The organism is Sunxiuqinia dokdonensis (assembly GCF_001270965.1).
Taxonomy (GTDB): domain Bacteria; phylum Bacteroidota; class Bacteroidia; order Bacteroidales; family Prolixibacteraceae; genus Sunxiuqinia; species Sunxiuqinia dokdonensis.
On record NZ_LGIA01000152.1, the window covers coordinates 1 to 54,654 of the forward strand.

General features: G+C 42.7%; 52 protein-coding genes, 1 tRNA gene and 1 pseudogene. 14 read left to right on the plus strand and 40 right to left on the minus strand.

Annotation, left to right across the window (positions count from 1 at the left end; genetic code table 11):
• Positions 1-17: 17 nt before the first annotated feature.
• The gene (locus tag NC99_RS10725; protein ID WP_082326434.1) at positions 18-4,466 is read right to left on the minus strand and encodes a hybrid sensor histidine kinase/response regulator transcription factor; all 4,449 of its coding nucleotides are present in this window, start codon (positions 4,464-4,466) and stop codon (positions 18-20) included.
• Between the two features lie 178 nt (positions 4,467-4,644).
• Here NC99_RS10725 and NC99_RS10730 point away from each other — a divergent pair.
• Positions 4,645-4,715: transfer RNA gene (locus tag NC99_RS10730), tRNA-Cys, on the plus strand.
• A gap of 298 nt (positions 4,716-5,013) precedes the next feature.
• Positions 5,014-6,279: a site-specific integrase gene (locus NC99_RS10735; RefSeq protein WP_053183589.1), complete on the plus strand. Its 1,266-nt coding sequence runs from the start codon at positions 5,014-5,016 to the stop codon at positions 6,277-6,279.
• Between the two features lie 803 nt (positions 6,280-7,082).
• Here NC99_RS10735 and NC99_RS10740 read toward each other — a convergent pair.
• The 39 genes from NC99_RS10740 to NC99_RS10930 form a co-directional block, all read right to left on the minus strand.
• Positions 7,083-9,413, minus strand: coding sequence for a sulfurtransferase TusA family protein (locus NC99_RS10740; RefSeq protein ID WP_082326435.1), 2,331 nt, complete (start codon positions 9,411-9,413; stop codon positions 7,083-7,085).
• A gap of 17 nt (positions 9,414-9,430) precedes the next feature.
• Entirely contained in the window at positions 9,431-9,826 is a 396-nt protein-coding gene (locus NC99_RS10745) for a M67 family metallopeptidase (RefSeq protein ID WP_053183505.1), read from the minus strand.
• Positions 9,827-9,851: 25 nt separating this feature from the next.
• A complete protein-coding gene (locus NC99_RS10750; RefSeq protein WP_053183591.1) occupies positions 9,852-10,652 on the minus strand; it encodes a HesA/MoeB/ThiF family protein in 801 nt (266 codons plus the stop codon).
• Between the two features lie 29 nt (positions 10,653-10,681).
• Positions 10,682-11,920, minus strand: coding sequence for a PLP-dependent transferase (locus tag NC99_RS10755; protein ID WP_053183507.1), 1,239 nt, complete (start codon positions 11,918-11,920; stop codon positions 10,682-10,684).
• Positions 11,921-11,939: 19 nt separating this feature from the next.
• Positions 11,940-12,152, minus strand: a complete 213-nt coding sequence (gene thiS, locus NC99_RS10760; protein WP_053183509.1) for a sulfur carrier protein ThiS — start codon at positions 12,150-12,152, stop codon at positions 11,940-11,942.
• Between the two features lie 26 nt (positions 12,153-12,178).
• A complete protein-coding gene (locus NC99_RS10765) occupies positions 12,179-12,631 on the minus strand; it encodes an OsmC family protein (RefSeq protein WP_053183512.1) in 453 nt (150 codons plus the stop codon).
• 288 nt (positions 12,632-12,919) lie between these two features.
• The gene (locus NC99_RS10770; RefSeq protein ID WP_053183514.1) at positions 12,920-13,375 is read right to left on the minus strand and encodes an ATP synthase subunit K; all 456 of its coding nucleotides are present in this window, start codon (positions 13,373-13,375) and stop codon (positions 12,920-12,922) included.
• Positions 13,376-13,407: 32 nt separating this feature from the next.
• Positions 13,408-15,195 (minus strand): V-type ATP synthase subunit I, encoded by a 1,788-nt coding sequence (locus NC99_RS10775; RefSeq protein WP_053183516.1) that lies wholly within the window; start codon positions 15,193-15,195, stop codon positions 13,408-13,410.
• Complete coding sequence (locus tag NC99_RS10780; protein ID WP_053183518.1) at positions 15,192-15,791, minus strand: V-type ATP synthase subunit D; 600 nt, start codon at positions 15,789-15,791, stop codon at positions 15,192-15,194. Before NC99_RS10780 ends, NC99_RS10775 begins: the two co-directional genes overlap by 4 nt.
• A gap of 11 nt (positions 15,792-15,802) precedes the next feature.
• Complete coding sequence (locus NC99_RS10785) at positions 15,803-17,134, minus strand: V-type ATP synthase subunit B (RefSeq protein ID WP_053183520.1); 1,332 nt, start codon at positions 17,132-17,134, stop codon at positions 15,803-15,805.
• Positions 17,131-18,906, minus strand: coding sequence for a V-type ATP synthase subunit A (locus NC99_RS10790; RefSeq protein ID WP_204374968.1), 1,776 nt, complete (start codon positions 18,904-18,906; stop codon positions 17,131-17,133). Before NC99_RS10790 ends, NC99_RS10785 begins: the two co-directional genes overlap by 4 nt.
• A 53-nt stretch (positions 18,907-18,959) precedes the next feature.
• Positions 18,960-19,763: a DUF2764 family protein gene (locus NC99_RS10795; protein ID WP_053183522.1), complete on the minus strand. Its 804-nt coding sequence runs from the start codon at positions 19,761-19,763 to the stop codon at positions 18,960-18,962.
• 4 nt (positions 19,764-19,767) lie between these two features.
• Complete coding sequence (locus NC99_RS10800) at positions 19,768-20,451, minus strand: hypothetical protein (RefSeq protein WP_157624781.1); 684 nt, start codon at positions 20,449-20,451, stop codon at positions 19,768-19,770.
• Complete coding sequence (locus NC99_RS10805; RefSeq protein ID WP_053183524.1) at positions 20,426-21,244, minus strand: prohibitin family protein; 819 nt, start codon at positions 21,242-21,244, stop codon at positions 20,426-20,428. Before NC99_RS10805 ends, NC99_RS10800 begins: the two co-directional genes overlap by 26 nt.
• Positions 21,245-21,857: 613 nt before the next feature.
• Positions 21,858-22,241 carry a heavy-metal-associated domain-containing protein gene (locus NC99_RS10815; protein WP_053183527.1) on the minus strand — a complete coding sequence of 128 codons (384 nt, stop codon included), beginning with the start codon at positions 22,239-22,241 and terminating at the stop codon, positions 21,858-21,860.
• 19 nt (positions 22,242-22,260) lie between these two features.
• A complete protein-coding gene (locus NC99_RS10820) occupies positions 22,261-22,635 on the minus strand; it encodes a heavy-metal-associated domain-containing protein (protein ID WP_053183529.1) in 375 nt (124 codons plus the stop codon).
• Positions 22,636-22,670: 35 nt separating this feature from the next.
• Complete coding sequence (locus NC99_RS10825; protein ID WP_053183531.1) at positions 22,671-23,126, minus strand: heavy-metal-associated domain-containing protein; 456 nt, start codon at positions 23,124-23,126, stop codon at positions 22,671-22,673.
• A gap of 3 nt (positions 23,127-23,129) precedes the next feature.
• Positions 23,130-23,288 carry a hypothetical protein gene (locus NC99_RS21890; RefSeq protein ID WP_157624783.1) on the minus strand — a complete coding sequence of 53 codons (159 nt, stop codon included), beginning with the start codon at positions 23,286-23,288 and terminating at the stop codon, positions 23,130-23,132.
• Positions 23,289-23,674: 386 nt separating this feature from the next.
• Positions 23,675-24,010, minus strand: coding sequence for an LDCC motif putative metal-binding protein (locus NC99_RS10835; protein WP_053183535.1), 336 nt, complete (start codon positions 24,008-24,010; stop codon positions 23,675-23,677).
• Positions 23,995-24,396 (minus strand): zinc-ribbon domain-containing protein, encoded by a 402-nt coding sequence (locus tag NC99_RS10840; protein ID WP_053183537.1) that lies wholly within the window; start codon positions 24,394-24,396, stop codon positions 23,995-23,997. The genes NC99_RS10835 and NC99_RS10840 overlap by 16 nt, the downstream gene beginning before the upstream one ends.
• A 7-nt stretch (positions 24,397-24,403) precedes the next feature.
• Complete coding sequence (locus NC99_RS10845; RefSeq protein WP_053183539.1) at positions 24,404-24,940, minus strand: hypothetical protein; 537 nt, start codon at positions 24,938-24,940, stop codon at positions 24,404-24,406.
• Positions 24,941-24,950: 10 nt separating this feature from the next.
• Positions 24,951-25,739, minus strand: a complete 789-nt coding sequence (locus tag NC99_RS10850; protein ID WP_053183540.1) for an AlbA family DNA-binding domain-containing protein — start codon at positions 25,737-25,739, stop codon at positions 24,951-24,953.
• A 196-nt stretch (positions 25,740-25,935) separates the two neighbouring features.
• On the minus strand, positions 25,936-27,237 hold the full coding sequence (locus tag NC99_RS10855) for a hypothetical protein (protein WP_053183542.1): 1,302 nt from the start codon (positions 27,235-27,237) through the stop codon (positions 25,936-25,938).
• Between the two features lie 11 nt (positions 27,238-27,248).
• Entirely contained in the window at positions 27,249-27,857 is a 609-nt protein-coding gene (locus NC99_RS10860; protein WP_053183544.1) for a YceI family protein, read from the minus strand.
• Between the two features lie 215 nt (positions 27,858-28,072).
• Positions 28,073-28,441 (minus strand): HYC_CC_PP family protein, encoded by a 369-nt coding sequence (locus tag NC99_RS10865; RefSeq protein WP_053183547.1) that lies wholly within the window; start codon positions 28,439-28,441, stop codon positions 28,073-28,075.
• Between the two features lie 191 nt (positions 28,442-28,632).
• The gene (locus tag NC99_RS10870) at positions 28,633-30,474 is read right to left on the minus strand and encodes an efflux RND transporter periplasmic adaptor subunit (protein ID WP_053183549.1); all 1,842 of its coding nucleotides are present in this window, start codon (positions 30,472-30,474) and stop codon (positions 28,633-28,635) included.
• 13 nt (positions 30,475-30,487) lie between these two features.
• A complete protein-coding gene (locus tag NC99_RS10875; RefSeq protein WP_082326436.1) occupies positions 30,488-31,720 on the minus strand; it encodes a TolC family protein in 1,233 nt (410 codons plus the stop codon).
• A 4-nt stretch (positions 31,721-31,724) separates the two neighbouring features.
• Entirely contained in the window at positions 31,725-35,531 is a 3,807-nt protein-coding gene (locus NC99_RS10880; RefSeq protein WP_053183553.1) for an efflux RND transporter permease subunit, read from the minus strand.
• Between the two features lie 107 nt (positions 35,532-35,638).
• Positions 35,639-36,004 carry an HYC_CC_PP family protein gene (locus NC99_RS22765; protein ID WP_053183555.1) on the minus strand — a complete coding sequence of 122 codons (366 nt, stop codon included), beginning with the start codon at positions 36,002-36,004 and terminating at the stop codon, positions 35,639-35,641.
• A 94-nt stretch (positions 36,005-36,098) separates the two neighbouring features.
• Positions 36,099-36,668 (minus strand): AraC family transcriptional regulator, encoded by a 570-nt coding sequence (locus NC99_RS10890; protein WP_053183557.1) that lies wholly within the window; start codon positions 36,666-36,668, stop codon positions 36,099-36,101.
• A 28-nt stretch (positions 36,669-36,696) separates the two neighbouring features.
• Positions 36,697-37,308, minus strand: coding sequence for a DUF2231 domain-containing protein (locus NC99_RS10895; protein WP_082326437.1), 612 nt, complete (start codon positions 37,306-37,308; stop codon positions 36,697-36,699).
• Between the two features lie 22 nt (positions 37,309-37,330).
• Complete coding sequence (locus NC99_RS10900; RefSeq protein ID WP_053183561.1) at positions 37,331-39,763, minus strand: copper-transporting P-type ATPase; 2,433 nt, start codon at positions 39,761-39,763, stop codon at positions 37,331-37,333.
• A 247-nt stretch (positions 39,764-40,010) separates the two neighbouring features.
• Positions 40,011-40,397, minus strand: a complete 387-nt coding sequence (locus NC99_RS10905; protein ID WP_053183563.1) for a DUF302 domain-containing protein — start codon at positions 40,395-40,397, stop codon at positions 40,011-40,013.
• Between the two features lie 12 nt (positions 40,398-40,409).
• Positions 40,410-40,919 carry a hypothetical protein gene (locus NC99_RS10910; RefSeq protein WP_157624785.1) on the minus strand — a complete coding sequence of 170 codons (510 nt, stop codon included), beginning with the start codon at positions 40,917-40,919 and terminating at the stop codon, positions 40,410-40,412.
• A gap of 31 nt (positions 40,920-40,950) precedes the next feature.
• Entirely contained in the window at positions 40,951-41,208 is a 258-nt protein-coding gene (locus NC99_RS21895; protein ID WP_157624787.1) for a heavy metal-binding domain-containing protein, read from the minus strand.
• A 94-nt stretch (positions 41,209-41,302) separates the two neighbouring features.
• On the minus strand, positions 41,303-41,566 hold the full coding sequence (locus NC99_RS22465) for a helix-turn-helix domain-containing protein (RefSeq protein WP_239684439.1): 264 nt from the start codon (positions 41,564-41,566) through the stop codon (positions 41,303-41,305).
• Between the two features lie 299 nt (positions 41,567-41,865).
• Entirely contained in the window at positions 41,866-42,276 is a 411-nt protein-coding gene (locus NC99_RS10920) for a DUF3347 domain-containing protein (protein ID WP_053183567.1), read from the minus strand.
• Between the two features lie 8 nt (positions 42,277-42,284).
• Complete coding sequence (locus NC99_RS10925; protein ID WP_053183568.1) at positions 42,285-42,980, minus strand: class I SAM-dependent methyltransferase; 696 nt, start codon at positions 42,978-42,980, stop codon at positions 42,285-42,287.
• Positions 42,981-43,092: 112 nt separating this feature from the next.
• Complete coding sequence (locus tag NC99_RS10930; protein ID WP_053183570.1) at positions 43,093-43,434, minus strand: P-II family nitrogen regulator; 342 nt, start codon at positions 43,432-43,434, stop codon at positions 43,093-43,095.
• A 301-nt stretch (positions 43,435-43,735) separates the two neighbouring features.
• On the opposite strand from NC99_RS10930, the gene NC99_RS10935 reads away from it, so the two are divergent.
• From NC99_RS10935 to NC99_RS22470, 12 genes and pseudogenes are all read left to right on the plus strand, one after another.
• A complete protein-coding gene (locus tag NC99_RS10935) occupies positions 43,736-44,152 on the plus strand; it encodes an NADH-quinone oxidoreductase subunit A (protein ID WP_053183572.1) in 417 nt (138 codons plus the stop codon).
• Positions 44,130-44,690 carry a NuoB/complex I 20 kDa subunit family protein gene (locus NC99_RS10940; RefSeq protein ID WP_239684440.1) on the plus strand — a complete coding sequence of 187 codons (561 nt, stop codon included), beginning with the start codon at positions 44,130-44,132 and terminating at the stop codon, positions 44,688-44,690. The genes NC99_RS10935 and NC99_RS10940 overlap by 23 nt, the downstream gene beginning before the upstream one ends.
• 12 nt (positions 44,691-44,702) lie before the next feature.
• Positions 44,703-45,179, plus strand: coding sequence for an NADH-quinone oxidoreductase subunit C (locus NC99_RS10945; protein WP_053183575.1), 477 nt, complete (start codon positions 44,703-44,705; stop codon positions 45,177-45,179).
• Between the two features lie 9 nt (positions 45,180-45,188).
• Positions 45,189-46,340 (plus strand): NADH-quinone oxidoreductase subunit D, encoded by a 1,152-nt coding sequence (locus NC99_RS10950; RefSeq protein WP_053183577.1) that lies wholly within the window; start codon positions 45,189-45,191, stop codon positions 46,338-46,340.
• Between the two features lie 25 nt (positions 46,341-46,365).
• The gene (gene nuoH, locus NC99_RS10955; RefSeq protein WP_053183579.1) at positions 46,366-47,418 is read left to right on the plus strand and encodes an NADH-quinone oxidoreductase subunit NuoH; all 1,053 of its coding nucleotides are present in this window, start codon (positions 46,366-46,368) and stop codon (positions 47,416-47,418) included.
• Positions 47,419-47,430: 12 nt separating this feature from the next.
• Complete coding sequence (locus tag NC99_RS10960; protein ID WP_053183581.1) at positions 47,431-47,997, plus strand: NuoI/complex I 23 kDa subunit family protein; 567 nt, start codon at positions 47,431-47,433, stop codon at positions 47,995-47,997.
• Positions 47,998-48,036: 39 nt separating this feature from the next.
• Positions 48,037-48,540, plus strand: a complete 504-nt coding sequence (locus NC99_RS10965) for an NADH-quinone oxidoreductase subunit J family protein (RefSeq protein ID WP_053183582.1) — start codon at positions 48,037-48,039, stop codon at positions 48,538-48,540.
• A 13-nt stretch (positions 48,541-48,553) separates the two neighbouring features.
• A complete protein-coding gene (nuoK, locus tag NC99_RS10970; protein WP_053183584.1) occupies positions 48,554-48,862 on the plus strand; it encodes an NADH-quinone oxidoreductase subunit NuoK in 309 nt (102 codons plus the stop codon).
• Between the two features lie 20 nt (positions 48,863-48,882).
• On the plus strand, positions 48,883-51,027 hold the full coding sequence (gene nuoL, locus NC99_RS10975) for an NADH-quinone oxidoreductase subunit L (protein ID WP_053183586.1): 2,145 nt from the start codon (positions 48,883-48,885) through the stop codon (positions 51,025-51,027).
• An 18-nt stretch (positions 51,028-51,045) separates the two neighbouring features.
• The gene (locus tag NC99_RS10980) at positions 51,046-52,674 is read left to right on the plus strand and encodes a complex I subunit 4 family protein (protein ID WP_204374969.1); all 1,629 of its coding nucleotides are present in this window, start codon (positions 51,046-51,048) and stop codon (positions 52,672-52,674) included.
• Positions 52,675-52,712: 38 nt separating this feature from the next.
• Positions 52,713-54,221 (plus strand): NADH-quinone oxidoreductase subunit N, encoded by a 1,509-nt coding sequence (locus NC99_RS10985; protein WP_053183588.1) that lies wholly within the window; start codon positions 52,713-52,715, stop codon positions 54,219-54,221.
• 25 nt (positions 54,222-54,246) lie between these two features.
• Positions 54,247-54,542 (plus strand): annotated as a pseudogene (locus NC99_RS22470) (IS1595 family transposase); the annotation flags it as partial.
• Positions 54,543-54,654 lie beyond the last annotated feature (112 nt).

Genomic DNA, 54,654 nt, shown 5'->3' on the forward strand with positions numbered 1-54,654 from the left:
TCATAAGGATTAACTAATTAATCACCTTCACCATCTGGATTATTACCCTGGCAAACTCTTTTCTGGTATTCCGATGGATTCTCTCCGAAGTGCTTTTTGAATTGTTTGCTGAAGTAGTTTGGATCATTAAAGCCAATAGCAAAAGCCACTTCCGAAACCGTTTGGTTGGTGTCGCACAACAAGCTGCCCGCTTTTTTCATGCGGACAATGCGTAGAAAATCTTTTGGTGAATAACCAGATATCCCCTTCATCTTTTTGTAAAAAACGGTTCTGCCGTAACTAAAATGTTGAAGCAAGGTTTCGATTGAAAAATCCGGATCGGACAGGTTTTCCTCTACCAATTGAACCACCTTGTCCAAAAACTCCTGATCGGCTGCGGAATGTGCCAAAGCCTTGGGTGCTGTCTGCAAATCGCGGCTAAAACGTTCTCGCAGTTGTTTGCGCTGCTTCAGCATATTTTTGATCCGCTTCTCCAAATATATCATATTGAAGGGCTTGGTGATGTAGTCATCGGCTCCGGTCTCAATACCCTCAATCTTGTGCTCTTCCAGCGATTTAGCCGTCAGCAGGATGATGGGAATGTGGCTGGTGTGAAACTCCGTTTTCAACATGCGGGTCAATTCAATACCGTCCATTTCAGGCATCATGATATCGCAAACGATGAGGTCCGGATCTTTATTTTTTGCCAGTTCCAAGCCAATTTTTCCATTTGCCGCTTGCAACACGTGATAATTCGACGATAAATTATTTCGAAGATAAAGCTGTAAATCGAGGTTGTCTTCCACCACCAAAATCGTCTCCTTTTCTTTTTCCGATTTCCTTCCAAGTGGTTCCGCATCCGGCTCATCTTCATCGACCACATCCACAAACTTTTTTGTGTAATTGAGTTCCGGAAGCACAGCCGAACGGTCCATTTCATCTTCGGAAGCGAACACCAACGGCAATTTTACGGTAAAGCAGCTTCCTTTACCCAAGGTGCTTTCAACCGAAACCACGCCACCCTGCATTTCCACAAGCTCGCGCACCAGCGACAAGCCAATTCCGGTGCTTGATTCTTCTTTCCAGCGCGAACGGTTGCCCAGGTTAAACCGCTCAAAAATATGCGGTAAGTCCTTTTTGCGAATGCCTTCACCTTTGTCAGAAACCGAGATCAGAAGCTGGTTCTGTGCTTCGGCCAACTCCAAATTCAGCACAATTCGCTGACCAGAGGCCGTGTGTTTAAAGGCATTGGACAAAAGGTTAAAAACGATTTTCTCAAGCGATCTAAAATCCAGCATCACCGGGCGATCAGGCGCTTCGGACCTAAATGAAAAGTCAATCTGCTTACGTTCAGCCAGTGGCTTGAACGTTTGAAAAATCTCATCCAAAAACGGAACAAGCGCTCCCCGAACAGGTGTTGGCTTGAAAAAACCCTTCTGAATTTTCCTGAAATCCATTAGCTGATCAATCAACTCCAACAAGCGGTGGGTGTTGCGCCTCACCATGCGCAATGGTTTTTCCACCGCTGGTGAAAGATTTCTACCACCAAGCAAGTCTTCAACCGGCCCCAGAATCAAGGCCAATGGCGTTTTAAACTCATGCGAAATGCTGGTGTAAAATTTGAGCTTATCGTCGGCCAGCTGTTTTTCAAACTGCACCTCATGCTTGAGTCGGATGCGTTCCAGGATGATGCGGCGGGCCAGCCAAAACAAGCCAAAGGCCAGCAGAAAGTAAGCGGTGTACGCCCACCAGGTTTTCCATGGCGGCGGGGCAATACTCAAGTTCAGCGTCATTTCCGGGTTAGTCCATACTCCATCGCTGTTCGATGCCCGCATGCGGAACCGGTAATCGCCCGGCTGCAATTCCCGATAAATAGCTGAACTGAGGTTTCCCGACCGGTTCCAGTTTTGCTCGTATTCTTCGAGTTGAAAGGCGTATTGAATTTTTGAAGGGGCTTTAAAGTCGAGCGCTGCAAATTCAAAAGTAATCACATTTTCGTTGTATTTGAGCCGGATTGATTCTGAGGGATCGTTTAAAACATGCCTCGCCTCCGATAGTTTTTCTTTGTCGGTTTTGCCATTAACCAATAAGTTGGTCAGCACCAGCGGAACTTGCCGCTGTGACTTTTGCACAGAATCTGTTTCGAACCAAACCATACCCGAAATATGACCAAAAACAAGCTTGTTTGAGCTGGTTAAAATTCCAGGGCCTTCAGAAAAAGAATTCTCTCCCAACCCGTTTGCGGCATAAAAATTTTCGAATGTTTGTGCTTTCGGATCGTACTTGCTTAAGCCAAAATCGGTGCCCACCCACAAAAAGCCGTGGTGGTCTTCAACAATACTAAGCACCAGGTTGCTCGTCAACCCATCGCTTTCCCTGATATAATCGAACTGAAATGGCTGATCAGCCGGCACCGACTTCAATCGATTGATTCCGCCACCATAGGTTCCAACCCAGATCGTTCCGTCCGAATCCTGCGAAACACCAATCACATCGTTATAAGATAAACCCAGCGGATCATTCGTCCGTTCAATCTGCCGGAACTTCAGGTTGTCGGCCGTCACGTATTGCCCGGCCACGAAATTCAAGCCATTGGAGGTGCCAACCCACATGTTACCCTGGCGATCTTCCAAAAAACAACGCACCCGATCATCGGAAAGGGCGAACTTGTCGTTTTCGTTATGCCGATAATGCAACACTTCCTGCCCATTGCGCAGCGGATTTCGAATAATATTGACACCGCCATGATAAAGCGCGACCCACATTTGTCCATGCCGGTCTTCGTGCAAATCAAACGCATCGTTGTGGCTCAAGCGGCTGCGCTCCGGCGAGCTGGTCGAAAACCGTTGGATTTCTACCTGATTGAATGCGGAAACCGAATGGTTCGAGGGGATATTTTTTAGTACAAATATGCCGTCGCCCTTGGTGCCAATCCAGATGTTGCCGTTTCCATCTTCTTCAAAAGCATAAACGCCCGAATGTATTCTCAAGGCCGGCAGCAGATCCTTCAAATTGAAAAGCGGCTGAAATTCCTGGTCATACACTATCACTTCCCCTCTTTTATTGCCGGTCCATATCCACTTACGACTATCTTCATAAACGGCGCGCACTTCATTGGAAAAATCACGTTCGGCACCTGTTTTGTTTTTCAACGAATGAAAGTTCGACTGTTCCAAGTTGACTTTATTCACCCCGCGCTTGTAGGTTCCGGCCCAAATATTGCCGGACCGGTCGTGTGCAATGGACAAAATCAGGTTCGAAGACAGGCTACCGGGGTTATTCTCCTCGTTCAAAAACTGTTCAAAAACCTCCTGCTCCCGGTCAAAGCGCGATATTCCGCCACCGTAAATCCCCACCCACAAATCACCGTTTTGGTCTTCCTGAAACACCTGCTTCTCCCCTTCCAAAATGGATTGCCGGACTTCGGGCTGAAGCGGATAGTGGGTAAACTTCTGAAGATCGGGCTGAAAACGTACCACGCCACGTAAATCGGTCACAAACCAGCAATCGCTGTGCTGATCGAGGTAGAACGAAGCCAGCAAGTTGGTGGGGAGGCTGCTATTATCGCGATTGAAATACTGTTGGCCCCCCGTTTCACTATCCACGACAAGCAGGCCACTTTCTGTCGCCACAATCACACGCCCATCTTTTGACGCTTGCAGGTCGCGAACACGCTGTGTTCCGTTACTCAGTGCGGGTGTTTTCCAAACCAGTTCGGCTTGGCCCTGGCTTATTTTGAAAAGTTCGCCGGTTTGTGTTCCGGCCCACACCGCCGTTTCGGTTTCGCAAAAAGCCACAACACTCCTACCCGGATCAGCAAGAAACTGCCGCGCCTTTCCCGAGGAATCAACCGACATGCGGTCGTCCGGCAGATAGCTGATGCCCTCGTAGGTTCCAACCCAAAGCCCATTGTTTCGATCGGCCCAAATTTCATTCAGATAATCCGAGGTCAGCCCATTATTTGAGGAAAAAAACCAGCTTGAATAGTCAGGCGATTCGGCTGTAGAAATAATCCGCACACAGCCTTTGCCTCCCAGATACATCCAGACAACACCGGGTGACGACTCATAAACCGAGCTGACGGTACAATCAATATACTCTTCTCCCAGGTTTGAGGGAAAATTAATAAATGTCTCTGTCTGCGGATCAAACCGGTGCGCATGATCATCGTAGGTCGTTGCCCAAATGTAGCCGGCACCATCCTGAAAAAGTCCGCGTATTTTATTGTTCCCGATTGAAGTCGAATCACCCGGATCGTAGTCAAATGTCTTGAACTGTTTTCCGTCGTATCGGCTAAGCCCGTTCAAGGTTCCAAACCAGAGGTAACCCTCCTGATCCTGAAGCATGGTACGCACGGAGTTATTTGCCAAGCCATGCTCAATGGTTAGCTGCTCAAACGACAACTTACTTTGGGCATTGGCCAGCAAAAAAATCAGCTGGAAAAGAAAAGTGATTAGACAATACCTTATCCGTTTAGCAAGATTCATGCGTGCTAAAATAGGAATAAATGAATGACCTGCACCCCTGACCTAAGTAAAATTTGCCAAGCAATACAAACTGTCAAAGTGCAAATAAGTCCTAACTTCAGGAGTTTTATTCAGACGCGGACTAAAATTCTTGCTCAAAAGAAGAAAATTTTATTACATTTGCAGTCCATTAAAAATCGGTCTCTTGGCCGAGTGGCTAGGCAGCGGTCTGCAAAACCGCGTACGGCGGTTCGAATCCGCCAGAGACCTCTTTTTAGGATTCCAAACGACATCAAAAGCCAGTAAATCGTTGATTTATTGGCTTTTTCTATTTTTTAACATATCAAAATAATCCAATCAAAACCATATTGCTGGTGTACGATCCGGTGAGCTTTTTTTTATACTAAATTTGCTCACCAGCATCCTTGCATTGATTTGTATATCTGAAGGATACGGAAACAGAACTCATTAATTTATTGGCAAAAATGATCTTGTTTGAAGCATTTTCCGGTGAGCAAAAATGGGATCATCAAATAAAACAGTTCAGAACACACTAAAACAAATGAATATGGAAACGATGCAATCATTTGGAATTCAGTTTATCACAAGACAAAGCAGAGAAAAAAATGATCTAAAAAGCCAACGAATTTTTGCCCGAATTACCATCAATGGTTCAAGGGCAGAAATCTCATTAAAACAACGAGTGGAACCTAAGGACTGGAATTCAGTCAAAGGAATGGCAAAAGGCAAATCAGGAGAGCAAAAAAAACTCAACCAATTTCTGGATCAGGTAAGAACAAAATTATCTAACATCTACAGGGAACTTATGGTAGAAGGAGAGCTGCCCACTCCCAAGGCTGTAAAAAACCACTTTCTTGGAATTAAAGAACAGGGCAAAACTCTGCTCGTCGCTTTTGACTATCATCAAAAGATATCCACGAGTGACCTTTCAGAATCAACCCTCCAACATTATGAAACTACCGGGAAATATGTGAGAGAATTTCTACACAAACGCCTCCAAACATCCGATATATATCTTTCGAAAATAAACTACAAATTTATTACTGACTTTGAGTATTTTCTGAGAACACGACAACCAACGGATCATATAAAACCATTATCCAACAATGGAATAATGAAGCACTTGGAACGTGTACGTAAAGTCATCAAATTAGCGAAGAAACTTGAATGGACAAACAAGAATCCATTTGAGAGCTATCAAATTAAGTTCAAGAAATTTGATCGTGAATATCTGGAACCAGACGAACTGCAAATTCTGGAAAATGCAGAATTCAAGGTAGATCGCCTAAAATACACCAAAAATCTCTTTATATTCAGCTGCTATACAGGACTCGCCTATAGCGATGCCATTCGGTTAAAATTGGAAAATATTCACCTCGGAATTGACGGAAACTATTGGATTATTACAACACGAAAAAAGACCAATACCGCATTAAGACTTCCAATATTGCCTAAAGCCCAGGAAATAATTGAGCAGTACAAGGATCACCCCCGTTCAGTGCATCGCGGAACAGTATTCCCTGTGATTTCTAATCAAAAATTAAATAATTACCTCAAGGAAATAGCAGATATCTGTGGGATTAAAAAGAACCTCACTTTTCATTTGGCCCGGCACACTTTTGCCACCACGGTAACCCTTAGTAACGGAGTCCCGATCGAAACGGTCTCAAAAATGCTTGGACACACCTCGTTGCAAACGACACAGATTTATGCTAGAATTGTTGATACCCGCATGTCTGATGACATTTCAATTCTGAAATCAAAACTTGAAACAAAGGAAATTCCGATAAAAAAAGTTAACCATTTGAAGTAATAAAGAGTCGATTAAATTCATTCAATATGTTTACTGGGAACGGATCATATATGTCAATTGCAGGGAATAAACTGCAGACTCCATTTCTTTTGCACTTTACTTTTCGTTCAAAGTCCTCCACCTGCCGATGGATCTTTTGACCCACTTTTCATCGCGGTTGTAACGAAAGATATCCTCCAGGGTTGCTTAGTTTTCTTGATCTATTTTGATGTCCCCATACTTAAGGTCATTATTACTCATCTGGCTGATTCTGCGGGCCTGATAATTATTGCCGGCCTGGGTAAGCACATCCCATAATCGACCCGCCCGATCCTAATGACCTTCCATGCCTGGATACTTCTTTATATTTGTCCCAGACTAAACGGGGCAGTTATACTGGATGACGGATCCCAGCTTCCGTGCAAATCCTTTGATCAACTTGAATCAAAAAACCATCATCGCCGGCTTGTCTTATAGAGTAACTTGAAACGGGTTTTAAGTTTCTGAAATCATTCATTATAGATCGCTGCCACCTTGCACACTTTTTCATGGCTTCTGGCACGCCGCTAAATTTAAATTTTTGATTTACTGGCGTGAGCTATCCCGGATGAGGTCAACGGGGTGCATGTCAGGTTTTCCATGCGAAGAGAATGTGAGATATCGAAAGGGAAAAACTGAACACATTCGAAGGACGGTTACCAAGAATAGCAACCGCCCCTTTATCGTTCCGGGAAGCGAAATAACTTTGTCAAAAAATTGAGTGGCAAAGAAATAGCACACGCAGATCACCAGCAATTATTTAGAAATCCATTTTTTCCAAATTTTTATTTTTTACGGATTAGTACTGACCAATAATTTTCCACATTTTTGACCTCTGACACGTCATGCCCTTCACCGCGCACCGAACCGGGAACATTGTTGATCGGTGCTCCGTCATCCAGCAAAATTTCTAGGAATTCACCGGAATGCATCTGAGCCAGTTCGATCTTGGTCTTCACAAAATTCATTGGACAAGCCACTCCCCGAAAATCCTTGAAACGTTTTTCTTGTGCTTCATTTTCGGGGCTTTCAGATTTTGGCTTTACCTGTTTCACTTTAAATTGAAGAGAATCATCCATGCTATTGTATAGCTCAATAACGGATGAAGCCAATTCAAAAATGAGTCCCTGGTATTCCTGAAAGTTGCCTTCCGGATTTTTTAGGGCCAGTTGAACCACCGGACCAAATTTCATATCCACATGACCCTCACGGATAAAGTCATCTTTGAAAGCGGTAAAAACCTCCTCCCGGTTTTTGGGTTCAATTCCACGGGTAACCAGCAACATACGCGAAGCATGAAAAACAACTTCATACAGTAATTGACTCGTTGCTGTTTCATGGAAACTTTCTTTGATCTTCTTCTGAAGTTCCAGGATGAAATCCCTGTCAAAATCGATCATGTCAAACATTCCGGCAGAACATTCAGCCTGCCCTTTTCCCGTCAACGAGAACAATTCCTGCGCTCCCCAATCGAAATAATAATTTTTGTCTTCTTCAAACGACGGGACCTCGTCGTACTTTTTCAGCAACTGACCGATTTCTTTTTCCCCTCCAGCTTGCAAATAGGAATCGAAACCGTCATATGCTTCTTTTCGAGATGCGTACAATTCTATCACTTCTGCTGCAAAAACCGGAAGATCACGGGCGCTAATCTGGCCGATCATCTCACCCAAACGAGCTATGCCCCAGCCAGTCTGTCCCCCAAGCGTGACGTAATAAGCCGGGTAAAGCCTTTCATTCCGCGAAGCCCGTCCGTAAAATCCCAGATTAGCTACCTGGTGTTGTCCGCAGGAGTTCGGACATCCGGACAAATTGATCCGGAAATTAGAAACCTTATCCAATGTCAGTTTATCGAGAGTCGAAAGCCTGGATTTAATGGCTTTTGACGCTCCTTTGGAAAGGCAAATTCCCAGTCGGCAAGTATCGGCGCCGGTACAGGCCACCAGGCTGTTTAAAATCCTCGGAGAACTGATTTCAATCCCAATGGTATTTAAAAGATGAAAGAGGCTTTGCAGTTGATCTCCGGGAATATTCCGAAGTAAAATATTCTGCCTCATGGTTAAACGGAGGCAGCCGGGCCCAAAAGGTATCAAAATTTGCGATAAACGTTCAAGCGTCTTTGCACCGGCCATGCCATGTTCAAACGGGATTTCCACCGAATATAACCCTTGCTGCCGTTGTTCATTCACATACCTTTGGGCCCAAAGAGTAAAAGCCCTGCTCCCGTCATGAGCCAACCTGTTTGGCTGGCTGGTTGATGCAGGCATTTCAGGAAGGTTCAACGGGTATTTTCGTTCTTGTTTCAGTTGATTAAAGTAACCGTGAAATAGCTCAAAAACCTTTTCTACTCCCAGTTTATAAAAGATGTATCGAATCCTCGCTTTGTGCCGGTTACGGCGGTTACCATGTTCTGAAAAAAGCTGTTTAACCGCTTCGGCAACATATAAAATATCCGACGCCGGAAGAAAGTCAAACAATAAATTCCCTGCCGATGGTTTTGAGCCCAGTCCGCCGCCAAGAAACACCTTAAAGCCTTTCTCCCCGTTTAAAGTTGTGGCTAAAAAGCCCAGATCGTTGAATAGCGCATTGGCATTGTCTGACTCGTTTCCGGCAAAAGCGATTTTGTACTTCCGCGGCAGCGACCATGAATCGGGCTCGGCGATCAGGGTATTGGTCAGCGCCACCGCATACGGCGTCACATCAAACTCTTCACCCGTAGCAATACCGGCATCTTCTGAAGCCATGATGTTACGCACAGTGTTCCCTCCGCCTCCCCGCGACGAAAGGCCCAGATCATACAGTTCAGCAAGAATAGCGGGCGTTTGCTCCAGGCTGACATTGTGAAACTGTAATTCCTGGCGGGTTGTGAAATGGATCGGTTCGCAGCCATGTTTTGCGGCAATTCGTGCAACACCAAGCAACTGCGCAGGAGAAATTACTCCGGCAGCACAGCGTGCCCGTACCATATAGGTTCCGTTGTTCCGCTGCTCATAAATTCCCATCGGGACACGGATCGCTTTAAATTTGACAGGTTCAATTGTCCCACTCTGAAAATCTGTTATTTCGCGGGAAAAAGCTTCTATTTCACGTTTTAGTGTATTGGGTATCGTGTACATGATTTTTTTTGAATTTCTTAAATGAGTGTATAATCAACCGACGTGACTTTTCCGTTTTCGATCTTGAAAAATTTCAGGATTTCAGCGGGTTCAGCCAATGAAATGATACCATATAAAATTTGAGGATCGAATGCCAACCTGATATCTTCTTTCGAAGGCCTGGCCGGCGTTTCCGGGTGACTATGAAAGTTGGCAATAATTTCCAGCCCTTTATTACGGGCATTGATCATTGTTTCAAATTGCTCTTTCGGATCAAAGGAGAAATGCTCCGGGCTGTGATCGATATTGGTCAACCTGTAACAATGGGTAATTTTATTATCCTTTCCCGCCAAATAGCCACAGGCCTCATTGGGCAACTCCTCCCTGGCAATCTGTTGGATTTGTTCCAGGACGTTTCGCTTTATTTTAATCATTTGTCTGTTGTTTTTAACGATTCGATTAATGTAAATCGCAAGCTGGCATTTCCTCCATCTCCAGAGTCTTGATTTCAGGATGTTCTCCACAGAGTTTACAGTTTTTGTTTGGTGTGAAATTGACTTCCCTGAATTTCATTTTCAGTGCATCGAAAATCAACATGCGGTTGGTGAGCAAATCTCCGGTCCCAACCAAATATTTGAGTGCTTCCGTCGCCTGAATTGTTCCCAACATTCCCGCTATAGAGCCTAAAACTCCCGCCTGAGAGCAGCTGGGCACTGCATCTTTTGGTGGCGGCCCACCAAATACACAACGGTAGCAGGCACTTCCAGGAACATAAGTCATTGTTTGCCCCTCGAAGCGAAGAATGCCCCCGTGCGAAAATGGCTTTTGCGCCATCACGCAGGCATCGTTCACCATAAATTTGGTGGGAAAATTATCGGTGCCGTCAATTATAAAATCATAATCGTTGATGATCTCGAACGCATTGTCCGGCATCAACAGCGTCTTGTAAGTGTTGACTTTGACTTCTGGGTTGATCAGCTTGATTTTATTGGCAGCAGATTCCACCTTGGGAACATTCAGGTCAGCGGTAAAATGGATCACCTGCCGTTGCAGGTTCGTTCGGTCCACCACGTCGCCATCAATGAGACCAATAGTTCCTACTCCAGCCGCAGCCAGGTAAAGAGCCACGGGCGACCCAAGACCACCCGCACCAACCACCAGCACCTTTCCTTCCATAATTCTTTGCTGGCCTTCGACCCCTACATTCTGCAGAATCAGGTGGCGGCTGTACCGTTCAATTTGTTCTTCCGTAAAATTCATTCCTAACGATTTTTGGTTTTTGTTTGCTTTCAAATTTGTTGAAATGCACTTGCCAGATCATTGATCAGATCTTGCCTTTCTTCAATGCCCACGGCCAACCGGATAGTGGTTTCGCGAACATCAAGCGACTTCAGCGTGGCAGCATCGTACTCGCAAAAGATCGTCGATGCCGGATGCAGGATCAGTGACTTGTTATCATTGATATTCGTGGCTTTCCGGATTAGCTGAAGTCCATTAATCATCTCGAAACATTGCTCCTTCGACTCCAGGTCAAACGTAAGCACTGCTCCTGGTCTCTTTCCAAACTGCTGCTGGCTGACTTCATAAAAGTGAGAACTTTTTAAGCCAGGATAGTTCACCGAACGTACCTTGGGCTGGGCTTCCAGCCATTGAGCAATAGCCTGTGTATTGCGACAAGCCTGGTCTACCCGGAGCGTGAAAGTTTCCAGTCCCAGTGACTGCAACCAGGCATTGTGTGCAGATAAAGTTGCCCCCAAGTTCCGGGCCACTTCTTTTCGCAGTTTGGCCATTAGTGCGAACGGTCCGAATTTTCTTGCGAACGGAGCGACTTTCCGGTTTTTAGCCCAATCATATGTTCCATTGTCCAGAATAACTCCTCCTAACGCAGTGGCACCTCCAGAAATGAACTTGGTGCTGGAAATCATCTCCACATCAACGCCAAACTCTTTCGACCGAAAGAGGTAAGGTGGAGTGAGGGTAGTGTCGGCCAACAAAAGCAGATGATGCTTACGCGCTATGGTTGCCAGCTTCCTGGTATCCGCCACTTCCATTTGCGGATTGGTGATGGTTTCGAAAAAGATGGCCCGTGTATTTACATCAATCAAAGGTTCGATCGTCTCAGTCCGGCTGAAATCAGCAAAACGAAATTCGATTCCCAAATCCGTCAGCGTTTCGGCGAACAGCGAATAGGTATTGCCAAAAATCTTTCGGGTGGTTATGATATTCTCTCCTTGTCCGGCAATAGCAACCAGCAGGTTACTGAGAGCAGCCATTCCAGTCGAAAAAGCCATGCTTCCCAAAGCCCCGGATACTGTGCGCATTTGATTTTCAAAATGCTCCAATGTCGGGTTAGTGATCCTGGAATAGACATGCCCGGCTTTACTGCCTCTGAAAGCCGCTTCAATCTCTTCCGCTGAATCAAAACTAAATGCAACACTGTCATACACCGGCATCCGCAGCGCTTGATGGCTATCTTCACGCAAATAAGGCGTGTGCAAAACTTTAGTAGAGAAGTCAAGTGGTTCCATACATTTAGATTGATACCTTTTAAATTGAACCACCGCCCATGAAATAAAGGAAATCAACCTGATCATTTTCTTTTAGGAGGGTTGATTCTAACTGTTCTTTAGCAATGAAAGCTCCGTTTAACTGAACTGTTACCATTTCAACAGTCTGAACGCCGTTCGCTTTCAAAACTTCTGCAACCGAAACCTGTGTGCTTTCAATTGCGCTTTCTTTTCCGTTAATTTTAATGTTCATTGTTCTTGATTTTTATTTTTAACTATTCAGATTGCTGCTGCCTCCAAGACTAGATTAAAAGAAAGTGGAGTTGGATTAGCAAGATTATCATTGATTGGACACCGGGCTTTGATCGTTTTGATCCAGTTTTCAATTTGTCCAGGCGATGCGTCTGTCTCAGGTGAAAAGTGCACATCAATTTGCTTGAACCCGGCCCTCTCGTCATCTGATTTTCCCAGCAGCCGGGCAGGATTAATGCTTCCCTGAACTGCTATCTCAAGTCTTTTAAGATTTACACCTAATTCACGTGCAGTAAGATGTGCAACTACATTTATGCAACCTGCATAACTTGCCAATAAATACTCAACAGGATTGGCCCCAAAATCATCGCCGCCCAAAATAGGAGGCTCATCAATAATAAGATTAAACTGCCGGACATCTGCAGAAAAGCGGGCTGCCGACTGAGCCTTTCCCTGGACTCTAAATTTAAGATCTGTCATTCTATTTTAGTTTTTTGATAAAAAAAAGCCTCTCACAATGTTGTGAAAGGCTCAGAATTTATTCGCTCTTTAAATATGTCTCTGTATTTTATAAAAGCATGACTCCACCTTCCACATGTTTGAACAACATACAGCAACACATACACATCATGCTATTGGAAAGTGATAAGTTCATCAATTTTGTCTTTTGATAGTAATCCTACCGTTATTATAGGATGTAAACTTAGTAATTATTCAGAAATTTGTCCCCATCACCCCTTTATTTGTAATGGTTATAAATAGGCCGTATTATAGAGAATTACTGATCAGAAAAGTCACAGCAAATGCAACTATGGCATACAGTTCCGGAAAGACAGCCAGAATCATTGTTTTTCCAAAAACATCATATCCTGAACCGATCCCGGCGATGCCGTTTGCAGTAATGTTTCCCTGCTGGATGGCCGAAAAAAGGGCGACCAGACCAAGTGCAAGGCCAGCGCCCAGAAAAGCCGCCCCGTGCAACATCGTGACCGCTCCCAGGGAGGCGAGCTTCAGGTTCATCACGAAAAATCCGGCAAATCCATACAATCCTTGTGTCCCTGGCAAAGCGCTTAACAGCATGTAGCTCCCAAAGGCTTCATCTTTCTTTTTCAGTGCACCGATGGTTGCATTACCACCTTTTGAAACTCCAATAGCGCTGCCAATGCCTGATAACAAGACCATCAACGCTAATCCCACATAAACGAATACATAAGCTAAATCCATGATAATAAATTTTTAATTGATTAATAGTTTTTTTATTTTGAAAATGGCATATAGGGCTTACCACCTCCTTTAAACCCGGCATTTTTATAAAACTCTACAAATGTCAAACGCATTGGATGAACAAATGCCCCAAGTGATGAGATAGCCAGGTTTGCCGTATGCCCGACCACAATGATCAGGAAGAAGATGACCGGTCCAACATAGGGTGCCTGGCCAAATGAAACAGCCATTTGGTTGATGACCAAACCCAAAATAGAACTGGCAATCCCCAATGCAAACAAGCGGATATACGACAACAAATCGCCAAAAATACCCGTGACCGTATTGTACATTTCCCAAAGCCCGCCGATCATCCGCATGTGAATCGACCCGGTTCCGGAGAAAAAGAGAATCAATAAACCAGACAACATGAAAAGACCGGTTTCCATGACCTTCTGCAGGGTAGAAGTTCCGGTATCTTTCAAAAGAAACTCGAACACGGCTGCAGTGAAAAACAAAAGCAGCCAGCCCACCGAACTTAAAGCCTGGAGCGGGTAAGGTTGTTTCAACTGGTTTTTCACCCGCAGGACGATACCGAAGATGATTTGTATGGCACCTATGATTAATGCCAATGTAAAGACTTGTTCGCTTTTCAGGAACATTTCCCTGACATTCTCCAAAGCGGGCACCTTTGCAAGCTCAATTCCGAAGAAAGTTCCGAAAATCACACCCATGGCGAAAGTGGAAACACCAAAAAGCTGCCCCAATGTCAGAAAGTTTCTCGTTTCAGAAGAAACAAACCTTTTGGCAATGGTTGAACCCAGCAACAAAACCAATCCATAGCCTGCATCGCCCAGGCAAAAGCCAAAAAACAGCATGAAGAACGGGGCGAAATAAATTGTCAGGTCCAGCTCTTGATAGGCTGGCAATGCAAACAATTTGGCAATTGGTTCAAACAGCCTTCCGAATTTATTATTTAGTAGCTGAACCGGCGGCTCTTCGTCTGCTGTGCCTGGCGATTTTTCATACATGATATGATTTTCCTTCAGGTATCTTTTCAATTTTGCTTCCGCGGTCACAGGCACCCAGCCTTCCAACACCTGAATGGCCCCTTCTCCTATTTCGGCCGCCGGATGGTGACAAACCCGGAGCCAATCCAGCCTTGCCTGTATCCATTTCAACCTGTTTCGAAGTACTTCCCAACCCGTATTGGCAGTTGTTCGTAATTGCTCTTCGATACTGTCGATTTCCTTTTTTGCCGCTTCCGCTTCTTCCGTCAACTGAACAAACTGTTTCCGGCAAGGAAATTCCTTTTGGCATCCTGCAAATTCTTCTTTGGACTGACCAATAACAACAAATTTGATCACTTTTGAATCCTGGTGCACAATTTCCAACGGGAAACCGTTCAACCAATCTGCATTAAATTTTTTGGGCGAAGCGGAATAGAAATTGAGTGTTAATCCAACTTTAGTCAATTCGTTCACCAGTTCATCCGAATAATCACCCCAGATTTCGCGAATTGCTTTTGCTTTCCGCAGAAGGACCAATTCTTGACGATTTGCTTCCAGTTTTTTATATAACCCGGCGGTTTGATCCACAAGTTCAGCAGCCTTCCGGTCTGCTCCTGTAGTCTTGTCCTCCGGATTTTTGTATGGTTTTAGTATTTCAAGCGTTTTCCTAATCCTGTCTGTTTCTGGGCCAAGAACATCAACTTCACAGGGAAGTGAACCGTTTTTGCCGGTATCGACATGTACCACCCCCAGTTCTTGCAAATCATCAAGAAAATCCGGGTATAACCTGTAATACAGGACAAATGAATATTTCTTCATTGGAATAATCATGGTAGTTCCTCTTTTTGAATTTTTGATTTCAATAATTTCTGTGCAGCTTTTGACAAATTGTCTTCATCTTCCAGATATCTTTTAATCTGGCGGATTGCTGACTCCAAAGAAGGTATTTGTACCTTTTCGAATAAGTTTACTTTTTGGGTCGCCTTTTTCCGGGCGCCTTCAAGCAGCGCGAGACGCTCTTTCATCACCTGGTGTTTGGCCAGAGCATGAAACAGTTTCTCGAGTTTGGGCAAACCATCGCTAAACCAATCGGGAGAGGCTGTCATGGCAAATTCCTGTCTTTGTGACTTCACTCCTTCAAAGCGGGGAATGAGAATACCGGCAACTTTACTATTGCTGATCCTAACCTCTTTCACCTTCAGGAGGGAAAAGTCAAACTCGTTCCACAAAATTTTCCAGGGCTCTATCTCTTTTTCGACAGCATCGCGTTCAAGCTTCGCTTTTTCAAGCTCTCGCCGGGTCTCCAAAACCATAGCACGCAAGGCGGCTTCCTTGTTTTTCAGAGTAGGAAGCGCTTTTTTTCGCACCGTGAGCTGTTTCTGAAATTCACGCAGCGTGGTCTTGTTATATTTGATCTGTAGCTTCATCTTCGATCTGTTCAGACGATTTGTTTTACATTCCAGTACAGATCGACAAATTCCTGCTTCATTCCGGCTTCGTCTTCGGTCATGTATTTCCCGAACAATTTCCAGGTCTCGTCCAGCATCTCATTTGTTTCCAGCTTGACATCGATGGCCAGGATGTTACGCGAATAGTCTTCGGCGAACAGGAGCACGCGGCGGTCGTAATCCGATAATTCGAACCCGTTTTCCAGCTTGGTTTTCGAGTTGGCGGCATCGGCGTAAAGGCGGATGGCGGCATTCATGACCTGCGGATGGTCTTTCCGGGTCACCTTGCCGATCACCAGTTGCTTGAGCCGTGAAAGGCTGCGGAAGGGATCAATGATCACCTTATTTACTTCGGGCGAACGCCGCAAAAAAAGCTGTCCTTCCGTAATGTATCCGGTGTTGTCCGGGACGGCATGGGTGATATCGCCCCCCGAAAGCGTGGTTACGGCCAAAATGGTAATATTTCCGCCATCAGGGAACTGTACTGCTTTTTCATAAATTTTGGAAAGGTCGCTGTACAATGAGCCCGGCATGCTGTCTTTCGAAGGGATTTGGTCCATGCGGTTCGCCACGATGCTCAGGGCATTGGCATACTGGGTCATGTCGGTGAGCAGCACCAGCACCTTTTCATTTTTCTCAACGGCAAAATGTTCGGCGGCTGCCAGTGCCATGTCGGGAATCAGCAGACGTTCCACCGGCGATTTGTCGGTAGTATTGATAAAACCAATGATTTTTGATTCGCCGTAACCTTGTTCGAACGTGTTTTTGAAGAACAGGTAATCATCACGCGTCAGGCCCATGCCTCCGAGAATGATCTTATCCACCTTTGCACGAAGAGCGATTAGCGCCAGTACCTGGTTGTACGGTTGATCCGGATCGGTGAAAAAAGGGATCTTTTGTCCCGAAACCAGGGTATTGTTCAGATCAATACCGGCGATACCGGTGGCGATTAGTTCGCTGGGTTGCTTACGACGTACGGGGTTCACCGAAGGCCCTCCAATAGGATAGGCACGCCCTTCAACGGCAATCAGCCCATCAATTGGTTGTCCAAAGGCATCAAAAAAACGGCCATTCATATGCTCGCTTAAAGGTAACATGGGCGTTTTTCCGGTGAAAATAATTTCTGCATCATTGCGTAAACCTTCAGTCCCTTCAAAAATCTGTAAAGTGACTTTATTCCCTGCAATTTTCACAACCTGTGCCGCACGGCCCTGCACGTAAGCCATTTCTTCGTAACCCACGCCTTCCGCTTCAAGGGTGCAGGTTGCTTTGGTGATATTGGTCAAACGGCAATATATTTTTTGAAATGCACCAGGTTTCATACTTCTACAGTTTTGAGGTTAATAATTTGATCTAATTCATTTTCATAGGCGCTAAACTTCTCCGAATTGAATTCACTGTAATTCATTTGTTTGAATAAATTGATGACTCTTTTGAAGAAGTTGCGCACCCGGTTGAAATCGTCAAATCCAAAGTCTGTCTGAACGATTTTAATCACTTTATCCATCATGTATCGTTGCCGGTCCGGCGGCGTATTGCAATCGATATCGTCAAATGCATCTTGCTGGAGAATAGCAAAATCAATCAGCTCTGCTTTCCAGAAGGTTTCATGGTATTCAACGGGTACGCCATCATCACCCAGGATATTGATCTGCTCATTGATCTCCTGTCCACTGATCATGAAGTTTTTCACAAAGTCAATTTTTTCAATCCAGTTTTCATCAATTTCCTGTTTCGCAAATGAGATGTATTCATCATATTCCAGGTATTTCGAATAACTTTCAATGGGATCGATCGCCGGGTAGCGTTTGCTGTCAGCCCGGTTTTGTGAAAGGGCGAAAAAACAGCGGGCCACTTTTTTGGTGGCTTCGGTTACTGGTTCCAGCAGGTTTCCCCCGGCCGGTGATACCGTCCCGATAAAAGTGATCGATCCGCTTTTCCCGTTGTTTTGTACGGTGAAGCCTGCACGCGAATAATAATTGGCGATGATGGCCGACAAGTCCATCGGGAAAGCGTCGGGCCCGGGAAGTTCTTCCATCCGGTTCGACATTTCCCGCAGCGCCTGCGCCCAGCGGGATGTGGAATCGGCCAGAAGCAAGGTTTTCAATCCCATGGCACGATAATATTCGGCAATGGTCATGGCTGTGTAAACCGAAGCTTCTCTGGCTGCAACTGGCATGTTCGAGGTGTTGGCGATGATCACGGTCCGTTCCACCAGCTTTCTACCTGTTCGCGGATCATCCAGATGCGGGAATTCGGTGAAGATTTCCACCACCTCGTTGGCGCGTTCGCCGCAAGCGGCGATGATCACCACATCGGCAGCGGCCTGTTTGGCCAAAGCATGTTGAAGAACCGTTTTCCCGCTTCCAAAAGGTCCGGGGATAAAACCTGTTCCACCTTCCAAAATTGGGTTCATCGTATCAATCACGCGGATTCCCGTTTCGAAGAGTGTTCCCGGCCTCCTCTTTTCGCGGTAAACTGTAATTGGCAATTTCACCGGCCAGGTCTGGATCATGTTTACTTCAATCTCTTCACCCTCATCATTGGTCAAACGGGCAACGATATCGGTAATTTTATGTTCGCCTTTTTCGGCTATCCAGCTTAGTTTGTATTCGCCTTCGAGTTTAAAGGGCGCCATAATTTTATGTTGGACGTGGTATTCGGGCACCTCGCCAAGCCAATCGCCGGCTATGACCTTCTGACCGGTTTCTGCCAGCGGAGTGAATGGCCAAACAGATTCTTTGTCGAGCGGGAAAGTCCGGGCGCCGGGTTCGAGGAACATTCCCTCCATTTTGTCAAGATCGTTCTGCAAACCATCATAATTCCGGGTTAACATACCGGGCCCCAGGCTGACTTCCAGCATGTGACCTGAAAAAAACACTTCTATGCCTGTCCGGAAGCCACGGGTAGTTTCAAAAACCTGTGCATAGGCTTTGTTCCCCTGTGTTTTGATCACTTCGCCCATGATTTCCTTTCCATTATGGAGAAAGAAGCAAATCCCGTTTTGAATGAGCGGCCCGTCTGCAACGGCTTCCACCAGGTTGCCCACGATGGCTATTACTTTTCCTTTGCTGATAATTAAATTATTTTCCATAATTATCTATTTTTTTTACCGGTTGGGAAAGCTTATCCGTCACCGGCTTTTTCTTAGTTATGCACTTCTTTTATCATTTTATTGGCCAGTTCCACCGGATTGACCGGTTTTTTTCGTTGGAGAAGCGTTGCCCAACGTTCCAGCAATAGTAATTTTTGAAAATATCCCAGTAGCACATCCACCGTGAAATATTCAAAACGGTTGATCTCATCGATCATATCCCAACGTACCTGATCCATGGCCAATTCCCGTTCCTGGTAGTTTATCTTTTCGATGATGATTTCCAATTGAGGGGCAACCGAAAATTCTGTCCGGATAATTTTCTCCCTGACAGAAAAATCATGCAACAATTCACTGTAGCCATTTCCTTTGATCAATTGCTCTTCTTTATCGAGTGAATTTATCTCACACCTGCCGGCTGCCAGGAAGTTGAGCCGGTTAAGCTCCAGTTCTCCCCAGCATTTCAGAAACCGGTTTTTGGAACAGCGCATCTGCCCATAATGAAATTCCTGCAGTTTCTGCGATATGAGCGTTTCGTTCGGATACTCTTTTTGTCGCTCTTTCCATCTTACCATCTTTTTCAGATAAGCAGGAGCCTGATGAAATCCTTCGTTATCAGTGTAAAATGCTGTAGCATTCAATCCCGGAAGTGGTTCATTGTTTGGAAGACGGCCACTAAAGAAAGCTGCCAGTTTCCGGTTAAATTTCTGAAACCACAACAAACGGATAAAATCCATCTCTACCGGAAATACTTTTCCTTCCAGGCTGCCAAGAAAATGTTCCGGAAGCTCAAATGTGGCTTCTGGATCAAATTTCAAATCAGGCAGCTCAGCTATTAAACTATAATTAACGTCCATGATTTTAAGGTTTGAACAGGTATTCCCTGATTTTGGGTTTCATCAGTGACGCAAAGAACGTTTCGAAATCTTCGTCGGTGAACGAAATTTTAAAGCCAGCTTCATCATTAACAATTTGGAAACCCTTTTTTAAGTCTGCAACTGGTTTTACAACGAGGTTTGTTCCCATGATATCCGATGCATCAGATTGGATCATAGCTTCCAGATTGTCAACCATTTTTTCGGGTACCAGAGCTTCGACCGGCTGTGCATTTCCGTTGTTCCAGTTCCAGCTTTTTAAAATTTCCAGGATCATGTCCTTCATAAAATCCACATTATCCGAAAGCCTGGCGGCCATTACCCCGGCCGTTCTTGCTGTGATCAGATTACCGACTTCCTGTCTTGTTATTTCGAGGACCTGAATTTTAGTCGCTTGTAAATCTGCTTTGAGGGAAGCGTTTATTTTTTCAGATTCACTTTTCGCTTGCGACAACATCGATTCAGCCCTGGCTTTGGCTTGAGCAGTAGTTTCCTCCGCCTTTTGAGAAGCTTCTTTCAATATCCGGTCCGCCTCTTCACGGGCTTTGGCTATCCCATCGTTATAGATATTTTCGGTTAATTCTTTAATCTTTGTATTCATTGTAATCGATTCTACTGGTTTATAAAAATTAAATTCCGCCGGATTATTTGCGCTGATTTGTATCAACAATAATCGGGATCCCGTCCTTTCCGGTGGGGACAAAATAAAATGTAGAGTTGGGGCTTTGCGTCAGTTTTTCCTGCACTTCCAATGATTTATACTGGAGATATTTAGTGGTCAGTCCCTGATCAATAATTTTTTGAGCGTCACTTTGTCCCTTGGCTTTTATGCGCTGGATTTCCGCATCTTTTTTGGCAACTTCAATCTCAAAATCCTTTTGCTCGACCTTTTGTTTGGTCGCTAGTTTCTCATCCGTAGCCCGGGTTACCATTGGAGAGAACACAATGTGATCGAGTGTAACACCTTCTAATTCTACATGTTTCCCCTCGATTTTTTTAGCCAGTTCGCCGAAAATTATAGATTCGATTTCCCGACTTTTAGCAGGGAGTTTTTCATATTTATAAGATGCGATGACTGCCCGGCTTACTGAAATAAATTCCGGTTTGATTATGCGCTGATAATAATCTTTTCCAATTTCAAGTTCGAGAAAGGGCAACTCCTCTGCCCTTGGCTTTAGTATTACAGAAAATGTTAATTCAGTGTGTAGTTGATCGACTGTGAGTACTCGGATTTTTTCCTGAAAACTATTCAATTGGATATCATATTTGATCATTTCATTCCATGGCCATTTCCAGGTAAACCCATCCTGATATACTTTGTCGGTTTTAATTCCATCTCCTAAATTACGATTCAATACGCCCATTTGCCCGGGTCGTATCACAGCACAATTTGTAACTAAGAACAATAAAGTGAAAACAGAAAATAAGTGTGCAAATTGTTTTTTATAAATTGACCTTTTCATATCTCTTAAATTTATTAAACATTTGAATTCCAGTATTATTTCTTCATATAGCGGCCATGATTTTACTTGAAAAACAAGGGTATTCTGCTCTTTTCAGTTTGTTGTATTCAAACGAAGATCAGACCCACTATTAACAACATGAAATTCTATTTATAAGAGATAGGATTGGATTTTAGCCAGTATTACCTGAATTTTAAGAGGTGGTGGTTCAATATTCTTTGCCGATGGAAAAAATTGGTTTTGAAGGTCTATGTATTTAGTCCCCTTTTCAGGTATTGGCGAGGTAAATTGGGGTGATACAAGTTTAATATTTAAGTTTTCATTTATATAAGGAAACGTATTTTGGTAAATAGCGACTTCCTCGTGGCAACAATTAGCCAGATTGCACGCATTGTTTTTCTGAACCTGCAATGTAGTTTTTTGTGCATCACCGGAACAGTAGTATTTGTGTATTTGAATACCAATGGTGGACAATACAACAACCACTGTCAAAATAATATGGATAGCGATTCGGAGCACTATAGTTTTTTAAAACTTTATCTTAAATGCATTAAAAGTAAATCAGAAAAGGGATCAAGATCAAATAATATCTTGATCCCTTTTAAAACTAAGATTAATGTTGATGTACCGGATGCATTTTCATTTGCATCTTCTCTTCTTTTTTAGTGATGCGTTGATACTGGCAACAACCCGGCAAAGCATCATAGGCCTCATCGGTAGCCCTATGCATTTCTGTGTCGTAACCAGCCTTGGCAATGGCCATGTGTACTTTATGCACCTCTGTTTTACTATCATCCAAAACAATTTTCATCATTTTGGTTTCAAGATTCCAGTCAGCAGAATTAACTCCTTCAACCTGATTCGCTGCTTTTTCAATACGCTTTTTACACATATCGCAGTTTCCGCCCACTTTAAAATTCTCGATTTTATTGCCTGCGGAAACAACTATTGTTCCCAGCAGGAATAAGGTTAACAGACTTAAAATTTTCGTTTTCATTTTTTTGTATTAGAAATTATTATTTGTGTTCATGTTTCATCGGCTTTTTTGCAGCCTTAAGTACAGACCGATCATATTTACAGCAGGCTGGCAGTCCATTGTATGCATCATCACTTGCTTTGTGCATTGGTGTATCATGACCCACCTTGGCAATAGCCATGTGTACCTTATGGATGTCTGTTTTCGAATCATCCAGGGTGACACTGATCTCTTTGGTTTCCTTATTCCAGTCGGCTTTCGAAACTCCCTCCACTGCCAAGGCAGCCATTTCAATGCGCTTTTCGCACATCTCACATTTCCCGTTTACCAGGAATTTTTCCGTTTTGTCTTTTGCAAAAACGGATACTGTCCCCATTAAGAAGACAACAACTAAACTTAAAACTTTTGTTTTCATACGAATTAATTTTAATAATTAAACTATTTCCCAATTTATTTTTGTTCACAACAAGAACCCGAATTTGGTCCTTTATCGTGAACACATTCTTCTTTATTTGCTTTTGATTTTAGTGATCGCTGAATTTCCATCAAGGCATGACTATTTACTTTTCTGTTGTCATCCCTCTCATAACGGCAGCATCCCGGAAGTTCGGCGTATCGTTTATCGTTGGCGCTAAAGAGCCCGGTGTCATGGCCGGTCATTGCAATCGCCGTTTGGATTTGCTGCGCACTTATTTTTTGATCGTCGTAACTTATCGATAAATCTTTCGTTTCCGGGTCCCATTGAGCAGTTTCAATGCCATCCAGCGAAGTGGCGGCTTTTTCAATGCGTTTTTTGCACATATCACACGATCCATTCACTTTGATCTTTTCAGTTTTATTCACTGCCATGACATTGAGTCCCACCAGCAGGAAAAATAATGCAAGCTGAATTGATTGTAATTTCATTTTTTAGTTATTTTTATTGATAAACAATTTGTAATTTTCTTCCGATTTGAAGTAGGTCACCTTATCGCTCAATCCGTTAAACAAAACAGCATAAGCGTCTACTTTCTTTATTCGTTCCTGTGTCAAGGGGTCTTTAGCAAATTGCGAATTTCCTAAATTCAATTTTAACTTTTTTGCACACTTGGAACAGCAGACATACCATTCATCGCTTCCAATGAAAAAAGACGATGCGTTTTTTATTTGGAGCTTGTTCGAATACATACATAACTTTCCCGCAGGCAACTCTTTTTGTTGGTATTTCATAATCTGCCTACTCCTGATGATACTGCTTCTCAAATTATGCTGGTATAAAAACCAGGTAGCGAAAATGAAAAATAGTATTCCCCCGAAAAGAAAGGCACGATTTATCCATTTTTCTTTTTCCATTTTTCTTTTTTGGGATTTTGTCATTTTCTTCATGGTGTGGTTGAAATAGCTACTTTTACATTTTAAGGATCATAAGAATCAAATTCATCGCCTTCATCCAATGTTAGTGAATAAAATCGGCTCTAACTCTTTTTATTTTCAGCGTTCACATTGCAGCAATCAATGCCTTGATTTCCAAAGTTTTCGCTGTTTTCTTTCGCCATCTTTAAAAGCCATCTTTTAATAATGCCCATTTTCTTTGGCACATCAGAAAATTCAATGTTTAGCCGCTTGATTACTTCGGTAATCTCTTCTTTGCTGATCAGGTATGGATTATATTCAAACGAAGCAGATCGATCTGCAAATTTCACATTGGAGATACCTTTCTCTGACATAACTAAAGACGTGCAGGATTCAATCTCCTCCCGGGTCAGTGTCTGCTCAGCCCAGAATGTTATGTTTTTTAAATAGTTGTCCATGTCTTAATTTTTCTTACTGTTTTTAAATTATTCCGATAGCATTCGGGGCACCAGCTTTTTCTGTTTTTAATACTGAAAGCCGTCGCGTACCATTGATGCCCATTTTGGCACTGCCAGCGCATCTTTGCTTTTGAATTGGTATATTCTTTGGTTAAACATTTGCCACCTTTTTGCTCAGCAAGCTTTTTCAACTCACCCAGGGAAAGTTTAAGGTTTCCTGCACACACCGGGCACCAACTTCCTGCATACAAGATGCTGTCAGCCGTTGCATACCATTGATGCCCGTCTTTGCATTGCCATAATAACTTTTGCTTTTGTTTCGAATAATGGCGGGACAAACAATATCCTCCTTTTATTTGTGCTATTTGACGAAGTCTTTCTATCATATCTTCACTATTTTCCCGAGGGTAAAGAATAGACCAGAGTTTCTCTGTTCTCATCAAAATGTTTTCCGATGAGCTTAAATACCAACAAATTCTTTTGTCCGTTTGAATGAACAATTTTCATGTCGTGGCTACCCAACACTTCAAGCAGAGAATCCCCAGTTTCATTTATGATGTTCAATGTGAATTCCATTGGACTCCGTTCATCTTCCCGGACGTCATCACTATCCGGAATCTTATACTTTACGCAGGAGTAGGCCATTTCCATAAGATCATCCTTATTAAATGTATGAACTGAAATATGTTTTATTTCATCCAGTTGATGCCCCTCAGGTAAAGGCAGATTTACTTCACGCCAGAGCGTTTTATCTAAATTGAAAACAAAAACTTTTTGTTCCTTCTTGTTGTATTTGACATATTTGATTGTCCCGTCATCCAGTTGGAACGTTTTGTACATAGAAGACACTGCCCCCTCGTATTTTAACTGGGCACAGACGTTAACCGAGATGAAGAGGAAAATTCCTGCAAGTAAAATCTGTGCTTTCATGTCTTGAGTTTTAGTTTCTTTCCCTTGTTTGAAGGTATTTTACCGTTTCGCTCGTCGTAAGCGGGTTTGTCACATTTCCTGTTCTCAGGTAGAATATGGTCCTGTTCCCTTCGTTCAGGTAAACCGGACGTTCGGGAGAAGGCTCGATGTAGAGCGTGCAGATTTCCCTGTCTTGAACCGTGTGGAAAGCAATGTGGATTTTTGAGCAGATATCTTTGCCAAATGCATTGGACACCAGTAAGATTATTCGCTGTTGGAACCCGTCCTTATCTTTCTTTTTCAAAGACCAGTAATCATCGCTAAGCCCGAGTATTTTGCCGTAATCATCCACCCCGATGATCAAAGTACCCCCTTTCGCGTTCAGAAACCCGGCAATTTCCTTTAATACAACCAGTTCAAGGTTTTTATCGGTTTTTACTTGTCTGTAATCGTGCCGTAAGGAGGATTTAAATTCGACAAATTCATTTTCTCCATTTGCAATCAGGCTGGGAATGCTTTGTTGAAGTAATTGCCTCTTCCCATATAACATATGTTCTCTCTTTTTAATGGATTTATAATATAAGCCCGAGCTTAGCCCTACAAATGCGCCCAGCGTAGCAAAGGCCACTGACATCGGCATCATATGCAGGCTAAAAGAATGTCTGAAATTTTCTATAAAAATCCGGATTAAATCAGTAAGCCCGTTTTCTCCCGGGTTCAATTCAAAGCTATGGATAACCATACTGATCGGGTGTATAAGAAAATATCCGATGAATAATCCGATGACTGTATGCAGAATGAGTTCCCTATTGTTTTTCATGATGAAATTTCATATTACTAGTGATACTACTCCGTGAATCCGATGTTAAATAAACCGGAAGGGGCCGTCACCCCTTCACGGTTGGCTTTTCACTTTACCTTATCGTTCTTCTGGCCTTTTTCTTTTTGCAACTTAATTTGAGTTTCACACTCCTGGGATTTCTGTTTCTTGAATCCCATCGCAACGCAATGTGTTGTTAAAAGCTGATGACCGCTTCCAATACAACGCCACTGAATTCAGCTCCGGCAAACCTGCCGGTCCATGCGTCGCCATTATAGCTTTGGTCAACGTATTCCAGTTTTGTTAAAACGTTATTGGAAAGAAACCATCCTCCACCTACATTTAACCGACTGACATCCAGCTCCTCAGTTGAACTTTCCCGCTGTTTGCCTTTGACGGTATTGTACCTTCCCCCAATGTAAAATTTTTCATCTGACCCCAATCGGTATATTAATTCTCCGGCCAGCTGCGTGAATGCGCCTTCTTCATCGGTTTGTGGTTGAGTAAACTCATTATTTCCGTTGGCCCGCTCTACAATGCCGAAAAATTCAAGGCCTTTAAATTTTATAAAAGGGTTAAACTGCAACGCTGTAATTTTGGTAAAGCGTGCGTTGTATTGGCCGTCTCGCGGACCACCCTGGGTGTTGCCCTCTTGATCCGGAACAGTGTACAGTACATTGAAATACCTTGCTCCTCCGCGATCGCCGCCATAAAGGTAGCCGCCATTGGAAGTTCCATTGTTGATATACCATGATCCGGTAAGACGCACTCTCAGGTCGTCGTTGAGTTGCTTATCATATCCCAGCTTGCCGTAGAAAGACGGTTTGTTGTCGGTGTTGTCGTTGACTGTTACATTTTGATTTAGCTTCCCATTTGTTAATCCAATCACGGCAAGCAGGCCGTTGTTCTGCAAGGTAACTTCTCCAAATGCTTCCGTTGAGAATGCATCCATGAGGTAATTTCCAACGAAAGGATTAAATATTCCCCTGGCATTATCAGATCGCCTGAAGTGGGCATCTCCATAATTAAACTCGTCCAGGCCGATGGTGATGCTGGTGTATTTCATCAAGCCTTCCAAAAAGCCGGGCCGGACAAAATCCAATTTATCAACCTGCATGTGCCCACCTTTTACCCAGGATTCATTATGCGCTCTTGAAGACAAGTAGGTTTTCAGGTGCATTCTCACTCCATCCATTAATTGCACGTCCAAATTCAGGTTTGCTGAAGGCAGGTTGAAATCGGATCCTAATTCAACAAGGTTGCCCGCGGTATTACTCTGGGTCAAGCCTTGAAATTGCATGGAAAAATCGCCACCAAGGCGTACTTTAAATCCATCAAAAACAACATTGTCGGCTTTTGGAGTTTCAAATACGTTCAGTCCTTCCTTATCGTTCGGCCTGAAAAATTGCAACTTGGGTTGCTGCGCATAGACTGCGCCAGACACCATTAACAATAGGGAGATAAATACAGTGCTGAATTTATTATTGATCTTTTTCATTTTTTTGAATTTTAGTTTGTTGTTTTTAAAGCTGTTTCATTCGTTGATTTAAAAATTGTTTCAAATGAGAGTTCGAGATCATCCCCGGTTTTTATGGTGCCAAACATGGCTTTGGGAGGTGCTACCTTAAAATCGGAGAATTTGATCTTATGAGAACCCGAGAACGAGACACCGCCTTCCGACAGGTTATAGTTGACATCCCAGTCGGCCACACGGGTAGTACCGGCAATAGATAGCTTGATTTTCGCTTTGACCAACTGTTCAGAGATGACCTCTGCTTCGGTCAGTTCAAGCTGTATCTTCGGATTTTTATTTGCCTGCAAAGCATCATAAGCATTTTTGTCCATTGCTCCCTTTCCGCTTTTTAGTGACGTAACTGGCAAATCGACGATTAAATAATTAATACTCGCGATTTTGCCATTTTGAAGTGTAATCGTTGCAACACCGTGTGCTTTTGTTGATATCATTTCCCAATCGTGCAGAGTAGACGTCCCCTCGACTTTAAATTGTTGATCGGGAGAAAGCACAAAGGAGCCCTGGGCATATACCTGAACGGAAAATATGACAAGCGCAACAATGGCGATATATCGAAATGTTTGAACTATTCGTATCATTGTCATTTTGTTTAAAATGATTAATTACAAGAGAACGGCAATGAGCTTGTTCTCTGAAAAATGAATTTTGAAAAACGTAGGAAAGTTCAGTCGGAAAATAGTTCGGTGTGTGCCAAACAGCGAGTCGGGCGAGGCAATCCGAGGATAATTAACAGATTATTTCACACCCCCGAATGCTTCTGGGTGATGACACATTTCATCCTGAACTTTTTAGCCAGGGTTCATAAAAGATAAGCCTGTATACGGGAAAGGACAGTTTGTATTTTAGGCGGTGGCGGTGCATCCAGAAAAGATACAGATGATGGTTTTTCTGTAGCTCCCACAGGAACTAATTCAACCAGTGCAGGCAATACCACGGCAAATTGGGTAAAATCAAACGCATGTGTAGTAACAGAAAAATCATCTTGAATTTTGATGGTAAAAGATTCATGATGACAACACTCGTTCGGCATTTTGCAGCAATCTTCGGGAGTTGAAAGTACACCCATGGACTCAAGGGAGCTGCCACAGTAATGTTTAGATACAGTCATTCCCATCGTGGCCAGCAGGATGAGCGAAATAAGCATAATATGACTGATCTTTTTTAGCATTTCTATGAAGTTCGTACCAATAAATGTAATTCTATTTTTTCTTAAAAATGTACACAATTTTGAGAAAGATGTGCATAATTTTACAAAAACAGGTTCTGAAAATCAGTTAAATAGATGTTGAAAAAATACATTCACTTTCAGATATTTTAGTAAAACCGGAAAGGGGCTAATCCCCTTTCCGGTTTTCTCTTTTATTTCAGTGTTTCCCTGTTCTCGCCGCATCCCAACATCGCTTCCCCGAAATAGGGGTTGCGTATTTCTTCTGAGTCACTCAACCAATAAGCCCCTTTGTCACGGTTGGCCATCGGGCAATATTGATAGTAAGCAGTTACATCTTGCAATCCAAATGATTTGATGCTCTTATAAAAAGCCAGGTTGAACTTGGCAAATTCCGTGCGCTGTTTTTCAATAGCAGAAAGTTTACTAATTGACTTAATTGTGCCCTCCAATGTTTTTAGTTGTTCCATCCAGACCATGTGGGCATCGCCTTTTAGAAGGCCCATGTCCACGGACTTGAGGGCCTTGCCAACTTCTTCGGCTGTACTGCCCGCCTTTTTGGCATCGGTAGCCACGAAAGCATCTTTTAGGGGCACGTAAGCTTTGTAAACCTTGGTTAACTGCGCTTTGAAATCGGGACTGATGTTGTTCAGTTCTTTGGTCATGTCCATGTCCTGATGTCCGGCATGGTCACCGGTGGCTTTGCTGCCTTCCATGTCCATTCCTCCATGGTTGTGACCGGTTGAAACAACACCGCCTTCCGGATTCATCATGCTTGGGAGCCCTTGTAACTGGGCGGCTGCATCAATCTTGAACACCCCATTCACTGCTATTTCTTCTCCAGCCTGAAGACCATCGGCGACAACATAAAAAGCGCCCGCTTCCGGCCCTAAATCGATCTCGCGATAGAGGAAAGTGGGAGTCTCCCGATCGACGACTTTCACGTAAACGACCGCCCGCTTCCCAGTCCAAAGAATGGACGACTTCGGAATCAAAATCTCACTGCTTTTTTCAGCGATATTGGATTTTACAATACCATTTGCAAACATCTCCGGTTTTAATTGCTCCTTCTTATTTGAAAGTTCAACCCGTACCCTGGCCACCCGGGTAGCCGCATCAATGAAAGGATCGATGTAGCTGACCCTCGCTTCAAAAGTTTTCATTGGCAATGCCGGGATGGTAATTTCAACCCGGTCACCCAATTTAATCCAGGGAAGATCGCTTTCATAAGCGTCAAACATCACCCAAACATGTGAGAGATCAGTTACTTTGAATAGCGGGGTTCCTTCTTTTACATAATCTCCCAGGGCTACATGGCGCATCATCACCGTCCCGGTAATCGGCGATAATACATCGAAATAAAGCTGCGGTTCCCCTCTCTCTTCAATTGCTGCAATTTGGTCATCAGTCAGGTCCCAAAGTTTGAGTTTTCCTTTCGATGCGGCATAAAGTGCAGGACGGCTATCTTTATACGAAATAGCTTCGAGCAGTTCGCGTTGCGCGGTGACCAGGCCCGGAGAATAAATGGTTGCCAGTTTTTCTCCTTTTTGTACCTGTTGCCCTGTAAAGTTGACAAACAACTTTTCAATCCGTCCGCCAAACCTGGCGGTGAGTTCCGCAATATTCCGCTCATCTGCATGAACTTTTCCCTGCAAAAAGACGGATTTTTGAGGGGCTCCTTTTGATACGATCAATGTCTGTATTTCGGCTAGTTTAGAGGCTGATTCGCTCATGGCAATCTCATTCGGGTTAACATCATCCCCGCCAGACTGCATGGATGACAACGGGATCAAGTCCATCCCGCAAATGGGGCAATCTCCCGGTTTGTCCTGTTTAATTTGCGGATGCATGGAACACGTCCAGGTCGTTGGATCTTCCGATTCGTGATTGTGCCCTTCATGTCCTTCAACTCCTGTCTGTGACGCGGTTGATTCTCCTCCTGAATGGAAAAACAACCAACCAAAGAGAATTCCCAAAATTAAGGTGCCAACTACCAGCTTGTAGTTTCCTTTTATGTTATTGATCAAATTTTTCATGATTATTGATATTTTATTTTCCCATTAAATAATTGATAAATGAAACTGAAGCCTGTTTATCTGCCCTGGCCTTTTCCAACTCGAGATTATATTTAAGAACTTTACGTTCCATCCGCAGAATTTCCTCAAAGTTCTTATTTCCTGTGGAATAATCGGTCTCTAACAACGTTAATGATTTCCGTGCCAGTTCAAGCTGTTTCTCATACAGGCTTAACCTCCGGACAGCGTCCCGGTAGTCCTTCCAGTTATTTTCGAAAAGTGTTTCCAGCATGTTGGTTTTATCCACCTTTTCATTGGCTTTGGCAGATTCCAGGTAGGCCACTTCCTGCACCATAGCTTTGTACTTGTTGCGATACAACGGAATAGTCACCCCAACAGAAGGAAACATAAAGGCGTCTGTTCCCGCCATGTTATTTTCCCCTTTTCCAACGACTGTATAATCCAGCCCGATTTTAAAACTTGGTTTTCCCATCAGCGAAGCCACTTCCTTTTTATATTGAAGCGCTTCCTGCTGCAGGTCAATTCCCAGCAACTGGTGGTTCTTTTGAATAATTGAATCGAGCGCAGCCTCCTTATTCAACGGGAAATCGTCCGACCACAGGAGATTAGGAACGTCCACCAGCGATTTTTCATCAACATTTAAAAGGTTATTGAATGTTGTTGTCAACACATGCTGCTGGTCTTTCAATAAGGCCAACTGGTTTTCCAAATCATTGATTTCTATCGAAATTCGGTATTCATCAAGTGACGAAACCAGACCGGCTTCGACTTTGATAATGGCCAGCTTTCTGAAAATATGGAGAATATCCAGATTTTCCATGGTGATATCAATGGCCTTATAATTAAAGTACAGGTTGAAATAGTTATTTCTGACCGTATTGAACAGCTTGGATTTGGATTCTTCAAACAACTCATATTTCGCTTTGGCAGTTTGTATGGCCACATTTTCCTTGGCTTTGAGGGTTCCAAACCAAGGAAACATTTGTGAGGCCGATAATTTAAATTGTTGCGGTCCCACGCGCGTTTCAACTGGTTGGATAAAGTAGCCAAAAGCAACCTGCGGGTCTGGCAGCGCTTTAACTTGCGGCGCAACTTCAAGGGCAGCCATGTATTCATCAAACCGAGCCTTGAGCTCCGGGTTATTCTCTGCCGCAATTTCCAGATACTTGTTTAGTCTATTTTGTGCCGATGCCACTGAGGAAATCAGCAAGATGAGCATCCCTATTATAATTTTATATTTCTTCATGGTTTTACGCTTTTAACTTTTTTAACTCCCGTTTAACCTTTCCTTCCTGCCACATGCTGTAAAACACCGGCAATACCAAAATGGTCATCACCTCAATGAGCATTCCCCCAAACAGCGGGATGGCCATCGGTATCATGATATCGGAGCCTTTTCCGGTAGAGGTAAGCACCGGGAGCAGGGCAATGATGGTGGTGGCCGTAGTCATAATGGCCGGGCGCACCCTTTTCGAGCCAGCTTCAAGGATAAGCGCGCGCACCTCTTTAACCGTTTTAGGGTTATTCTTTTCTTGCAATTGTTTGATGTAGGTGCTGATCAACACCCCATCGTCGGTGGCCACCCCAAACAGGGCAATAAACCCAACCCAGACCGCCACGCTGAGATTGATGGTGTGCACCTGAAATAAATCCCGGAGGTTCATGCCACCCATGGTCCCGTTTAAAAACCAGGGCTGGCCATACAACCACAGCATGATAAAACCGCCTGACAATGCCACAATAATCCCGGTAAAGATAAGTGAAGTAGCAGTTACTGAACGGAACTGAAAATAAAGGATCAGGAAAATGGTCATCAAGGATATGGGCACCACAACCATCAACCGTTTGGTGGCCCGGATCTGGTTTTCGTAGTTCCCTGTAAACACATAGCTGACACCGGCCGGCAATTCAAAATCACCCTTATCCATTTTATCAGCCAGGTAGGCCTGGGCATTTTCTACCACATCCACTTCGGCATAGCCTTCTTTTTTATCAAAAATGACGTAACCTACCAGAAATGTATTCTCACTCTTGATTAACTGCGGGCCCCGTATGTAATGGATGGTAACCAATTCCCCAAGTGGGATTTGAGATCCGGATGGTGTTGGAATCAGGATTTTTTTCAAATCTTCAGGATTATCACGATATTCACGCGCATATCTTAAACGAACAGGGAAACGTTCACGTCCTTCCACAGTAGAAGATAGCTTCATACCGCCAATAGCGCTGCTCAGTGTCATTTGCAGGTTTTGAATGCTTAACCCGTACCGCGATATTGCTTTGCGATTTATTTCCATCTCCAGGTAAGGTTTGCCCACTACCCGGTCAGCAAATACCGACATTCCCTGAACGCCTTCAACTTCTTTCAGTAACCGTTCAAGCTCGAATCCCACCTTTTCAATGCTCTCCAGGTCGGGGCCAAAAACCTTGATCCCCATCGGAGCACGCATTCCGGTTTGCAACATTACCAAGCGAGTTTGAATGGGCTGTAATTTTGGAGCAGAAGTTAAGCCGGGAATAGTGGCTTTTTGAATAATTTCATCCCAGATATCATTGGGCGATTTTATATGCTCCCGCCATTGGCGGAAATATTCTCCATTTTTATCTTTGACCAAGTCCTCTTTTTCAATCAAACGGAATCCATCTGTTTCAGGATTGTAAGTCGATCCATCCTGTAATACAAAAGCATCATTTTTATCGACTTTAAAACGCATCCGATGCCCATCTTCATTTAAAATGTATTCTGACTTATAGTTGATCACGTTTTCATACATGGAAGTAGGCGCAGGGTCGAGCGCGGAGATAACACGTCCCCATTTCCCGACCACACTTTCCACTTCGGGTATCTCATTGACTTTTTTATCCAACAGAGCAATCACTTCCAAGTTTTCCTGAATGCCTGAATGCGGCATGGTTGTTGGCATCAGCAGGAAAGATCCTTCATCCAGGGAGGGCATAAATTCCTTTCCGATGCCCGGTATGTGCGAATTCAAACTCTGATATGTGTCGGTTTTTTTGATGAAGTCTGGCATAAAGCCAAACATTTTATCAAAACCTTGCCAGGTCGTGATCCCAAAAACAACGATCAAAATTGGAGCTGATAAAAACGCCCATTTGTATTCGAGGCACCAACGTAAAATTTTGGGATAGAACAAAACAAACAGCGACATTGCCCCAAGTATTACGCCAACCATAGCAATGACAAACAAGAAATTGGCAAACAACGAATTCTGTGCGCCAAGTGGCATCCATGCTTTGGTTAAAAAGAACACGACCACAACTACGGTTATGCAGATATTGATCACATTGGGCCAGTTAATTTTCGAATCTTTCCATTTATCCTCAAACAAACCATTCGCGCCGTAAGCCGACAAAGCCAGGGCAATATAGTAACCAGTGGCTACTGAAATAATCAGTCCGGCTGCAATGAGCAAAATGTTCCAATATTTTTTATACCTGTTTTTGTCGAAACGGATTGAAAAGATCAAATTTGCCAAGGTGGGGATGATAATCAAACCAATAACCAATGCTGAAAGCATGGTAAAGGTTTTGGTAAAGGCCAGCGGCTTAAACAACTTTCCTTCAGCAGCTTCCATCGCAAAAACCGGTAGAAAACTCACGATGGTAGTTGCCAGGGCAGTAATTACCGCTCCCGCTACCTCAACGGTCGCTTCGTACACGGTATTCAGCAAATGTTTTCCCCTGGCGCCGATGTTCTCCGGCATATCCAGATGTCGGATGATATTCTCGGTGAACACCACTCCGACATCGACCATCACGCCAATGGCAATGGCAATGCCTGACAAAGCTACAATATTGGCATCGACACCAAACTGCCGCATGGTAATGAAGGTGATCAAAACGCCGATAGGTAGCAAACTTGAGATAAGAAAGGAAGCCCGCAGATTCAGAACCAAAACGATAACAACCAGGATACTGATCAGCAATTCCAGGGTGATTGCCTCTTCGAGTGTCCCGAGGGTCTCCTTAATCAATCCGGTCCGGTCGTAAAAAGGGACGATGGTTACCTTGGATACGGTTCCATCTTTCAGTGTTTTTGAGGGTAACCCCGGGGATACTTCCGCGATTTTGGCTTTTACATTGTCAATCGCTTCCAGCGGATTGGCTCCATATCTCGCAACAACAACGCCACCGACAGCTTCTGCGCCTCCTTTGTCCAAACCACCCCGACGGGTAGCAGGTCCAAAGTTGATTTTGGCAACATCTGACAGGCGTATCGGCACGTTATTCCGGACGGCAACAACACTTTCTTCCAGGTCTTCCAGGTTTTTAATGTATCCCAGAGCCCTGACCAAATACTCAGCCCGGTTAAATTCAAGCGTCCGCGCCCCAATGTCGAGGTTGCTGTTCTTTACGGCTGACATGATTTGGGCTACATTGACCCCGTGAGCCTTCATCGCATTGGGATCAATATCAATTTGATATTCTTTTACAAAGCCGCCAATTGAAGCCACTTCTGCGACACCTGTTGCTGAGGTCAAAGAGTAACGGACATAAAAATCCTGAATGGTGCGCAGTTCGTGCGGATCCCAGCCACCGGCCGGGTTACCATCCTTATCTCTTCCCTCCAAAGTGTACCAGTAAACTTGCCCCAGGGCGGTGGCATCAGGGCCCAGCGCCGGTGCAACATCTTCGGGCAGCGTGCCAGCCGGCAGCGAATTGAGTTTTTCCAGAATCCTTGTCCGGCTCCAGTAGAACTCTACATCTTCGTCAAAAATAATGTAGATACTGGATAAGCCAAAAATGGAATTGCTCCGGATGGTTTTTACTCCCGGAATTCCTAATAAGGATGTTGTTAGTGGATAAGATATCTGGTCTTCGATATCCTGTGGCGAACGGCCCGGCCACTCGGTATAGACAATTTGCTGGTTTTCGCCAATATCAGGAATGGCATCAACCGGCACCGGGTCAGATGGCAGGATCCCTGTATCCCACCCAAACGGGGAATTAACAATTCCCCAACTAATAAAAATGGTTAATACCAAAAAAGTAACCAGTTTATTCTCAAGGAAAAAACGAATAATTTTATTAAGCATAGAATGACATTTATGATTTTTTTGACCTCAATATATAAAAATTATATTCTGAACTTATCTCTGTAAGAAATAAGTTCTGAGAAAAATACTCTAAATTGAGTCACAAATCATAAAAGGTATGTCTGCAAACTGGAAAGGATTCTTTGTATTTTGGGCGGTGGTATAACCATGAAAGACGTGAATGATTTTTTCTCCGTCGATTCAATCTGGTACAATTCAATCAACGCAGGTAGTATGACTGCAAATTGGGTAAAATCGAAAGCGTTTGTTGCAACAGAAAAATCATCCTCAACCTTAATCGTAAAAGATTCATTATGACAGCAGCCTGATGGGACTTCACAGCAGCGATCCGGTGCAGAAAGTACTCCAACGGACTTCAGGGAATCCCCGCAGTAATGTTTAGATACAGTCATTCCCATGGTAGTTACCAAGATGAGAGACATAAGAGCAATATGACTGATCTTTTTGAACATCTATACGAAATTAATGAATGCAAATGTAGCTTTTCCCTGCACGTTGAAAGTATACAATTCTAATAAAAATGTGCATAATTTTGCAAAGCAGCTTTCAAATCCCGTCTAAAGGTTTTCTCCCGGAATTTTTGAGTTTCATGAATAGCGATGGAGATAAGCCTGTTACAGCTTTGAATTGCCGGGAAAAATGCTGACTGGAACTGTAATTAAGCTGAAAAGCAATTTCGCTGACATTTAGTTCCCCGTATATTAGAAGTTCCTTCGCTTTTTCAATTTTTTGAAGAATCAGGTATTTTTCAATCGTCATCCCTTCTTGTGTAGAAAATAATTTACTCAGAAAAGAATAACTAAGCCCCAATTGATTGGGAATCTGTTCGCTCAAACGCCCAATTCTTTCCGGCTCATGTTGGTGATGTACCATGGAGATAATGGCATTTTTTATCTTTTCAACCAACTGCGAATTTCTATTGCTCAGTAATTCAAATCCTAGTTCCTTAAGTTTGATTTCCAGTTTTCTTTGAATATCATCATCCAAAGGGTTGGCAAGTTTAACCTCACCCAATCCCACATCAATATCTTCAATGCCCATTTCTTTAAGGATTCTTTCCACTGCTAATATGCAGCGGGGGCAGACCATGTTTTTGATATTTAAGACAGTTGTCATTTGAATTGAAATTACATTTAACCTGATATTAATGTTCGTGCGAACCAGGATCATGTTCCTGACTCTGATCCGGTTCACCATGTTCATGCGTGCTATGGTCATGATGCTCTGGTACCGCTTCTAAAGTATCCTCGCCTGTACCTTCGTCATGGTGATCCGTTTCTCCACTTCCATGCTCATGTTGGTATTCACCATGGGAAATAATCTCTTCCATTGGAACCACGCCAGCGCCTTGTTCATACACCATTTTGCCTCCCAGGTGCGCTGAATAACCCAGTAAGCCCGATGAAAGCACAAGAATGGTCACCAAGGCTGAAAATTCTGTTGTTTTCATTTTCGATTTACGAATAAACAGCCAAATCAATACAGCGAGGAAAATTCCTGAAAAAATAAATCCAAGCAATTCATGGGTTTCCATGATGGAATGAATGGTGTCGTTGTGTACCAGGGTCTTTTCTTCAACAAGACCTGATATCAAGGCAAGAATGGCGCCTGCAACTCCCAGTATCAGGTTCCAGAACAGCGCTTCTTTGAGGGTATTTCTCTTACCCTTCCAAATCAGGGCAAGGATTCCCAGTATAGCGGCGCTGATTAAAAGCGCCACCGGGAAATGAACGATTCTTGGATGTAGTGGTATCATTATATGAATGTTTAATAATTTTTTATTTTTTCCTCAACCGCAAAGCATTGCCAATAACCGACACGGAACTAAAGCTCATTGCCGCGGCTGCGATAATCGGGCTGAGCAATATGTCAAAGAACGGGAATAATATGCCGGCCGCCACGGGTACGCCTAACGCGTTATAAATGAAGGCAAAGAACAGGTTCTGCTTAATGTTCCTCATCACCTGATGACTTAATTCCCTGGCCCGGACAATCCCGTTCAGATCGCCTTTTACTAATGTGACCTCGGCGCTTTGCATGGCGATGTCGGTTCCGGTTCCCATGGCAATTCCCACATTGGCCTGTTCAAGCGCCGGGGCATCGTTGATGCCGTCGCCTGCCATGGCAACGATATGGCCCTGTTCCTGCAATTCCTTTACTTTTTTGTATTTATCGTCGGGGAGGCAATCGGCCATGAACCCATCCAGGTGAAGCTCTTCAGCAACAGCGCGTGCGGTAAATTCATTGTCGCCCGTAAGCATGTGTACTTTTATGCCCATTTTTTGCAAATCCACTATGGCTTTTGCCGAGCTTTCCTTGATTTTATCTGAAACCGTTACAATGCCTTCAACCTTGTTTTCAATGAGCAAGTACATCACAGTCTGGGCTTTCAACTGCCATTCTTTGACAATTTTTCTGTTCTTTTCATCCAAGCTCGCATCAAATTCATCGACCAGTTTTTGGTTTCCCAATGCAATCTTTTTCCCTTGATAAATTGCCTTAACTCCCTTGCCTGTAACCGATTCAAATTTGTCCATTTTTATCAGCTTCATGCTTTTTTCTTTGGCGCCGGCAACTATGGCGTCGGCAAGCGGGTGTTCACTATTGGCATCGATTGAGGCCGCCAGTTTTAGAATCTCATCATCGGGCATTGAACCAAAGGATTGATAATTCTTAAGGCTGGGTTTCCCTTCGGTTATAGTACCGGTTTTATCTATTATCAGGATATCCACTTTGTTCATTTCCTCTATAGCACGGGCATCTTTTACCAGGACGCCCGATTGTGCCATCCGTCCGGATCCAACCATAATCGACATAGGAGTAGCAAGACCCAATGCACACGGACAGGCAATAATCAATACCGCCACTGCATTTACAAACGCATAAACGTATGCAGGTTCCGGTCCCCATATTGCCCAAACGGCAAAAGTGACCAGAGCAATTGAGATAACGATCTGCACAAAGTATTTTGCAACGGTGTCTGCCAATTTTTGAATTGGTGCGCGTGAACGGCTGGCCGTGTTCACCATTTCGATGATTTGTGCAAGTAAGGTATCACTGCCCACTTTTTCGGCTTTCATTTCAAAGGCTGTTTTCCCGTTGATGGTTCCACCTGTTACTTTATCGCCCTCCGATTTTTCAACCGGAATGGGTTCGCCGGTAATCATACTTTCGTCAATCACCGCCTCGCCCTTATGTATACTGCCGTCAACAGGAATTTTTTCGCCGGGCTTCACTTTTAAAATATCACTAACATTCACATCCTCCAGAGGAACTTCGATTTCTTCTCCATCTCGGATGACCCTCGCTACCGGAGGAACCAATCCGAGCAAGGCTTTTATTGCCGAATTTGTTTTGCTGTGTGCACGCAATTCGAGTACCTGCCCCAACAGTACTAATGTTAGTATTACAGCAGCTGCTTCAAAATAAAGATGGACGTTTCCGTTCGCATCTTTGAACTGCTCAGGAAAGGCACCAGGAATAATTAAGGCAAATACACTGAAAAGATATGCAGCTCCGACACCAATGGAAATCAGTGTCCACATATTGGGCATCCACCGAACAATGGAACTCCATCCTCGCTTGAAAAACTCCCAACTGGAATAAAAAACAACCGGTGTGGCAAGTATAAATTCAATCCAACCCAATACTTTCCTGGGTGCTATCTCATCCAACTTCAGAAATGGGAAATATTCCGACATGGCAATAACAAATACCGGAATACTAAGTACTGTCGCCACCCAGAATTTCTTTGCCATTTTCTTGTAGGCTTTTTCTTCCTCGCTGGTTTCTTCACCTTTTTCGGGAACCAAATCCATCCCACATTTTGGACAACTGCCCGGGTGGTCTTGTTTCACTTCCGGGTGCATGGGGCAGGTGTAAATGGTTTGTTTGCTGCCCGGAATCTGCTTTGCCTCCTCTTTTTTCAGGTGCATACCACAAACCGGACAGTCACCCGGCTCGTCGTAGGTTTTATCGCCTTCACAGCGCATGGGGCAATAATACTTTCCGCTTCCACCAGAATGGTCGCTATGACTGTGGTCATGCTTGTGTTCTCCATGGTCATGTTTGTGGTGACCATTATTGCTGTCATCGCCACTTACAGGAACCAGGTGCATATTGCAAACGGGGCAATCGCCGGGCTCATCATACACTTTGTCGCCCTCGCATTTCATGGGACAGTAGAAATTACTATGTTTTGTTTTTTCCATTTCGCTCAGTTTTATTTTAACCCGAGATCCCTTTTTTTCATTTCGAATTACTCTTTGTCAATCTCGTATCGTTCGTTGAGGATATCATGTGTTGATTTATCTGTCGTGTTGTTACCGTTTTGATTGGGAGAGTGGGCAACGCCCCAAAAATATGGCAGCGACAAGAATAAGCCTAATTGTTCACCACCTGCTTATGCCAAAATTCATCCTCAAAATCCATGCATTTTGTCCCCCTTTATCTTTAAAATTAAAGTGAGGCGATAACCTTTTCAAGTTTTGTCTTAATCTCTCCTGCAATACCTGCAAGCTGTTTATTATCAACAGCCATCATAGAGGCTACTGGGTTAACGGCTGCAATCTCCACCAGGTTTTCTCCAATTTCCTGCACAATTACATTGCACGGAAGCATGGTCCCAATCTTATCTTCGTACTGAAGTGCCTTATAAGCATTGGGCGGGTTACAGGCCCCAAGGATTCTATATTTCCTGAAATCAACATCCAGTTTTTCTTTTAACTTTTGTTGAATATCAATTTCGGAAAGTACCCCAAAACCTTCTGTTTTTAATGCTTCTGTTACTAGCTCTACCGCCCGGTCAAAATTTGCCGTAATTGTTTTATTGATATAATATGCCATGATTGATAATTTTTAATGGTCATGATTGTCGTGATTTGATTTTTCTTTCGTGTTCATCATTTTCCCGTCGGGATCCATCGTGCCTTTTTCTTTCATTTTCTGCATGCACATCTTCATCATTTCGGGATGTTCTGTCATCATGTTGATCATCTGATTACGCATGACAGTGTCTTTTTTGCACATTTCCATCATATTTCCCATCATTTTTTGCATCATTTCAGGATTGTCTTTCATCATCTCCATCATTTGATGCTCATCATTTTTATGCATCATACCACTTTCCTTCGATTCGATTTTTTTCATTTGGTGGTTTTCTGTATTACGCATCATCATCGCACCATGTTCATTTTCCTTTGCCACTTGCATGAAATCCATCATTAGCTGGTGGTCTTCAGCAATGGCGTTAAAAATCTCCGTACGAGTTTTCTGGTTATCAAGTAAGCTTTTCACATCGGTATTTTGGCCGTTTACGTTGAAAACCAAAACTGTAAGCATCGTAATAAAAATTGTTATTGTTTTCATGATATTAAATTTTAAATGATTAATAAATTTCTTAGCAGCATCCGTGTGAATGACCGTGTGAATCTTTACCGCTGTCAACAGCAACTAGTTTCATATTGCAAACCGGGCAGTTTCCTGGGGTATTATAGGTTCTGTCACCTTCGCATTTCATGGGGCATTGGTAAACAGTGCCAGACATTGTCTTATCCTTATGCACAGGTTGATGTATATCCTGCTTCGTTTTGTACACCGTTTGTGATGTATTCTGGCTACTTTTTCCTTTTGAAAACAAATCTTTTAACTTTTTCATGATTCCTTTCTTTAAGTTTATAGTGCAAATTTACAGGATATTCATTGCTAATATGTTACATTATTTTTTGAATAATTTACAAAATTTAATGAATTCATACGTCGTTAAGCGAACTCCGCTTTTGTTCTTTAAGATTTTTAAAATACGAGAGGCTAAAACCTGTAACTTTTTTAAACTGCCCTGACAGATGCGCTACACTGCTGTACCCCAGCTCCCAGGCAATTTCGCTCAGGTTCTTTTGGTCGTATACGATTAACTCTTTTACCCTCTCAACCTTAAGGTTTATAAGATACTTTTCAATTGTTGTACCCTCAACCGAAGAAAAAAACGAACTTAAATATGGGTAATCAAGATTCATTTTTTCCGATAGATAATCAGAAAAGTTGTGCTTTTCTTCCCACTTTTTCTGAAAAATAAAATCAATTGCCGCCGTTTTAATTTGCTCGATTAGTATTCTTTGTGAATTGTTGATAATCTCGAAGCCGACATCTTTCAACTTATTGTCAATTTTTTTTTAGAGTTGTGTCGTTAACTTCGTCGTTTGTTTCAACATTCCCCAATTGAACATTTTTGACTTGAATACCTGCTTCCAGAAATATCTGATTGACCACCATAATACATTGGTTGCAAACCATATTTTTAATCGAGCTTTTCATATCATAATTCCTCTTTTATTTCGCCACACGAAAGCATTTTCTCTCCAAAATATGGGTTTTTGATTTCCTTGTTTTGACTTATCCAATAAGCTCCTTCGTTGTTAAAAGCCATAGGGAAGAAAGCGACAAAAAGATTACCCTGCTTCAACCCGAAGCTTTTGATAGTACAATACATAATTTCTGAAATATGGCTGAAGTATGGACGTTTTTTTTCAAGGCCTGCAATATGCTGCATCTCTTTCAGCTTGGTTTCATACAACGTTTTGTGGTTTTGCCACGCTTCCAGCCCTTTGCCGTCTAGTTGTGACGGAACCACTGCCGATACTTTTTCAGCCATCACTCCGACGGATTTATTCACAGCTTCTTCATCGTCTTTTACCAATGCATCTTTTCTCTGCAAATAGGCATTCATAACTCAATTTATTTTAGACTTTTTTCTCCTGTTGCAATATATGTTGAGCCAAAATAATATTCTTTGAACGTAATTAGTTTAAGATATTTTTCCAGGGATTCCCATGCATGGCGCTCTTTCATAATATATGTTCCGCCGAAAGGTTTGATAAATAGTAAAACCATAAATTTTGCAAACCAATCCGACCATCCATCAGGCTTTTTAAAATCGAGAATGACAAATTTTCCGCCTTTGTCAAGAGAATAGGCACCTTTGCTTATTATTGAATCATATTCAGGAATCAACGTTACAGCATAAGAAGAAATAATCCCGTTAATATCTTTTGGGAATTGATATTGTGCCGCATCGCTTTGAATCAAAGTAACATTTTTCCACTTTTTTTCTTCGACTTGCTTTTCGGCAATTTTCAGCATATCAGCAGACAAATCCACACCAATTATTTTACCTTTAGAACCAACAGCATTTTGAAGATGTGGAAAATTTAGGCCGGTACCACAACATAAATCAACAGCAGTATCTCCCTTTCTTAGATTAAGGGCCTCAACGGCTTTCATCCTGTAAAAATTCACCCTCCATCCGATGAGATTAAAGAGTTTAACGCTGTAATTATATGCAGGAGCCCTTTTATGATATATTTCTTTTATCTTTTCTTTATTCATTTCTTCAGTTAAAATTGGTAAATACCGGTTCCCACTCCTTTTCATACATGTACTTTTGCCTATGAATTGAAATTCATTTCATCGATTTTGCTCACACAGGCAAGGCTCAAACAAGTTCGGTTTTGCTCTCACATAATCGCAAACATTCACCAGAACTTTAGACTGACAGGATACCTTTCTCGTCGGTTCTAACTTTATAAACTTCCTCTACCGGCGATACCATAATCATCCCGTCTCCCCGGTAGCCTGTCCTTCCGTTTTTCCGAATCAGGTCAATGACCGGATGTACATGTTCATCCGCAGCTAAAATTTCAAGTTTGATGACCCGATATGCATCCGCGAAAGGGTATTTGGCACTGATGTGTTCTTTTTCATGGTCTGAATACTGGCCGGTGCCTTCACATTCAACAAGGGTCATACAGCAATAGCCGGCCTGATTAAGGGCTTTGTAAACATCTTCTACCATCCGGTATCTGATATACGCTTTGATTAGTCTCATAATATGAAGATTTTAAAATTCAACAATAATTTAAAGATACTGAATCCCTGATGTTTATCTATTACACAATTCAAGGTAAAACTTACATGATTTTCTGGTTTTCAGTATTTTTTATCAACTTCTTAAATTGACGCAGGGAATGCCCGGTTACCGTTTTAAATTCGCAGCAGTCCTAACTAATAATATTTTTATCCGTTAAAGTGTGAGATTGCCCTGGAGTTTGCCCTGTCAGAATTGGGAAATTCTCAATTAATAATTTAATTTTAGCTGTTTTAATCGATAAAAGAAGATAAAGGAGAATATGATTTCAGAATACGGAATTATTTTGTTGTATGTTATCCTTGGTTTTATATTTGTGGGAATTGCGCTGGCACTCTCGGCAATTATCCGGCCAAGTCATCCAAACCCAGTTAAAAATTCAACTTATGAATGCGGGGAAATACCGATAGGCGAACCTTGGATTAAATTTAACGTGCGGTTTTATGTTATCGCATTGGTTTTTTTATTGTTTGAAGTCGAAATCGTTTTTTTGCTCCCATGGGCAATGGTATTTAAACAATTGGGATGGTTTGCATTTATAGAGATGATTGTATTTGTAGTGATTCTTTTTACAGGATTCGTCTATGTTTGGGCAAAAGGCGACCTGGATTGGGAAAAACCAAGGCCGCATATTCCGAAACTGGAAGACCTGGTAATTGGCAAAAAGCAAAAGCAGTAGAAAGATGGGGTTATTAAACAGATTGGACGATCCCTATGAAGGTGGGGGAATAGTATTAGGAAAAATTGAAGATATACTAAACTGGGGAAGGAGCAAATCGAATTGGTACCTTCATTTCGGCCTGGCCTGTTGTGCCATTGAATTTATGGCCATGAATGCTTCGCACTTTGATTTTATGCGGTTTGGCACTATTCCCAGGACAAGTCCGCGACAAGCCGATTTTATCATGATTACCGGTACCGTTACTTTCAAAATGGCCGAAAGGATTAAAATTCTTTATGAACAAATGGCTGAACCTAAATATGTCATATCCGTCGGGTCGTGTTCAAATTGCGGTGGGCCATATTGGGAACACGGCTATCACGTGCTTAAAGGCGTCGATAAAATAATACCTGTCGATGTTTATATCCCCGGCTGTCCACCCAGGCCAGAGGCATTTCAAGAGGGAATGATCAAATTGCAAAAGAAAATCAACGAACAGGCTATTTTCAATAAAAGAAAAAGGTTGAAGAAAGAACAAAGCGACGATAATAAATAATTTGCAGTAAAGATGTTGACAAACGAAATATTCGAAAAACTGAAATCGGAATTTGGCGAAAATATTCTCGAATGCAACGATCAGCAACCGGTCGATCATTTTATAGTAGTCAAGTCGGAAAAATTATTTGAGATATGCCACACATTGCGCGACGATGACGATTTTCTCTTTGATTACCTGATGAGCCTTAGCGGCATGGATTTGAACGAGAATTTAGGCGTCGTCTATCATCTGTATTCCATGAAACTAAAACATAAACTTGTATTAAAAGTTATGGTTCCCAAGACCGATCCAAAAACGCCTTCCGTTGAAAGGATATGGAGAACTGCCGACTGGCATGAAAGGGAAGCGTATGATCTTATGGGAATAGAGTTTACAGGGCACCATAATCTCATCAGGATATTGTGCCCTTACGATTGGGAGGGGCATCCGTTGCGAAAAGATTATCAAACGCCAGAATCGTATCATGGAATGAAAACATCTTCTTAAAATCGGGTTATGGGTGAATTAAAAAGGTTGGATCTTGAATATAATCAGTTGACATCGGATAAAATGAGGCTCAACGTTGGGCCTCAGCACCCATCAACACACGGAGTGCTCAGGCTTGAAGTCGTGGTTGACGGTGAAATCGTTACCGAAGTTATTCCTCACCTTGGTTATTTACACCGAAGTTTTGAAAAGTATTGTGAACAAATGACATATGTGCAAGTCATTCCTTACATTGACAGGATGGATTACATTTCTGCCATGAATAATGAATGGGTATATGTGATGGGAATGGAAAAACTGATGGGGCTCAAGGTTTCTGACAAAGTTGAATATATCCGTGTAATCCTGGCCGAACTGAACAGGATTGCCAACCACCAAATTGCAGTGGCCACCTTTGGGCTCGATGCAGGAGCCTTCACCCCGTTTCTCTATTATTTCAGGGACAGGGAACACATCATCTGGGTGTTCGAGAAACTTTCGGGGGCAAGGTTACTTTATAACTATTTCAGGGTTGGCGGGTTGGCAGCCGATATATATGACGGCTTCAAGGAAGACTGCCTGAACATTGTGAAAAGAGTGAGGAAAACAAATGAAGAGCTAATGGATCTGTTGATACTTAACGGCATTTTTATCAAAAGAACGGCCAACGTAGGCATTTTGCCGCCGGATGTTGCCATCAGTTATGCCTGTAGCGGGCCGGTCTTAAGAGGTTCAGGCATCAAATACGACCTGCGGAAAGACGAACCCTATTCTATTTATGACAGGTTCGATTTTGATATACCGGTTGGCGACGGGGAAGTCGGTGTCCCGGGTGACTGCTGGAACAGGAATATTGTGAGGGTAAGGGAAATGGAACAGTCGTGCAGGATCATTGAGCAGGCCCTTGAACAAATGGACATGGAAGGCGATGTTAAGGAACTGGTCCCGAGAAGGGTAAAGCCGCCAGCAGGGGAAGTGTACATGCGGGCAGAAAACCCAAAAGGCGACCTTGGATTATACATTGTAAGCGATGGCACCGACAAACCTGAACGGATAAAAGCCAGGGGAACGAGTTTCGTCAATCTTTCAGTCATACCTGAGATTTCGAAAGGATATATGTTTGCCGACCTTATTTTGATATTGGGAAGCATTGACATTGTGCTCGGTGAGGTTGACAGATGATTTATTTAACAACAGGCTGTAAAAGATGGAGAGCATTAATTTTTTATATGAATTGTTAGGCAAAAACGCGTTGACAATAACCCTTGTGGTGATATTGCCTTTGGGTTTTGTTTTGATATATGCCCTGGTGGCGATACTCGCCGAACTGAAAACGTCGGCGTGGATACAGGAACGGTTAGGGCCGATGAGAACCGGTCCATGGGGTATTCTGCAACCGGTTGCTGAGGTGATAAAACTTATTCAGAAAGAGGATATTACTCCAGCCAAAGCTGATAAGCTGCTTTATAATGCCGCTCCGTTTATCGTATTCACAGGTGCTTATTCGGCATTTGCGGTAATCCCGTTCAGCGAATATTTTGCGCCGTCGCGTATCGATCTGGGGCTGTTTTATATATTTGCCGTGGGTTCCATCAGCGCGCTGGGTATCGTTATGGGAGGTTGGGCATCCAACAACAAATATTCTATGATGGGCGCCATGCGTTCCGTTGCACAGCTTATCAGTTATGAAGTGCCGGCAGCCATCGCCATCCTGTCAATTGTCGTTTTGACGTCAACCATGAATTTGCAGGAAATCAACAAGTTGCAAACGGGGTGGTTTTGGAATTGGTTTTTGTTTGGCGGGCCGGGCACATTGGCAAAATGGTGGATTGTTCCGTTTACCATTATTCTTTGTATGATATATTTTATAGCCGCTTTGGCAGAAACCAACAGGTTACCGTTTGATATTCCCGAAGGCGAATCGGAGTTGGTCGCCGGATTTCATACCGAATACAGCGGGATCAAGTTTGCTATGTTTTTCTTTGCCGAATACGCCTATATGTTTGTTGTAGCAGCAATACTCACAACTGTTTTTCTTGGTGGGTGGAATTCACCATTCGGCAACTTGATGCAAGGGCCCGGCTGGGGTGTGTTCTGGTTTATCTTTAAAGGCTTTTCCGTGGTGATGGTCCAGATATGGATCAGGTGGACACTGCCAAGGTTCAGAGTCGATCAATTGATGTACCTCGGGTGGAAGATCCTTCTGCCTATATCATTTGTGTGTTTTTTAATAATCAGTTTATATGTAATGTTGAAATAGGATTGACAGAAGATGGTTCAATATTTTAAAACAATATGGTCAGGAATAGCTACTACATTTACAGGGATGAAAATCACCCTGAAACATTTGTTTACAAAAAAGGTCACTATCCAATATCCCGATGAGAATTTTCCTTTACCCGAAACTGCAAGAAACAGACTGTTCATGGAAATGACAAAATGTATCGGTTGCAAGAATTGCGCGAAAATATGTCCGGTTAATTGCATCGATATAGAAACAATTAAAGTTTCGCCGGAAGATCCGCATAAGGAATTACATCGAAATGGAAAAGAGAGAAAGCTGTGGGTGCCAACATTTGAGATAGATTTTGCCAAATGTTGCTATTGCGGGCTGTGTACAGAGGTTTGTCCGACAGATGCCATTATACATACTAAAGAATTCGAATATTCGGAATATAACAGGGAAAATTTAGTTTATAAATTCCATACACTCACACCCGAACAAACCGAAGAAAAAAGAAGGTTGCTCGAAGAGCTTGACGCTAAAAAAGAAAAAGAGAAAAAACAGGATGAAAATAAACCGGGAAACAAAGAGACACCGGGGGAAAAGAGGGAATAAAAAACGATTTACGGAATTGACGAAAATTAATAAACATATATGGATTTAATAACAATAACATTCTATTTTTTGGCTACCCTAACCATCGTTTTCAGTGGCATTGTCGTCTTCTCGAAAAATATTATGCATTCCGCTTTTGCACTGCTTTTTACCCTATTTGGAGTAGCAGGCCTGTATGTTCTGCTTAGCGCTGATTTTTTGGCCATTACCCAACTCATGCTTTATATCGGCGGTATTTTGGTGCTGATAATTTTTGGGGTTGTGCTTACATCGAGAATTACCGGGATTGATGTCAGAGCGGGCTCGCTGGGGAAAATACAGTTATTTGCGGCAGTCATAATTACCGTTGTAATTGCTGCATCACTAATATGGATGTTTAAGTCGACAAAATGGTATATGGCCGAAATGAAAGAGGTTAATTCCACGGTTCGTCAAATAGGAAACGAATTGTTGACCAATTATCTCCTTGCTTTTGAAGCCGCTTCTATGTTGCTTCTGTTAGCAATTGTGGGAGCCGCGCTCATTGCCAGAAAAAAACATTAAAACCTGAAAGATTATGCATATAGGCCTGGTTCATTATTTAGTTGTAAGCGCATTGTTGTTTTCCATGGGATTATTCGCAATAATCTCAAGGAAACATGCGATTTTGGTTCTCATGGGGATAGAACTTGTGCTCAATGCCGCGAATATTAATTTTATTGCATTTGCAAAATATGGCGGTATGAATATTGAGGGTCACGTGGCTGCTATTTTTGTGATTATACTGGCTGCGACAGAAGCAGCAATCGCATTGGCCATAATTTTAAATATATATCAACACTTCAGGCATGTGAATGTTGATGAGGTGGACGATCTGAAAGAATAATTCTTATTGTTTGAAATAATATGACAAAAGATACATTGCTGCTCAGTTTTATCGTACTGCTCATCCCGATGGCAAGTTTCCTGATCAACATTTTTTTTGGAAACAAATTGGGAAGAAAAAGCGGAATAGTCGGAACTTTTATACTTGGAATCGATTTGGCATTGGCCATTGTTGCAGCATATAATAAGTTGTTTGTTTTTTCGGAAGAACCGGTCATCCAGACCAGGATTGAATGGTTTAATCTGGGAACAGTAAATTTTGATATCGGGATTGGTATCGATAACATTGCCACTATTATGCTCGTCGTGGTAACGCTCATCAGTTTTCTGGTGCACCTGTTTTCCACGGTGTATATGAAAGGTGACAGGCGTTATCCTACTTACTTCGCCTACCTGGGACTTTTCACATTTTCAATGCTTGGAATCGTTATTACCAACAATTTCCTTTTAATGTATATTTTTTGGGAATTGGTTGGGATAAGTTCTTACCTGTTAATAGGTTTTTGGTATGAAAAGGGCTCCGCGGCCAACGCCGGGAAAAAAGCTTTTATCACAAACCGCATCGGGGATCTTGGTTTTTTCATCGGCATTATGATTTTGTTTTTCACCTATAATTCTTTCATGTTCGATGATATTTTTTCTGGAATCGCATCGGGCAAAATGCCATTCAATAATCCAACGATGTTGACGGTTACGGGAATTTGCATTTTCATGGGCGCCATCGGGAAATCTGCACAGTTTCCATTACATGTTTGGCTTCCCGATGCCATGGAAGGCCCCACACCCGTTTCTGCATTGATTCATGCAGCAACCATGGTGGCTGCGGGGGTTTATCTCGTTACTAAGGTGTTTGTGATGTTCACGGCCGATGCGCTGACATTTATTGCACTCACGGGAGCTATCACGGCATTCATGTCAGCATCTATCGCCCTTGTCCAGAGAGACTTTAAAAAGATCCTTGCATTTTCTACCATCAGCCAGTTGGGATATATGATCATGTCTCTTGGGGTAGGAGGTTACACAAATGGTTTTTTTCATTTGGTTACGCATGCGTGGTTTAAAGCTGCGTTATTCCTTACAGCGGGTTCGGTTATCTATGCCATGCATGAGTCAATTCATCATAAGAACGATCATCATACGGATGCCCAGGACATATACAATATGGGAGGATTGCGAAAAACCATGCCGTGGACTTACCTGACTTTTATGATCGCTACATTTGCCTTGTCAGGCATACCTTTTACCTCTGGTTTTTTAAGTAAAGATGGTATTCTGGCAGGCACCCTTGCCTATGCGAACCTGACCGGTGGGTGGCATTGGGTGATTCCCGTATTAGGCTATTTGGCAGCAGGAATGACAGCTTTTTATATGTTCAGGTTAACAATCCTGGCTTTTCATGGAGAACATAAGACCGAGATTGCCAGGAATACAAAAGAAAACAAATTACCCATATTATTTCCTCTGGTGTTACTGGCGTGTTTGTCGTTCTGGTTTGTTTATTCCTCCAATCCATTCGAAGCTTCGGAAGGTTGGTTTCAGGAAAAGGTAGTTCAGCCTGTATCTGTTGTCCCCGAAACCAGTCAATGGAAATTTTTATTGCCGGAAATGGCGGAAGGACAAGCTCATAATCAGGGCGATAATCCCGAAAATAGCGATGTGGTGCAGGCAAGCCCGGAAAATACCTACTTAAACCGTTTCCACGAAGAATCGCATCATTTCCACTACCTTGCAATGGGAATCTCCTTATTCATGGCAGCTCTTGGGATAATGCTCGCATTCATGATGTATAAATTCAAAATTATTAACGCAGGCAAACTGGAAGTAAGGTTTAAATTTTTGCATTCATTTCTCTATAATAGATGGTATTTTGATGAACTTTATCAAGCAACAGCGATTGTAGGAACACTTGCATTGTCAAAATCATTGTCATGGTTTGACACTTATATTGTAGATGGTTTGGTTAACCTTAGTTCCTATATAATAAGATTTGTAAGCCGTTTAACAGGCCTTTTCGACAATTATGTTATTGATGGGGCTGTTAATATGGCTTCAACGTTTACCGGTTATTGTGGGAGTAAAATTAGAAAGCTGCAAACGGGTAAAGTGCAGGCATATATTGTGTTCATGCTTTTGGGAATATTAACAATGATATACTTTTTTGTATAAATTTTAAAAACAGGTTATATGCAAGGGGCAATAAACTTTCCGATTTTAACATTGATCACTTTCCTTCCGGCTTTGGGAATTCTTATAATATTGTTAATCCCTTCAGGAAAGGACAAAGAAGCAATTGATCTTTCGAAAAAAACAATAAAATGGGTGAGTTTGGGGATTACATTTATTCAGCTAATCCTCGCAGCGATAATTTATGTTTTCTACAATTCTGCTAAAACAGGGATAAACGATATAAATACCTTCCAGTTTGTTGAGAAAGTAAACTGGATACATGCAAATTTGCCGCTTATAGGGAACATTGACATTGATTATTTCCTGGGGATTGACGGAATAAGTGTTCCAATGCTCCTCCTTACAACAATAATTTGTTTTGTAGCAATATTGCCGTCATTTAAAATCACGAAAGCAGTGAAGGGTTATTTTGCCATGTATCTGCTGCTTGATTTGGGAATGGTCGGAGTTTTTTGTGCCCTGGATTTCTTTTTATTTTACGTCTTCTGGGAGTTGATGTTGCTGCCTATGTATTTTCTGATCGGTATTTGGGGTGGACCGCGCAAAGAGTATGCAGCCATCAAGTTTTTTATATACACATTGGTCGGCAGTGTATTAATGCTTTTGGTAATGATTGGACTTTTTCAGAGCGTAGGTACATTTAACATCCTCGATATGATGGATCCTGCCAATTTTAAAGCGGGAGCTATTTTAAGCGGGTCGGCAACCACGTTAAGGTACGCCGCGTTTTTGGCTTTGTTTATCGGCTTTGCCATTAAAGTTCCATTGTTCCCGTTCCATACATGGTTGCCGGATGCCCACGTTGAAGCGCCTACACCCATATCGGTGATTTTGGCCGGTGTGTTATTGAAAATGGGCGCCTATGGTATGATCAGAATTGCTTTTCCGATATTCCCGGAGGCATTTGGATACTTCCAAAGCCTGATTGCCTGGATTGGCATGATCAGTATTCTTTACGGAGCTTTATGTGCATTAGGGCAACACCGGGTTGGAAAAAGAGACTTGAAAAAATTGATTGCCTATTCGTCGATCAGCCACATGGGGCTTGTGATGCTGGGATTGTCTTCCATGAGGCCGGAAGGTATGGTTGGGGCCATCTTCCAGATGTTCAACCACGGTACAATAACTGCCATGTTGTTTATGATTGTCGGCGTCATTTATGACAGGGCACATACCCGCGGATTAGACGATTTTGGTGGTTTGGCGAAAAAAATGCCTGTTTACACTGGGATCATGGCGATTGCTTTTTTCGCGGCCATTGGATTGCCTGGATTAAGTGGATTTATTTCGGAAGTGCTGGTTTTCCTGGGGGCATTCAAAACATTCCCGGTATTGACGGCCGTTTCTGTTTTGAGTATTATTTTAGGTGCCGGGTATATGCTTTGGGCCCTGCAAAAAATATTTTTCGGTGAGTTACCCAATAAATGGAAAGGCCCATGGGACCCGACAGGGATAGAATATAAAACAGATGATATCAACGGGTTGGAATTAACCGCACTCATACCGCTTGCTGTTATAATCATTTTTCTCGGAATTTATCCAAATCCTATGATTGATTTAATTTCAGGATCAGTGAATCATTTTATTGATTTGATGAAACCGTTTGTATTTATCGGCGGGTTATAGTAAATAATGTTGCAGGCTTCTAATATTTTTAACAAATTATGACAGATTTATCTACTTATACTACAGACCTGATAAAAAGTTTTGAATTTTTCAAACCGGAAACAACATTGACGGCCACCATTATTCTGACAATTATTTTTGATCTCATTTTTAAAAAATCAAAACACATATCGGGTTACGTTGCAATTATTGGAATCGTGATTGCGGGGATATTTCTTCACCAACAAACCGGAGTTGAATACAAAGCATTCGCTAACCTTCTGGTAATTGATGATTTCGGAGTTTTCATGAAGTATATTATTTTGCTGTCAAGTTTGATTATCATCATATTTACTTTCTACTCCAAAGAACTTCACCCAGGCAAACCAAGGCTTGGGGAGTATTTCACTCTGATGATGGGTATGACCCTAGGGATGTTTCTTCTGGTGGGGTCGGCCAATCTCATCATGATATATCTCTCTATCGAAATCATGAGCATTAGTTCATACGTGCTGGCCGGCTACACGAAGGAAATAAAACGTGCATCAGAAGCATCATTGAAATATGTTATTTTCGGTGCTGCATCAACGGGTATTATGCTTTATGGAATTTCAATTCTTTTTGGGTTAACCGGAAGTTTGAACCTGTTCAATATAAATCAATATATTGCTTCCGGGAATGTCGATGATATGCCCTTGTTTGTTTCCAGTTTGATGATTGTCGCCGGATTTGGATATAAAATATCGGCTGTTCCATTTCATTTTTGGACACCCGATGTTTACGAGGGCGCACCTGTCACCATCACTGCTTATTTATCGGTTGCCTCAAAGGCTGCGGGTTTTGCGGTATTGCTAAGGTTTTTTAAGACCGGTCTGGTAGATCCTTCTTCAGGGACATTGGAAACCTGGAATTTAATTGGGAATATCGATTGGCGTTATGTATTGATCGTTATATCGATTCTGACCATGACGCTGGGCAACCTGGTTGCGGTTTGGCAAAACAATATGAAAAGGCTGTTGGCCTATTCAAGTATAGCTCATGCAGGCTATATGTTAATGGCCGTTGCGGTGTTGAACGACAACGGAGCGACAGCAGTACTGATTTACTTCTTTTTTTATATGCTGATGAATCTGGGCGCATTCTTTATTGTTCAATTGATAGCCAATAAACTGGATACCGAGGATATTGATGATTATGCCGGGCTGGGCTTTCGATCGCCTGTTCTCGGGGTTTGTCTAACGATTTTCCTGATTTCACTGACAGGTTTACCGCCTACTGCAGGTTTTATCGGAAAACTATATGTATTTACTTCGGTGATTAATGCAGGATTTGTATGGCTGGCTGTAATTGGAGTTGTCAATAGTGTAATTTCACTTTACTACTATATTAAAGTGGTGAGAAATATGTACCTGAGACAAAATGAACATTTCCAAAGTAAGCTTACTTATTCCCCCACGGAGATATTGATTGTGCTTATGTTGGCAATCCCAACCCTGTTTTTCGGTGTTTATTTTACGCCAATTGTAGAATGGGCTAATCTTTCCGTAAATATTTTGGTGAACAAGTAGTAAAAATCATTGGATGGTAATGTACACTGATTTGCGGAAAGGGCATCGCCCCTTGATGGATCAATACAATGTCTCACAAATAGAAAGCGATGGCGGCATGAATTTCAAGGCTCTACACACCATTATACATCAAGTGAAGTCATGGTTACGGACAACTTACTAACTTACTCATGGGTGAGTGAATTCCACATCAATAGATATCTGAATGAATTTTACTATCGCATAAATCATTCGCAGATGACAGAAAATATCTTCTTCAATAATATCCCGCAAATGGTAGCTGCCGGCAAAATTTATCAGACCTGTTTAATTGGGAGATAACTACTGACCTCTGTTAGTTTTAATTGATGTATGAATATTATCTAGTCGTCCCTGAAAAAGTTTTCAATAGGGGGATAAAAAAAAAAAAAAAAAAAAGAAAAAAAAATTTTTT

Coding starts and splice junctions, on each gene's coding strand:
- NC99_RS10725 (WP_082326434.1), bottom strand. CDS start 4,466: ATGAATCTTGCTAAACGGATAAGGTATTGTCTAATCACTTTTCTTTTC.
- NC99_RS10735 (WP_053183589.1), top strand. CDS start 5,014: ATGGAAACGATGCAATCATTTGGAATTCAGTTTATCACAAGACAAAGC.
- NC99_RS10740 (WP_082326435.1), bottom strand. CDS start 9,413: ATGTACACGATACCCAATACACTAAAACGTGAAATAGAAGCTTTTTCC.
- NC99_RS10745 (WP_053183505.1), bottom strand. CDS start 9,826: ATGATTAAAATAAAGCGAAACGTCCTGGAACAAATCCAACAGATTGCC.
- NC99_RS10750 (WP_053183591.1), bottom strand. CDS start 10,652: ATGAATTTTACGGAAGAACAAATTGAACGGTACAGCCGCCACCTGATT.
- NC99_RS10755 (WP_053183507.1), bottom strand. CDS start 11,920: ATGGAACCACTTGACTTCTCTACTAAAGTTTTGCACACGCCTTATTTG.
- thiS (WP_053183509.1), bottom strand. CDS start 12,152: ATGAACATTAAAATTAACGGAAAAGAAAGCGCAATTGAAAGCACACAG.
- NC99_RS10765 (WP_053183512.1), bottom strand. CDS start 12,631: ATGACAGATCTTAAATTTAGAGTCCAGGGAAAGGCTCAGTCGGCAGCC.
- NC99_RS10770 (WP_053183514.1), bottom strand. CDS start 13,375: ATGGATTTAGCTTATGTATTCGTTTATGTGGGATTAGCGTTGATGGTC.
- NC99_RS10775 (WP_053183516.1), bottom strand. CDS start 15,195: ATGATTATTCCAATGAAGAAATATTCATTTGTCCTGTATTACAGGTTA.
- NC99_RS10780 (WP_053183518.1), bottom strand. CDS start 15,791: ATGAAGCTACAGATCAAATATAACAAGACCACGCTGCGTGAATTTCAG.
- NC99_RS10785 (WP_053183520.1), bottom strand. CDS start 17,134: ATGAAACCTGGTGCATTTCAAAAAATATATTGCCGTTTGACCAATATC.
- NC99_RS10790 (WP_204374968.1), bottom strand. CDS start 18,906: ATGGAAAATAATTTAATTATCAGCAAAGGAAAAGTAATAGCCATCGTG.
- NC99_RS10795 (WP_053183522.1), bottom strand. CDS start 19,763: ATGGACGTTAATTATAGTTTAATAGCTGAGCTGCCTGATTTGAAATTT.
- NC99_RS10805 (WP_053183524.1), bottom strand. CDS start 21,244: ATGAAAAGGTCAATTTATAAAAAACAATTTGCACACTTATTTTCTGTT.
- NC99_RS10815 (WP_053183527.1), bottom strand. CDS start 22,241: ATGAAAACGAAAATTTTAAGTCTGTTAACCTTATTCCTGCTGGGAACA.
- NC99_RS10820 (WP_053183529.1), bottom strand. CDS start 22,635: ATGAAAACAAAAGTTTTAAGTTTAGTTGTTGTCTTCTTAATGGGGACA.
- NC99_RS10825 (WP_053183531.1), bottom strand. CDS start 23,126: ATGAAATTACAATCAATTCAGCTTGCATTATTTTTCCTGCTGGTGGGA.
- NC99_RS10835 (WP_053183535.1), bottom strand. CDS start 24,010: ATGGACAACTATTTAAAAAACATAACATTCTGGGCTGAGCAGACACTG.
- NC99_RS10840 (WP_053183537.1), bottom strand. CDS start 24,396: ATGATAGAAAGACTTCGTCAAATAGCACAAATAAAAGGAGGATATTGT.
- NC99_RS10845 (WP_053183539.1), bottom strand. CDS start 24,940: ATGAAAGCACAGATTTTACTTGCAGGAATTTTCCTCTTCATCTCGGTT.
- NC99_RS10850 (WP_053183540.1), bottom strand. CDS start 25,739: ATGAAAAACAATAGGGAACTCATTCTGCATACAGTCATCGGATTATTC.
- NC99_RS10855 (WP_053183542.1), bottom strand. CDS start 27,237: ATGAAAAAGATCAATAATAAATTCAGCACTGTATTTATCTCCCTATTG.
- NC99_RS10860 (WP_053183544.1), bottom strand. CDS start 27,857: ATGACAATGATACGAATAGTTCAAACATTTCGATATATCGCCATTGTT.
- NC99_RS10865 (WP_053183547.1), bottom strand. CDS start 28,441: ATGCTAAAAAAGATCAGTCATATTATGCTTATTTCGCTCATCCTGCTG.
- NC99_RS10870 (WP_053183549.1), bottom strand. CDS start 30,474: ATGAAAAATTTGATCAATAACATAAAAGGAAACTACAAGCTGGTAGTT.
- NC99_RS10875 (WP_082326436.1), bottom strand. CDS start 31,720: ATGAAGAAATATAAAATTATAATAGGGATGCTCATCTTGCTGATTTCC.
- NC99_RS10880 (WP_053183553.1), bottom strand. CDS start 35,531: ATGCTTAATAAAATTATTCGTTTTTTCCTTGAGAATAAACTGGTTACT.
- NC99_RS22765 (WP_053183555.1), bottom strand. CDS start 36,004: ATGTTCAAAAAGATCAGTCATATTGCTCTTATGTCTCTCATCTTGGTA.
- NC99_RS10890 (WP_053183557.1), bottom strand. CDS start 36,668: ATGACAACTGTCTTAAATATCAAAAACATGGTCTGCCCCCGCTGCATA.
- NC99_RS10895 (WP_082326437.1), bottom strand. CDS start 37,308: ATGATACCACTACATCCAAGAATCGTTCATTTCCCGGTGGCGCTTTTA.
- NC99_RS10900 (WP_053183561.1), bottom strand. CDS start 39,763: ATGGAAAAAACAAAACATAGTAATTTCTACTGTCCCATGAAATGCGAG.
- NC99_RS10905 (WP_053183563.1), bottom strand. CDS start 40,397: ATGGCATATTATATCAATAAAACAATTACGGCAAATTTTGACCGGGCG.
- NC99_RS10910 (WP_157624785.1), bottom strand. CDS start 40,919: ATGAAAACAATAACAATTTTTATTACGATGCTTACAGTTTTGGTTTTC.
- NC99_RS21895 (WP_157624787.1), bottom strand. CDS start 41,208: ATGAAAAAGTTAAAAGATTTGTTTTCAAAAGGAAAAAGTAGCCAGAAT.
- NC99_RS22465 (WP_239684439.1), bottom strand. CDS start 41,566: ATGAATCTTGATTACCCATATTTAAGTTCGTTTTTTTCTTCGGTTGAG.
- NC99_RS10920 (WP_053183567.1), bottom strand. CDS start 42,276: ATGAATGCCTATTTGCAGAGAAAAGATGCATTGGTAAAAGACGATGAA.
- NC99_RS10925 (WP_053183568.1), bottom strand. CDS start 42,980: ATGAAAAGGAGTGGGAACCGGTATTTACCAATTTTAACTGAAGAAATG.
- NC99_RS10930 (WP_053183570.1), bottom strand. CDS start 43,434: ATGAGACTAATCAAAGCGTATATCAGATACCGGATGGTAGAAGATGTT.
- NC99_RS10935 (WP_053183572.1), top strand. CDS start 43,736: ATGATTTCAGAATACGGAATTATTTTGTTGTATGTTATCCTTGGTTTT.
- NC99_RS10945 (WP_053183575.1), top strand. CDS start 44,703: ATGTTGACAAACGAAATATTCGAAAAACTGAAATCGGAATTTGGCGAA.
- NC99_RS10950 (WP_053183577.1), top strand. CDS start 45,189: ATGGGTGAATTAAAAAGGTTGGATCTTGAATATAATCAGTTGACATCG.
- nuoH (WP_053183579.1), top strand. CDS start 46,366: ATGGAGAGCATTAATTTTTTATATGAATTGTTAGGCAAAAACGCGTTG.
- NC99_RS10960 (WP_053183581.1), top strand. CDS start 47,431: ATGGTTCAATATTTTAAAACAATATGGTCAGGAATAGCTACTACATTT.
- NC99_RS10965 (WP_053183582.1), top strand. CDS start 48,037: ATGGATTTAATAACAATAACATTCTATTTTTTGGCTACCCTAACCATC.
- nuoK (WP_053183584.1), top strand. CDS start 48,554: ATGCATATAGGCCTGGTTCATTATTTAGTTGTAAGCGCATTGTTGTTT.
- nuoL (WP_053183586.1), top strand. CDS start 48,883: ATGACAAAAGATACATTGCTGCTCAGTTTTATCGTACTGCTCATCCCG.
- NC99_RS10980 (WP_204374969.1), top strand. CDS start 51,046: ATGCAAGGGGCAATAAACTTTCCGATTTTAACATTGATCACTTTCCTT.
- NC99_RS10985 (WP_053183588.1), top strand. CDS start 52,713: ATGACAGATTTATCTACTTATACTACAGACCTGATAAAAAGTTTTGAA.